This window comes from Pseudoxanthomonas sp. J31, assembly GCF_000510725.1.
In the GTDB taxonomy this organism is placed as follows: domain Bacteria; phylum Pseudomonadota; class Gammaproteobacteria; order Xanthomonadales; family Xanthomonadaceae; genus Pseudoxanthomonas.
This window is the reverse complement of sequence record NZ_AZNZ01000012.1, coordinates 1-53,969: the sequence shown is the minus strand read 5'-3', so window position 1 is coordinate 53,969 and position 53,969 is coordinate 1. Positions and strand designations below refer to the sequence as shown.

Here is a 53,969-nt window from a genome sequence, read left to right as displayed (position 1 = left end):
CCCTGCCTTTTCGGAAGCCCCTGCCAAGATGACCGACCGCCTGCGCCGCACCAAGATCCTTGCCACCCTCGGACCGGCCACCGACCCGCCGGGGGTCCTCGAGGCGCTGTTCCGCGCGGGCGTCAACGTCGTGCGGCTGAACTTCTCCCACGGCGATCCCTCCGGCCAGGCCAAGCGCGCCGCCGAGGTCCGCATCGCCGCGCAGAAGGTCGGCGCCGAGGTCGGCATCCTGGCCGACCTGCCGGGTCCGAAGATCCGCATCGAGCGCTTCGCCACCGGCAAGGTCAACCTCAAGGCCGGCGACCGCTTCGATCTGGTGGCCGAGGCCGACTTCCCGGCCGGCGACGCCACCCAGGTCGGCGTCAGCTACCTGGGCCTGCCCGGCGACGTGAAGCCCGGCGACGTGCTGCTGCTGGACGACGGCCTGATGCAGCTGCGCGTGGAGCAGGTGCAGGGCACCCGCATCGTCTGCACGGTGCTCAACGACGGCGTGCTGTCCGACCGCAAGGGCCTGAACAAGCAGGGTGGCGGCCTGTCCCTGGGCGCGCTGACCGACCGCGACCGCGAGCTGATCGGCGTGGCCGCCAAGATCGGCGTGGACTTCATCGCCGTGTCCTTCTGCCGCAACGCCGAGGACATGAACGAGGCCCGCCGCATCGCCCGCGAGCACGGCTCCGACGCGGCGCTGGTGTCCAAGATCGAGCGCACCGAGGCGATCGAGAACCTGGCCGAGATCATCGAGGCCTCCGACGTGGTCATGGTCGCCCGCGGCGACCTGGGCGTGGAGATCGGCGACGCCGAGCTGCCGGGCCTGCAGAAGAAGATCATCCGCGAGTCGCTGGCGCGCAACCGCGTGGTGATCACCGCCACCCAGATGCTGCAGTCGATGGTCGAGAGCCCGATCCCGACCCGCGCCGAGGTGCTGGACGTGGCCAACGCGGTGATCGACGGCACCGACGCGGTGATGCTGTCGGCCGAGACCGCCGCCGGTGCCTACCCGGTCAAGGCGGTGGAGGCGATGGCCCGGATCTGCCTGGGCGCCGAGCGCCAGTTCCAGACCGAGACCGACTTCAGCAAGGCCCAGCGCAACCTGGAGCGCGCCGACCAGGCCATCGCCATGGCCACCATGTTCCTGTCCGAGCACATCGGCGTGCGCGCGATCGTGGCCATGACCGAGTCCGGCGGCACCCCGCGCTACCTGTCGCGCTTCCGCGCCAAGGCCCCGATCTACGCCATCACCCGCCACGACGGCGCGCGCCGGCGCATGGCGCTGATGCGCGACGTGTTCCCGATCAACTTCGACAGCCGCGGCCTGACCCCGCGCGAGGCCGCGCGCGGCAGCATCCGCGTGCTGGTCGACGCCGGCATGCTGGCCGGCGGCGACCGCGTGGTGTTCACCTCCGGCGAGCACATGGAAACCCACGGCGCGACCAATACCCTGCGCCTGCTGGAAGTCGGGCCCGACGGCCGCGCCAGCGGCCTGGGCGACCTGTAAGGGTCGGCCGGAACCTGTCGCGACGGACGGGCGCCTGCGGGCGCCCGTCCTGTTTGCGGGCCTTGCCGGCGCGCCGGGCTGCACGGGGCGTGGCGAGGGCGGCGGCTATACTTCACGGCCCCCGTCCCCCGCGCAGGACCCCCCATGAGCATCGAACAGCTGGCCGAAACCGCGCAGGCGCTCGTCGCCCCGGGCAAGGGCATCATCGCCATCGACGAGTCCACCGCGACCATCGGCAAGCGCTTCGCCGCGGTCGGGATCGACAACAGCGGGGAGAACCGCCGCGCCTACCGCGAGCTGCTGCTCACCACGCCGAAGCTGTCCGAGCACATCTCCGGCGCGATCCTGTACGACGAGACCATCCGCCAGGCCACCGGCGACGGCGTGCCGTTCCCGCAGTACATGGCCGGGCAGGGCATCCTGCCGGGCATCAAGGTCGACAAGGGCACCGTGCCGCTGGCCGGCTACCCCGGCGAGCTGGTGACCGAGGGCCTGGACGGCCTGCGCGAGCGCCTGCAGGAGTACTACCGGCTGGGCGCGCGTTTCGCCAAGTGGCGCGCGGTGATCACCATCGGCGAGGACATCCCCACCGGCACCTGCATCGACGTCAACGCCCACGCCCTGGCGCGCTATGCGGCGCTGTGCCAGGAGCAGGGCCTGGTGCCGGTGGTCGAGCCGGAGGTGCTGATGGACGGCGGCCACGACATCGAGACCTGCTACGAGGTCACCGAGGCCGTGCTGCGCTCCCTGTTCGGCTCGCTGTACGACCAGAACGTGCTGCTGGAAGGCACGATCCTGAAGGCCTCGATGGTCATTTCCGGCAAGGACTGCCCGGAGCAGGCCGACGTGCAGGAAGTGGCCGAGTCCACCCTGATGTGCCTGAAGACCACGGTGCCGGCGATCCTGCCGGGCATCGTGTTCCTGTCCGGCGGCCAGGACGACGAGCGCGCCACCGCGCACCTGGACGCGATGAACCGGCTTGGCCCCAACCCGTGGACCCTCAGCTTCTCCTACGGCCGGGCCATGCAGCAGGCCGCGCTGCAGCTGTGGGCGCGGGACATGGAGAACAACCTGCGCAAGGCCCAGGACCTGGTCTACGCCAGGGCCAGGGCCAATGGCCTGGCCGCGCTGGGGCAGTGGCAGGGCGACTGAGCCGCCCGCCCCGCGGTGCACCCGGGAACGCCGGCCATGGGCCGGCGTTTTCCCGCTTGGCGGGCGGGTGGCGGCTTACTCGGTGTGCAGCTCGCCGCCGGGCTTGAACACCCAGGTGCGGGTGACGTGCAGCACGTCGACCCCGTCATTGGTGTCCGGCAGCGGCGGGAACGGTTCGGCCAGGCGCACGATGCGCTCGGCCGAGGCGTCCAGCAGCGGGGTACCGCTGGAGCGCAGGATGCGGGTGCTTTCCACCGTGCCGTCGCGGCGCACGCCGACGCTGATCACCACCTGGCCGCCGAGGCGGCGGCGCCGGGCCTCGTCCGGGTAGTTGAGGTTGCCGATGCGCTCGGCGCGGTCCACCCAGGCGCGCAGGTAGTTGGCGTAGGCGTACTCGCGGGTGCTGGCGGAGACGAACTTGCGGGTCGGGCGCTTGGCGTACAGCTCCGAGCGCAGGTAGACCTCGGCCGCCAGCCGCGCCATCTCCGCGTCGCGCGCGGCCTTGGCCGGGCTGACCGGGTGCAGGGTATCTGCCTGCTCGCGCGGCTGCGGCTCGGGCACCGCGTCCTCGCCGCGGCGGCTGGCCACCACCCGGGCCTGGGTCTCCGGGGCCGGCGCCGGGTCCTGGCGCTGCTGCGGCAGTGGCGCCTCGCCCGGCTCGGCCCGTGGCACCGCGCCGGCCTGGCTGTCGCGCGGGCGCTGCGCACGGTCGTGCTCGCCGCCACCACGGTTGTTGGCCTGGGCCAGGAAGTCGGCCTGTTCCGGGGTCAGCTCGGTGCTGGTGTTGCTGAAGATCACGTCCAGGGTCGGCACCAGCGGGGCCTCGCCGCGGAAGGCGAAGCCCAGGCCCAGGATCAGGATCCCGTGGACCAGCGCCGACAGCACCAGGGTGGCGCTCAGGCGCTGCCGCTCCCCGATCCGCGGCGGTGCCACCTGGGCCGTGCTCATGCCGCCGGCCCGGCCTCGATGGCGTCGAACAGCAGCCCGGCGATGTTCAGGCCGAACTGCGCGTCCAGCTCGCGCACGCAGGTGGGGCTGGTGACGTTGACCTCGGTCAGGTAGTCGCCGATCACGTCCAGGCCGACGAAGCGCATGCCGCGGCGGCGCATCTCCGGGCCGACCTGGGCGGCGATCCAGCGGTCGCGCTCGGACAGCGGGCGGCCCACGCCGCGGCCGCCGGCGGCCAGGTTGCCGCGGAACTCGTCGCCCTGCGGGATCCGCGCCAGGCAATAGTCCACCGGCACCCCGTCGACCAGCAGGATGCGCTTGTCGCCGTCGGTGATCTCCGGGATGTAGCGCTGGGCCAGGGCCAGCTTGCGCCCGCCCTCGGTCAGCGTCTCCAGGATCACGTTCAGGTTGGGATCGCCGGCCTGGCTGAGGAAGATCGAGCGCCCGCCCATGCCGTCCAGCGGCTTGAGCACCACCCGGCCGTGTTCGGCGGCGAAGGCCTTCAGCGCGGCCGGGTCGCGGCTGATCCGGGTCGGCGGGCAGCACTGCGGGAACAGCTGGGCGGCAAGCTTCTCGTTGAAGTCGCGCAGGCCCTGCGGGTTGTTCACCACCTCCGCCCCGGCCGCGCGGGCGATGTCCAGGATGTGGGTGTCATAGAGGTACTCGCCGTCGAACGGCGGGTCCTTGCGCATCAGCACCACCTGGCCGGGGCCGAATGCCAGCTCGGCGTAATCGCCCAGCTCGTACCAGCCGGCCTTGTCGTCGCGCACCCGCAGCGGGGCGGCGGTGGCCACGGCGCGGCCGTCGCGCAGGCCCAGCCCGCCGGGGCGGACGTAGTGCAGGCGGTGGCCGCGCCGCTGCGCCTCCAGGAGCATGGCGAAGGTGGTGTCCTTGGCGATCTTGATCGACCCGATCGGGTCCATCACCACGACGACGTCCAGGGGCATTGGGGCGGGCCGCACACGTAGGGAAGGCAGGCCGGTGATGTTAGCCCATCGTCCGCGGCCGCGACCGGCCCGGGCGGCCCCGGCCCGCGCGGCGTGCCGGCGGTCGCGCCGCGCCGGTGACGCAGGTGCACAAACCCACGCCGGGCTTGACAGGTTTTCCCGGTACTGGGATATAGACACCCAAGCAGCGGTGCCGGGAATGAAGAAGCGCCGCGCGCAAGGGGAACCAGGGTAATGACTGACAACACGGCCCCAGCCGGGGCATTGGGTGGCCTGCGGGTACTGGTCATCGACGACTCAAAGACCATCCGCCGCACCGCCGAGACCCTGCTCAAGCGCGAGGGCTGCGAGGTGGTCACGGCCAGCGACGGCTTCGAGGCGCTGGCCAAGATCGCCGACCAGCAGCCGCAGATCATCTTCGTCGACATCATGATGCCGCGGCTCGACGGCTATCAGACCTGCGCGCTGATCAAGGGCAACCAGAAGTTCAAGTCGACGCCGGTCATCATGCTGTCCTCCAAGGACGGCCTGTTCGACAAGGCGCGCGGCCGCATCGTCGGCTCCGAGCAATACCTCACCAAGCCATTCACGCGGGAAGAACTGCTCGGGGCAATCCGTACGTACGTCAACGCCTGACCGGGGGGCAGGCAAAACATGGCTCGAATCCTGCTGATCGAAGATTCGCCGACCGATCGTGCCGTCTTCACCCAGTGGCTGGAGCGCGGCGGACACCAGGTCCTGTTCGCGACCAACGCCGAGGACGGACTTGAACTGGCACGCAAGCAGCTGCCCGACCTCGTCCTGATGGACGTGGTGCTTCCGGGCATGAGTGGTTTCCAGGCCACCCGCGCGCTCAGCCGCGACGAGGCCACCAGCAAGATCCCGGTGCTGATCGTCAGCACCAAGAGCATGGAGACCGACCGCGCCTGGGCCATGCGCCAGGGCGCGGTGGACTACGTGGTCAAGCCGCCGCGCGAAGAGGACCTGATGGCGCGCATCAACCAGCTGGTGGGCGCGGCCTGATGCGCACTCCGTTCGACATCCTTTCCGACTACGAGCGCCGCAGCCTGGCGCACGCGGTGCAGCTGCCGGCGCGCGAGCTGGGCCCGGAGACCTGGCGCGGCGTCGGCTACCGCATCGGCCGGCAGCGGCTGGTGTCGCAGTTCGGCGAGGTGGTCGAGATCATGCCGATGCCGCCGGTGACGCCCGTCCCCGGCGCGCAGCCGTGGCTGCTGGGCATCGGCAACCTGCGCGGCAACCTGTTCCCGGTCATCGACCTGAAGCTGTTCCTGGAAGGCGAGCGCACCGTCCTGCACGAGGGCCAGCGCGTGCTGGTCATGCGCCAGCAGGGCGGCGACGTGGCGCTGACCATCGACGAGCTGTACGGCCAGCGCGCCTTCAGCGAGGACCAGGCAATCGACCCGGCGCCGCTGGCCCGCGGCCGCTACGCCCACTTCGTCGAGCGCGCGTTCCACAGCGAGGGCGCGGACTGGGCGGTGTTCTCCCTGTCCAGGCTGGCCCGTACCCCTGAATTCAGGCAGGCCGCGGCGTGAGCGGCGGCCCCTCCAAGAATCCGATCGAGGCAATACGCGAATGAGCACTGCACCGGAATCCCCGAAGACCAGCCGCCTGGGTGGCGTGAGCACCGGGTTCTGGCTGGTCCTGCTGGTGCTGTCGGTGGTGGTGTTCGCCACCAACACCGGTGTGGCGACCTACCAGGGCAGCCGGCTGGCCGGCGCCAGCACCGGCGCGGCCGACCTGCAGGTGCTCTCGCAGCAGCTTGCCAACCAGGGCCGCGACGCGGTCGGCGGCAACGCCGAGGCGTTCACCGCCTTCCGCCAGACCCGCACCCGCATCGTCAGCACGGTGAGCGGGCTGCAGCAGCGCTTCGGCGGCGAGCCGGGCGTGGCCGCGCCGCTGCAGCAGCTGGGCCGCACCTGGAACCCGCTGGCCCAGCAATCGGCGCAGATCCTTGAGTCCGAGGAGGCGGTGCTGGCCCTGGCCGGCAACGCCGACCGCTTCGTCGGCCGCGTGCCGCAGCTGCAGGCGCAGCTGAACGAGGTGGTGCGCGCGATGACCGCCGGCGGCGCGCCCGCCGCGCAGGTGTTCAATGCCCTGCAGCAGGTCGTGGTCGCCGGCACCATGGCCCGCCGCGTCACCGAGATCCGCGCCGGCGGTCCCGGCGCCAGCGCCGCCGGCGACGCCCTGGCCCGCGACGCGGTGGTGTTCACCCAGGTGCTGACCGGCCTGATGGAGGGCAACGAGGAACTGGGCATCGCCCAGGTCCGCAACCCCGCCGCCCAGGCCGCCCTGCAGCAGTCGCAGGAACAGTGGAACGAGATGCGCAAGGACGTCGAGGCGATCCTGGCCAGCTCGCGCAACCTGTTCGCCGCGCAGACCGCGGCCGCCAGCCTGGTGGCCGGCTCGTCGCAGATGCTGGAGGACAGCAAGCGCGTGTTCGAGGCGTTCGCCGCCTTCGGTTCGGCCCGCGACACCCGCGTGTTCCCGAACTTCTGGATCGGCGTGGTTTCCGGCGTGCTGGCGCTGCTGTCGCTGATCGGCTTCGTGTGGAGCTCGGTGCGCAACCGCCAGCGCGAGCAGGAGCTGCGCTACCAGGCCCAGGTGGAGTTCAACAGCCGCAACCAGCAGGCGATCATGCGGCTGCTGGACGAAATCAGCTCGCTGGGTGAAGGCGACCTGACGGTGAAGGCCTCGGTGACCGAGGACATGACCGGCGCGATCGCGGACGCGATCAACTACGCGGTGGACGAGCTGCGCAACCTGGTGACCACGATCAACGACACCTCGGTGCAGGTCGCGGCCTCGTCCCAGGAGACCCAGGCCACCGCGCTGCAGCTGGCCGAGGCGTCCAACCACCAGGCCGAGCAGATCAACGCCGCCTCCCAGCGCATCGCTGAAATCGCGGCCAGCATCGAGCAGGTGTCGCGCAACTCCACCGAATCGGCGGAAGTGGCGCAGCGCTCGGTGGTCATCGCGGCCGAGGGCGCCGGCGTGGTGCGCGAGACCATCAACGGCATGGACCAGATCCGCGACCAGATCCAGGAGACCTCCAAGCGCATCAAGCGCCTGGGCGAGTCGTCCCAGGAGATCGGCTCGATCGTGGAACTGATCAACGACATTTCCGAGCAGACCAACATCCTGGCGCTCAACGCGGCCGTGCAGGCGGCAGCGGCGGGCGAGACGGGCCGCGGCTTCGCGGTGGTGGCGGACGAAGTGCAGCGCCTGGCGGAACGCACCTCCAACGCGACCCGGCGAATCGAAGGCCTGGTCCAGGCGATCCAGGCCGACACCAACGAGGCGGTCAGCTCGATGGAGCAGACCACCGCCGAGGTGGTGTCCGGTGCCCGCCTGGCCGAGGACGCCGGTACCGCGCTGACCGAGATCGAGCGCGTGTCCAACGCCCTGAACGAGCTGATCAAGAACATCTCGGTCGCCGCCCAGCAGCAGGCCGGCGCGGCCGCCGACATCACCAAGACCATGGAAGTGGTCCGCCAGATTTCCGCCCAGACTTCGCGGGGCGCGGGCCAGACGGCCGAATCGATCGGACACCTGGCGCAGCTGGCTGCCGACCTGCGCCGCTCGGTCGCCGACTTCAAGCTGCCTGGCTGATCAGATGGGCCTGACGGGGGATGATGGAATGAAGATGGCCCGGTATCCGCGCCTTGGCTGCCCGGCGGCATGGGGGCAGGCATGAGTGCGCTGCGCGACGCGATGAGCCACGCCGTACTCGGCTGGGTCAAGCCCGAGCTGGACGAGACCCTGCGCCAGGCGCGCGGGGAGATCGAGGCGTTCGTCGAGAACCCCTCCGACAGCAGCCGCATGCGCTTCTGCGCCGGCTACCTGCACCAGGTGCAGGGCACGCTGCGGATGGTCGAGCTGTACGCCCCGGCGATGGTCGCCGAGGAGATGGAGCTGCTGGCCCAGGCCCTGCAGCAGGGCGCGGCCAACGACCGCGACGAGGCCTGCGCCACCCTGATGCGCGGCACCGTGCTGCTGCCCGACTACCTGGAGCGCCTGCAGAACGGCCATCGCGACATCCCGATCGTGCTGCTGCCGCTGCTCAACGACATCCGCGCCGCGCGCGGTGCCGCCGGACTCAACGAGAGCGTGCTGTTCGCCCCGGACCTGAGCGCGCCGCTGCCGGCGCAGCTGCCGGCGCCCTCCGCGCTGCCGTGGGCGCAGCGCCAGGACCTGGTCGCCGCCGCCCTGCGCCGTTTCCAGGAAGCGATGCTGGCGTGGCCGGAGAACGGCGCCCCCGGCGACACCGCGATGCTGGCCGAGGCGACCGCCGAACTGCTGCGCAACGCCAGCCACGAGACCACCCGGCGCATGCTGTGGGTGCTGTCCTCGGTGACCGCCGCGCTGCGCGACGGCGCCCTGGCCGGCAACGAGAACCTGCGCGGCGCCTTCGCCGCCGCGCTGCGCGCGTTGCAGCAGGCCAGCGAGAACGAGGCCCTGCCGGCCGCCTCGCGCGGCGTGTCGACCCAGGAGCCGACCCGCCAGCTGCTGTACGCGGTCGCCTACGCGCGCACGCCGCACCCGGCGCTGGATGAACTGCGCCGCGCGTTCGACCTGGACGCGCAGATGCCCAGCGAGGCCGAGCTGGACCACGCCCGCGGCAGCCTGGCCGGCCGCAACCGCGACCTGCTCAACACCGTCGGCGGGGTGGTCAAGGAGGAATTGCTGCGGGTGAAGGACGCGCTGGACCTGCACCTGCGCACCGGCGGCGACGTCGCCGCGCTGCAGCCGCAGGCCGCCGACCTGACCCGGGTGGCCGACACCCTGGGCATGCTCGGCCTGGGCGTGGCCCGCGACGTGGTGCTGCAGCAGCGCGACGCGCTGCAGGCCATCGCCGCCGGCAACGCGCCGGCGAGCGAGGGCGCGCTGCTGGACATCGCCGGCGCGCTGCTCTACGTGGACGCCACCCTCGACGACCAGGTTGCCAGCCTGGGCGCGGGCGAGGAGGGCGCGGAGGATGCCGCCGCGGCCGAGGCCCGGCGCACGGTGGAGGTGCTGGCGCACGAGGCGCTGGCCAACTTCGCCGCTGCGCGCGAGGACTTCGTCGCCTTCATCGAGACCAACTGGGACCATGCCCGGCTGGAATCGGTGCCGCGCCTGCTGGAGGAAGTGGCCGGCGCGCTGCGCATGCTCGAGCTGGGCGAACCGGCCGATTACCTGGAAGGCGTGCGCCGCTACATCCTGACCGAGCTGATCGGGCGCCGGCGCGTGCCCAGCGGCCGCCAGCTGGACACCCTGGCCGACGCCATGGCCAGCCTGGAGTACTACCTGGAGGCGCTGCGCGACCGCCGGCCCAACCGCGCCGAGATCCTGGAGATCGCGCGCAGCAGCCTGGAAAGCCTGAACTACTGGCCGCTGCCGGACGCCCACGCCGCCGAGGCCCCCGCGGCCGCGGCGCCGGCGAGCACCCCGGCCGCCGCCGTGCCGCCGCCGCTGCCCGCCGCCCCGGAACCGGTTGCCGCCGCGCCGCAGGCGCCGGCCGCGCCGGCCGGCCTGGACTGGGATTCGGTCGAACTGTCGCCGGCCCCGGTCGCCGCACCGGAACCGGCCGATATCGCCGGTCCGGTCCGCGAAGTGCTGGAAGCTCCGGCGCTGGAGGTCGAACTGCCGCCGGTGGTGCCGCAGCCGCCGGCGATCCCGTCGCTGGGCGACGCTCCGCGCTTCGTCTACGACCCGGTGTCCGGCGAATACATCGCCGAAGCCGCCGCCGCTGCCCCGGATGCCGGTACCGCCGCGGTGCCGCCGCCGCTGCCGGCGGATGGGCCGCTGCCCGGCGCGGGCGAGCCGTTTGCCGTCGCCTCCGCGCCGGTGCCGGAAGCGCCGTCCCTGCCGGCCGGCGGCCCGCCGCCGCTGCCGGCCGACGAGGAGCCGGTGTTCGTCGCCAGCGCGTCCGAATCCGCGCCGGCCCCGACCGCCCCGGTTCCACCGCCGCTGCCGGAAGCGCCCGCCGTGGTGCCGCCGGCCGAGCCTGCCGCGGCCAGCCATGGCCAGTGGCTGGACCTGACCGTGCACATCCGTCCGCGCGTGCCGGCCGAGCCGCCGGCCGCCGAAGCCGCGCCGCCGGCGAGCGCGCCGGCCGCCCCGGCTGCTCCGCCTGCTCCGGCCGCTCCGGCTCCCGCCAGTGGCGAGGCCGCTCCGGCCGCCGGGTCCGTCGATCCGCTGCTGGCCGAGATGGCCGCCGCCGCCGCGGCGATCCCGCCGGCCTCGGTCGGTGCCGCCCCGGCCGTGCCACCGGCGCCGCCGGTGGTCGTGCCGGCCGCACCGGCACCTGCCGCCACCCGCAACGGCGGCTTCGACGACAACCAGGACATCGACGCCGACATCCGCGAAGTCTTCCTGGAGGAGTTCGAGGAAGAGCGCGGCAACCTCGCGCGCCTGCTGCCGCTGTGGCTGCGCGCGCCGGACGACCTGGAACGCCTGCGTCCGATCCGCCGCGTGTTCCACACCCTCAAGGGCAGTGGCCGCCTGGTCGGCGCCAGTGCCCTGGGCGAGTTCGCCTGGAAGATCGAGAGCATGCTCAACCGCGTGCTCGACGGCACCCGTCCGGCCAGCCCGGCGGTGGTCGCGATGGTGCAGCAGGCCACCGAGGTGCTGCCGCAGTTCGATGCCGCGCTGCGCGGCACCGGCGCGCTTGCCCTGGACCTGCACGCGATCGAGTCGGTGGCCGAGCGCATCGCCGCCGGCGAGGAAGCGTTCTACTCGATGCCGGCGCCGCCGGCGGCCGTGGCCACCGTGGTGGACGAAGGCACCCCGGCCTCGGTCGACAGCGTGCTGCGCGAGATCCTCGAGACCGAGGTCGCCACCCACCTGGAGACGGTGGACGCGTGGATTGCCGCCGCGCGCCAGGCGCCGCAGGCGGTCAACGATCCGCTGCTGCGCGCCATGCACACCATGAACGGCGCGTTCGCGATGACCGACGTGCCGGAGATCACCGCGGTCACCGACGCGGCCGAGACCTACATCAAGCGCGGCATCGCCGCCGGCCACGTGCCTTCCGCGGAGGAAGTGCAGACCCTGGCCGACACTGCGGCCACGATCCGCGCCTGCATCCAGGCGCTGCAGGCCGAGTCGCCGCGTATCCCCAGCTATGCCGCGCTGGCCGCGCGCCTGCGGGCGATGGCCGACACCCTGCCGGAGGCGCGCTGGTCGCAGCCGGAAATCCTCGAGGACGAAGCCGCGGCCGTGCCGGCGGCGCCGGATCCGTCGATGGAACTCACCGGCGTCGACCTCAGCGGCTTCCTGGTCGACGCGCTGGGTGGCGACGAGGCCCAGCCGGCCGCGGTCGATGCCGGCAGTGCCGCGCCCGCGGCACCCCAGGTGCCGGACTGGAACCTGGACGCCGCCGGGACGGCGGCCCCGGAAACCAGCGCCCCGGCCGTCCGGCAGTGGGAGGTGGAGCAGCCGCTCGCCGGCGCGGACGCCAGCGCCGCGTCCGATTTCGCCGGCGAGGCCATGCCGGCCGCGCCCGCGGGCAGCGAAGAGGCTGCGACCGATGCGGGCGATTTCAGCTTCGACTGGACCCCGCCCGAGGTCGCCGCGGAGCCCGCCGCCCCGGCGGCCGAACCGCCGGCCATCGCGCAGGCCACCATCGACCCGCCGGTCGCCGTGGAGCCGGCCATCGAGCCGGCGGCCGCGGACTGGAACCTGGAGCCGGTGGCCGACAGCGGCGCCGTGGAGCCGGCCGGCATTGCGCCGGTGGCGGAAGAAAGTCCCGCGCCGGCCGTCGACGACGCCTCCATGGCCGCGGCCGGGCCGGTGGCCGCGAGCCCGGACCCGGTGCTGGCGCCGCTGCACGAGGCCATCGAGGCCGCGCTGGAAGCGGCCGCGCCGGAAGTCCCTGCGACCGCAACCACTGCGGCCCCGGACGAGCCGGCCGCGGAAGCGCCGGTGCAGCCGGAGGTGGCCGAGGCGCCCGCGGTTGCTGCCGAGGCACCCGCCGCTGCCCCGGCACTGCCGGCGGAAACCGAGGGGGCGCCGGCCGACGCGCCGATGCTGGACTTCAGCGAGCTGGACCGCGACCTGGTCGACATCTTCGTCGAGGAAGGCGGCGACCTGCTCGACCACATCGACGCGCTGCTGGTGGAACTGCGCGCCGACAGCACCGCGCGCGAGGCGATCATCGGCCTGCAGCGCGACCTGCACACGCTCAAGGGCGGCGCGCGCATGGCCGGCATCGCCACCATCGGCGACCTCGGCCACGTGATCGAGTCGCTGCTGGAAGCGGCCGCCGAGCATCGCACCGAGCTGGGCCGCGGTGACGTGCAGCTGCTGGAACGCGGCTTCGACACCCTGCACCAGCTGCTGGTGCAGACCCGTGCCCACCGCGCCACCGCCATGCCGCACGCGCTGATCGCCGCATTCGAGGCGCGCATCCGCGGCGAGGCCGTGCCCGCGGTCGCGGACGACGTCCCGGCCGCTGCGCCGGCCGCCGCGGCGCCCGCCGAGGCCGCGCAGCCGCACGCCGAGGCCGCTCCGGCTGCCGCGCCGCAGACACAACCGCAGCCGCAGCCGCAGCCGCAGCCGGTGCATGTCGCCGCCGAGGTCCAGCTGGCCGCCACCGCCGCGGCGCTGCCGCCGCTGTCGGCCCCGGTGGACGAGGAAGCCGAAGCGCCGGCCGAGGAAGCCATCGCCCCGCGCGCCCCGCAGGAACAGGTGCGCGTGCGCGCCGACCTGCTGGACAACCTGGTCAACCACGCCGGCGAAGTGGCGATCTACCGCGCCCGCCTGGAGCAGCAGCTGGGTGCCTTCCGCGCGGCCATGGCCGAGCTGGACCGCACCAACGCCCGCCTGCGCGACCAGCTGCGCCGCCTGGACCTGGAGACCGAGGCCCAGATCGTCGCCCGCTACCAGCGCGAGCAGGACAGCGCCGACCCGACCTTCGACCCGCTGGAGCTGGACCGCTTCTCCACCCTGCAGCAGCTCAGCCGCGCGCTGAACGAGTCCGCGGCCGACCTGACCGGCCTGCAGGGCGTGCTCGACGACCTGGCCCGCCAGTACGACGTCCTGCTGCAGCAGCAGTCGCGCGTCAGCTCGGACCTGCAGGACGGCCTGATGAGCGCGCGCATGGTGCCGTTCGACAGCGTCGTGCCACGCCTGCGCCGCGTGGTCCGCCAGGCCGGCCACGACACCGGCAAGCAGGTGCAGCTGCGCCTGGACGGCACCCACGGCGAACTGGACCGCAACGTGCTCGACCGCATGGTCGCGCCGATCGAGCACATGCTGCGCAACTCGGTGGCGCACGGCCTGGAGACCCCGGCCGAGCGCGTGGCCGCGGGCAAGAGCGAGGAAGGCACGATCACCATCGCCCTGCGCCACGAGGGCTCGGAAATCGTGCTGCAGGTGTCCGACGACGGCCGCGGCCTGGACCGCGACGCGATCCGCCGCCGCGCCGAGCAGCGCGGCCTGCTCAAGCCGGGCGCGGTGCTCACCGACACCGAGCTGGATTCGCTGATCTTCGAGGCCGGCTTCTCCACCTCCGAGCAGGTCAGCCAGCTGGCCGGCCGCGGCGTGGGCATGGACGTGGTCCGCAACGAAGTGCGCCAGCTCGGCGGCACCGTGGAAATCCACTCGGTGGTCGGCCGCGGCGTGACCTTCACCCTGCGCCTGCCGCAGACCCTGGCGGTCACCCAGGCGGTGTTCGTGCAGATCGGCGAGACCACCTACGCGGTGCCAGTGGCCTCGGTCAGCGGCATCGGCCGGATCTCGCGCGAGCGCTTCGAGAGCGGCACCGGTGGCTACCGCTACGCAGGCGAGGAATACGCGCTGCACGACCTCGGCCTGCTGGTCGGGCAGGGCCCGGCCAAGGCCGAGGGCCAGGCCCAGGTACCGCTGCTGCTGGTGCGCGCCGGCGACCTGCGCGCCGCGGTGGCGATCGACCAGGTGGTCGGCAACCGCGAAATCGTGGTCAAGCCGGTCGGCATGCAGATCGCGTCGGTGCCGGGCATCTACGGCGCCACCATCACCGGCGACGGCCGCGTGGTGGTGATCCTCGACGTCGCCCCGCTGGTGCGCCGCCACCTGGCGCAGCCGCAGCGCCCGGCCGCCGAGGCCGAGGCGCAGCAGCAGCGCCACGTGCCGCTGGTGATGGTGGTCGACGACTCGCTGACCATGCGCAAGGTCACCGGCCGCGTGCTGGAACGCCACAACTTCGAGGTGGTGACCGCGCGCGACGGCATCGAGGCGCTGGAGAAGCTGGAAGAGCGCGTGCCCGACCTCATGCTGCTGGACATCGAGATGCCGCGCATGGACGGCTACGAGCTGGCGACCGCGATGCGCGCCGACGCGCGCTTCCGCGGCGTGCCGATCGTGATGATCACCTCGCGTACCGGCGAGAAGCACCGCCAGCGTGCGTTCGAGATCGGCGTCCAGCGGTACCTGGGCAAGCCGTACCAGGAACTGGACCTGATGCGAAACGTGTACGACCTGCTGGGGATCGCCCGTGCCCGCGACTGATTCCTCGAAGACGGTCGCATTGCTGGCCCGCCAGGGCGCGGCCCGGGAGCGGCTGCGCCAGGCGGTGGACGCCGCCGGCGGCAACGTGGTGCTGGAAGCCGACCCGGTCGAGCTGGACCTGGCCACCCTGGCCGGGATCGGCGCGCAGGCGGTGCTGGTGGCGCTGGAGCCGGCGGTGGAGGACGCGCTGGTGGCGCTGGAGCCGGTGCTGGAGTCGCCGGACCTGCTGGTGATCTTCGACGAGGCCGACCTGGCCGCGCGCCGCGACGGCTGGGAGGCGCAGCGCTGGATCCGCCACCTGGCGGCCAAGCTGCACGGCCACGACGACGTGCTGCCGCCCGGCCGCGAGCACGACATCGACTTCTCGGCGCAGCTGCAGCCCGGCCGCCCGGCTGCGTTGCAGCAGGCGCATGCCGGCATCGACGCGGACCTGGCGCTGGGTGGCGAAACCGTGGACCTGGCCCCGCAGCTGCCGCCGGACCTGCCGCCGCCGCTGCCCGCGGTGGAGGCGCCGCCGGCGCCCGCGCCGTGGGAGGACGGCAGCGCCGCCCTGGCCTGGGACGAGCCCGCGCCCTGGGAGCGCGCGGCCCCCGCGCTGGAGCCGGAGGCCCCGGCCGCCGCGCCCGCGGTGCCGCCGCCGCTGCCAGAGCCCTCGGCGTGGACCCTGGCCGACGACGCCCCGGCCACCCCGGGCCCGGCCCCGGCTGCCGCGCCGCCGCCGTTGCCGGACTTCAGCAACCTCTCGCTGGTCGAGCTGGAGCCGGTCGATACCGGCGCGCCGGTGGCCAAGGGTGCGGTGCTGGTACTGGCCGGCATCGGCGGCCCGGACGCGGTGCGCAAGCTGCTCGGCGCGCTGCCGGCCGGTTTCCCGCAGCCGGTGCTGGTGCAGCTGCGCCTGGACGGCGGCCGCTACGACAACCTGGTCAAGCAGATGGCGCGGGTCTCGCCCGTGCCGGTGGCGCTGGCCATGCCCGGCGACGCCGTGGCTCCGGGCTCGGCCTACGTGCTGCCCGACGGCGTGGGCGTGGAACCGGCCGGCAATGGCCTACGCTTCATCGACGCCGGCCCCGGCCACGAGCCGGTGGAGGCACTGCCGCCGACCGAGAGCGCGGTGCTGGTGCTCAGCGGCGCCGAGCCGGCGCGCATGGACGCGGTGCTGGCGCTGGCCGCGCGCGGCGCCTATGTCGCCGGCCAGGCGCTGGACGGCTGCTACGACCCCACCGCGGCCCGCATGCTGGAGGCCGGCGGCGCCCCGCTGGCCGCGCCGGCGATGCTGGCCAACCAGCTTGTGGCGCGCCTGGGCTGAGCCCGGCGCGCGGAGGAAGACCTGCAGATGGCATTCAAGAGCGACGAAATCCGCGGCGTCATGATCCAGTCGGGCCAGGAGCGCCTGCTGCTGCCCAATGCCACCGTGGCCGAGGTGCTGGCGCGGGTGGAGGTGCAGCCTCTGGAAGGCACGCCGGGCTGGCTGCCGGGCCATGTCGCCTGGCACGGCTGGGACGTTCCGCTGGTCGACTTCGCCCGCCTCGCCGGGCTGGGCGGCGATCCGCCGGGGCGCATCCGCGTGGTGGTGCTCAAGGCGCTGGGCGGCGACGAGGGACTGCCGTACTTCGCGCTGCAGACCACCTCGTTCCCGCAGCTGGTCTCGGTGCCGCGCGACAGCCTGCTGGCCGACGCATCCGAGGACGAACTGCCGCGCGGCGTGCAGATGCGCGTGCTGCTGGGCGAGCAGGGCGCGCTGCTGCCGGACCTGGAAGGCATCGAGCAGCTGGTGGTCGACGCCCTGGGCGCGATCGCCTGACCCTGGCGCCGGCCGTGGCCGGCGCATGCAGGGCACGCATGGAACCGGCCTCGCGCCGGTGTTTTTCCGTGTCCGGGTCAGAGGTCGCCGAAACGCGCCTGCAGCGCGGCGATCGCCGCCAGGCCTGCGGTCTCGGTGCGCAGCACCCGCGGGCCCAGGCGCAGGCCGCGGAAGCCGGCGGCGTGCAGCACCTCGCGGTCGCGCGGCGACCAGCCGCCTTCCGGGCCGATCGCCACCACCACCGTGTCCGTGTCCTGCAGCTGCAGCGAGGCCAGGCGGTGTTCGCCCTGCGGATCCAGCAGCAGGCGCAGGGCATTGCCCGGCAGCGCCGCGGCAGCCGCGTCCAGCGCCGCCGGCGCATGCACCTCCGGCACGCGCGCGCGGCCGGATTGCCCGCAGGCCGACCCGACCACGCTGCGCCAATGCGCCAGCCGCTTCTGCGCGCGCTCGGCGTCCAGCCGCACCTCGGTGCGCTCGCCGTTGACCGGCACGATCGCGGCCACGCCCAGCTCGGTGGCCTTTTGCAGGATCAGGTCCATCTTCTCGCCGCGGGCGATGCCCTGCAGCAGCACGATGCGCAGCGGCGACTCGTTGTCCACCGTGCTGGCCGACACCACCTCGGCGCTGACTTCGCGCTTGCCGACCGCGGCCAGGCGCGCCGCGTAGTCGTGGCCGTCGCCGTTGAACAGCACGCAGGGGTCGCCCTCGCGCAGGCGCAGCACCCGCGCCAGGTGGTTGCCGGCGTGTTCGGGCAGGACGACGGTGGTGCCGGGCTGCAGCGGCAGCTCGACGTGGCAGCGGGTCAAGCGCATGCGGTGGCCTCGGCGATGGCGGCGGCGGTGGTTTCGGCCAGCAGCTGCAGCTGGGCCTCGTCGATGCAGTAGGGCGGCATCCAGTACAGGATGTCGCCCAGCGGGCGCAGCAGCACGCCGCGCTCCAGCGCCGCGCGGTAGGCGTGCAGGCCGATCCGCAACGATGCGTCGAACGGCGTTTCGCGCACGCCGTCGCGTGCCAGTTCGAAGGCCACGACCATGCCGGCCTGGCGCACGTCGGCGACATGCCGGCTGCCGGCGCCCACCTGCGCGGCCAGGGTGGCCATGTGTGCGGCGGTGGCGCGGTTGTGCTCCAGCACGCCATCGCCTTCGAAGATGTCCAGCGAGGCCAACGCCGCGGCGCAGGCCAGCGGATTGCCGGTGTAGCTGTGCGAATGCAGGAAGGCGCGCTCGCGCGAGTCGTCGAGGAAGCCTTCGTAGATGGTCTGGCTGGCGAGCACGGCGGCCAGCGGCAGGAAGCCGCCGGTCAGGCCCTTGGACAGGCACAGCAGGTCCGGGGCGATGCCGGCCTGCTCGCAGGCGAACATGGTGCCGGTGCGGCCGAAGCCGGTGGCGATCTCGTCGGCGACCAGGAACACGCCGTTGGCGTCGCACAGCTCGCGCGCCCGGCGCAGGTAGGCCGGATGGTGCATGCGCATGCCGCCGGCGCACTGCAGGCGCGGCTCCAGGATCAGGGCGCAGATCTCGCCCGGGTGCTGGTCGAACAGGTCGGCCAGGGCGTCGGCCGCGCGCAGCGCGCACTGCTCGTCGCTCTCGCCGGGGCGGGCCATGTAGGCGTCGGGCGAGGGCGCGAACAGGGCCTCGGCCAGCAGCGGCGCGTACACCCGCCGGTACAGCGGGATGTCGCCCACCGCCAGCGCGCCCAGGGTCTCGCCGTGGTAGCCGTTCTCCAGGGCGATGAAGCGGGTGCGCGGCTCCTCGCCGCGGTTGCGGAACCAGTGGAAGGCCATCTTCAGCGCCACCTCCACTCCGGCCGAGCCGTTGTCGGCATAGAACACGCGCGACAGCGGGGCGCGGCCGGGCTGGCGCGGGGCGATGGCCAGCAGGCGCTCGGCCAGCTCGATGGCAGGGGCGTGCGAGAAACCGGCCAGGATCACCTGTTCCAGGCTGCGGGCCTGGCGGGCGATGGCCTCGGCAATGCGCGGTTCGGCATGCCCGTGCAGGTTGGTCCACCAGCTGCTGACCGCGTCCAGGTAGCGGCGTCCGTCGTAGCCGTGCAGCCACGCCCCCTCGCCGCGCTCGATCGGGACCAGCGGCAGCACGTCCGGATGCTCGCGCATCTGCGTGCACGGGTGCCAGAGCACGGCCAGGTCGCGTGCGCGCCAGGGCGCGTCCGCTGGCACCGGTGTCTCTGCTAGCATGGCCTGCTGATGAATACGTTCCTGCATCCGTCCATGATAACGGTCGCTCCCGGGCCGGATCGCGGAGCGTTGCCGTGAGCCGGCGGCTGCCTGTCATCCACGGCATCACCACGGAGGATGCCGGCCCGTACCGCCTGGAGCGGCTGGACCTGGAATTCTCCAACGGCGAGCGCCGGCGCTTCGAGCGCATGGTGCCGCGTGGCCCCGGCGCGGTGGTGGTGGTGCCGCTGCTGGACGAGGACACCGTGCTGCTGGTGCGCGAGTACGCCGCCGGCGTCAACCGCTACGAGCTGGGCCTGGTGAAGGGGCGCATGGATCCGGGCGAGACCCCGGAACAGGCCGCCAACCGCGAGCTGAAGGAAGAGGCCGGCTACGGCGCACGGCGCCTGGACGTGCTGCGCCAGCTGACCCTGGTGCCGACCTACATGGGCCACGTCTCCTGGCTGGTGCTGGCGCGCGACCTGTATCCCGAGCGGCTGCCCGGCGACGAGCCGGAGGAGCTGGAAGTCATTCCCTGGAAGCTGCAGGAACTGGACCGACTGATGTTGCGAGAGGATTTCTCCGAGGGGCGCTCGCTGGCGGCGCTGTTCGTGGCACGCGAGTGGCTGGCGCGGCGATGACCCGGATCACCGTCGACCTGCGCGAGACCGTCATCGCCATCGCCCGCCAGGCAGGCGAGGCGATCATGGAGATCTACCGGGAGGGCTTCGAGGTCACCCACAAGCAGGACGCCAGCCCGCTGACCGCGGCGGACATGGCCGCGCACCGGATCATCGTCGAGGGGTTGCAGCGCCTGACCCCGGAACTGCCGGTGCTGTCGGAGGAATCGGCGGAAGTGCCGTGGGAGGTCCGCCGCCTGTGGCAAAGCTACTGGCTGGTCGACCCGCTGGATGGCACCCGCGAGTTCGTCAAGCGCAACGACGAGTTCAGCGTGAACATCGCCCTGGTGGTGCAGGGCGCGCCGGTGCTGGGCGTGGTCCAGGCGCCGGTCGGCGGCCAGGTGTGGCACGCGGTGCGCGGCGAGGCGGCCTACCGCCGCGACGGCCAGCGCGACGAACCGCTGCGCGTGCGCTCCCCGGCCAGCGCGCCGCTGCGGGTGGCGGCCAGCCGCTCGCACCGCGACGCCCGCACCCAGGCGGTGCTGGACCGCATGGGCGAGATCGAGGAAGTGGCGCTGGGTTCGTCGCTGAAGTTCTGCCGCATCGCCGAGGGCCGGCTGGACGTGTACCCGCGCTTCGGCCCCACCTCGGAGTGGGACACCGCGGCCGGCCAGTGCGTGCTGCACGCCGCCGGCGGTGCGCTGCTGGCGGCCGACACCGGCAAGCCGTTCCGCTACAACCGGCGCGAGACCCTGCTCAACGGCGACTTCATCGCCCTGGGCGACACCGACCTGCCGTGGCAGCAGTGGCTTTGATCCGTCCGATGGGGCGCCGGTAACGGTCCGGCGCCGGTTGCGCCGGGTCGCGCCGCCTGCCGGGTTGCCCGGCCCGCGCGACCCGCGCCAGTCAGCTCAGCGATGCAGGTCGCCGGCGGCTTCGGGCTGGTAACGCACCGCGGTGACCCGCAGCCGCAACGGGCGCCCGCCCGGTGCCTGCCAGTCGATGCTCTGGCCCACGGACAGGCCAAGCAGGGCGGTGCCGACCGGGGCCAGCACGGAGACGCGGCCCTTCTCCACGTCCGCCTCGTTGGGATAGACCAGGGTGAGCACGTGCTTCTCGCCGCTGGCCTCGTCCTCGCACTCGACCTGCGAGTGCATGGTCACCACGTCCGCCGGCACCTGTTCCGGCGGTACCACATCGGCCCGGTTGAGCTCGTCCATCAGCGCGATCGCGGCGGGATGGCGGCTCAGGACCGGGGAGTCGAGCATGGCCTCCAGGCGGGCCATGTCGCGGGCGGAAACGATCAGCGAAGGGGGCAGGCCGCTGACGGGCTGGGTGGTCGACATCGGTATACCTCACGGTTGGGGCGCGCCGGGCGCGCATGAAGAAAAGGCGGGCGCGTTTCCGCATCCGCCTCGGGTCATCGGGTTTGTGCCTGCACCGTAGCCGGTAACAGGAATGGTTTCAAGCGCCCGCAGGCGCGGCGCCGGGGGTGTTCAGGCGCGGGCCGTGGTCCCGGCCGTGGCGGCAGGGGGCGCCGGCAGGCCGCACTGGGGCGCCAGCAGGTCCGGCGGCAGGTCGCCGACCACCGCCGCCAGCCGCACCAGGAAGCTGCCCATCGCCGAGCTGCGGCGCCAGACCATGGCCAGGCTGCGGCTGGGGTGGGAGTCGGAGAAGCCCAGCAGGTGGATGTTGTCCGACTGCGCCACCGGCGGCTTGACCGCCAGCACCGGCAACAGGGTCGCGCCGACGTTGGCGGCCACCATCTGCCGCAGGGTTTCCAGGCTGGTGGCGCGGAACCCGGTCTTCTCGTGCGCGCCGGATACCCGGCACACGTCCAGCGCCTGTTCGCGCAGGCAATGGCCGTCCTCCAGCAGCAGCAGGCGCTGCTCGGCCAGCTCGTCCAGGGTCACGTTCGCGCGCCGCGCAAGCGGGTGCTGCCCGGGCACTGCCAGCACGAACGGCTCCTCGAACAGGAACTCTGCGTGCAGCTGGTCGTCGTGCACCGGCAGGGCCAGGATCGCCGCGTCCAGCTTGCCCTCGCGCAGGCGCGCCAGCAGCTCGTCGCTCTTCTCCTCCACCAGCAGCAGTTCCAGGTGCGGGAAGCGCTCGAGCACGCGCGGCACCACGTGCGGCAGCAGGTACGGCGCCAGGGTGGGGAAGATGCCCAGCCGCACCGTGCCCGCTTCCGGGTCTTGGCTGCGGCGTGCCGCTTCCTTCATCTGCTCGACCTCGGCGACGATGCGGCGGGCGCGTTCGGCGGCCTCGCGCCCGGCGGGGGTGAGCATCACCTTGCGCGGCGCGCGTTCCACCAGCGGCACGCCCAGCTCGTCCTCCAGCTTGCGGATCTGGGTGGACAGGGTCGGCTGGCTGACGTAGCAGGCCGCGGCCGCGCGGCCGAAGTGCTTGTGATCGGCCAGGGCCACCAGGTATTTGAGGTCGCGCAGGTTCATCGCTTCGTTCCCGCCGGGGGACGGGCGGGCGGGGCCCGCCCGCCGCGTCAGGCGCCGACTTCCTCCGCCGGGATGGAGGCGGCCGGGGCCGAGGTGCGGATCAGGTGGTCGAACGCCGCCAGCGAGGCCTTGGCGCCCTCGCCGACCGCGATCACGATCTGCTTGTACGGCACCGTGGTGCAGTCGCCGGCGGCGAACACGCCCGGCAGGCTGGTCTGGCCGCGCCCGTCGACCACGATCTCGCCGCGTGGGCTCAGCTCCAGCGTGCCCTTGAGCCACTCGGTGTTGGGCAGCAGGCCGATCTGCACGAAGATGCCCTCCAGTTCGACGCGGTGGCTGTCGCCGCCGACACGGTCCTTGTACACCAGGCCGGTCACCTTCTGCCCGTCGCCGAGCACCTCGGTGGTCTGGGCGCTGGTGATGATGGTCACGTTCGGCAGGCTGCGCAGCTTGCGCTGCAGCACCTCGTCGGCGCGCAGCTTGCCGTCGAACTCCAGCAGGGTGACGTGGCCGACGATGCCGGCCAGGTCGATCGCCGCCTCCACGCCGGAGTTGCCGCCGCCGATCACCGCCACGCGCTTGCCCTTGAACAGCGGGCCGTCGCAGTGCGGGCAGTAGGCCACGCCGCGGGTGCGGTACTGGTCCTCGCCGGGGACGTTCATCTGCCGCCAGCGTGCGCCGGTGGCCAGGATCACCGTCTTCGACTTCAGCGAGGCGCCGTTGGCCAGCTTCACCTCGACCAGGCCGTCGGCGCCGGCCGGGACCAGGGCCTGCGCGCGTTGCAGGTTCATCACGTCCACGTCGTACTCGCGCACGTGCTGCTCCAGCGCGGCGGCCAGCTTCGGGCCCTCGGTGTACTGCACCGAGACGAAGTTCTCGATCGCCATGGTGTCCAGCACCTGGCCGCCGAAGCGCTCGGCCGCCACGCCGGTGCGGATGCCCTTGCGCGCGGCGTAGATCGCCGCCGCGGCACCGGCCGGGCCGCCGCCGACCACCAGCACGTCGAACGGGGCCTTCTGCGCGATCTTCGCCGCCTCGCGCGCCTCGGCGCCGGTGTCGAGCTTGGCCACGATCTCCTCCAGGCCCATGCGGCCGTAGGCGAACAGTTCGCCGTTGAGGAACACCGCCGGCACCGACATCACCTGGCGCGCTTCGACCTCGTCCTGGAACAGGGCGCCGTCGATGGCCACGTGCCTGATGTTCGGGTTCAGCACCGCCATCAGGTTCAGCGCCTGGACCACGTCCGGGCAGTTCTGGCAGGACAGCGAGAAATAGGTCTCGAAGCTGAACTCGCCTTGCAGCGACTTCACCTGCTCGATCACCTCGGCCGCGGCCTTGGACGGGTGGCCGCCCACCTGCAGCAGGGCCAGCACCAGCGAGGTGAACTCGTGGCCCATCGGCAGGCCGGCGAAGCGCAGGCTGATGTCCTGGCCGGGGCTGGTGATGGCGAAGGAGGGCTTGCGCTCGGCGTCGTCGCGGCGCACCTCCAGGCTCACCTGCGGCGACAGGCCCTCGATGTCCTGCAGCAGCTCGAGCATCTCCTTCGAGCTGTCGCCGTCGTCGAGCGAGGCGACCAGGTGCACCGGGCGGGTCAGGCGTTCCAGGTAGGCCTGCAGCTGGGTCTTGAGGTTGGCGTCCAACATCGGGGCGACTCCGGGAAGTGGAAAGTGGGTCCGGCGGCGGGCAAGCCGCCACCGTGGCGCCCGCCGCGGCGGGCACCCGTGGATGGGGAAGTGGACCGGAGCCGACGCGGCCTGCGTGGCGTGCCGCGGCGCGGCGGCTGCGTGGGATGCGATGGCTCCGGTCCACTCCCCCGCCTTGGGCAGGGGAGGGATGCCCCGGCGCGGGCGCCGGGGCGGGTACGGCCTTAGATCTTGCCGACCAGGTCCAGCGACGGAGCGATGGTCTTGGCGCCCTCCTTCCACTTGGCCGGGCAGACCTGGCCCGGGTTGGCGGCGACGAACTGGGCAGCCTTCAGCTTGCGCAGGGTCTCGGAAACGTCGCGGGCGATGGCGTTGTCATGGACCTCCATGGTCTTGATCACGCCTTCCGGGTTGATGATGAAGGTGCCGCGCAGGGCCAGGCCCTCTTCCTCGATGTGCACGCCGAAGGCGCGGGTCAGCTGGTGGGTCGGGTCGCCGACCAGCGGGAACTGGGCCTTGCCCACAGCCGGGGAGGTCTCGTGCCACACCTTGTGCGAGAAGTGGGTGTCGGTGGTCACGACGTAGACCTCGGCACCGGCCTTCTGGAACTCGGCGTAGTTGTTGGCGGCGTCCTCGACCTCGGTCGGGCAGTTGAAGGTGAAGGCAGCCGGCATGAAGATCACGACCGACCACTTGCCCTTCAGGTCGGCATCGGTGACTTCGATGAACTCGCCGTTGCGGAAGGCATTGGCCTTGAAGGGCTGGACAGTGGTGTTGATCAGGGACATGGGTCCTCTCTCGGTTGGGGTGAAAACTGAGACGCCATGCTAGGCGCTCTTGATAGACAGGGCAAATCAATTGAAAGGATTGGATAGATAGGTTCCATCTATCGAAACCGGAGAATTCCTCTCCTGAATCATCAAGCTTGGCAATTCCCCTTGCCCTGCTTCATGGTGGCGCGATGGAACAAACCCAAGCTCCCACCCCCAGGACCCTGTTGCAGGAGGCCGCCGGCCGGCTGCCGCGCGAGGATGCCGAGCCCCTGTTGCTGCATGCATTGCAGCAGGACCGCGCCTGGCTGTTCGCCCATGGCGACGATCCGGTCCGGGCGGACCAGGCCGGGGCCTATCGCGCGCTGCTGGCGCGCCGCCAGGCCGGCGAGCCGGTGGCCTACCTGACCGGGCGCCGCGGCTTCTGGACCCTGGACCTGGAAACCACCCCAGACACCCTGATCCCGCGCCCGGAAACCGAGCTGCTGGTGGAGCTGGCGCTGGAACGCCTGCCGGCCGACGAGCCGGTGCGGGTGGCCGACCTGGGCACCGGTACCGGTGCCATCGCCCTGGCCATCGCCAGCGAGCGGCCGCTGGCGGCGGTGGTCGCCACCGACGTGGCCAAGGCCACCCTTGCCGTCGCGGTGCGCAACGCCCAGGCCAATGGCATCGGCAACGTCTGGTTCCGCCGCGGCGACTGGTGCCAGGCCCTGGGCCGCGACCGCTTCGACCTGGTGGCCAGCAATCCGCCGTACATCGCCGAAGGCGATCCGCACCTGGCCCGGGGCGACCTGCGCCACGAGCCGCCCCGCGCACTGGCTTCCGGGCCCGACGGCCTGGATGCGATCCGCATGATCGTGGCCACCGCCCCGGCGCACCTGGTCCCCGGCGGCTGGCTGCTGCTGGAGCACGGCTGGGACCAGGGCGCGGCGGTGCGTGCGCTGCTGGGGCAGGCCGGCTTCGTGGAAGTGGCCACGGTGCAGGACCTGGAACAGCGCGACCGGGTCAGCTACGGGCGCCGTCCCGGCTGAGGCGGGGCGCGCGCGGGACGCCCGATACAATGGGCGCTTTCCGCCGCAAGGAATCCGCATGCGCAGCCTGTATCCCGAGATCGAACCGTACGCGACCGGCACCCTCAAGGTCGACGGCCGCCACGAGCTGTACTACGAAGAGTGCGGCAACCCGGAAGGCAAGCCGGTGGTGCTGCTGCACGGCGGCCCCGGCGGCGGCTGCAGCCCGAAGATGCGGCGCTTCCACGACCCGGCGAAGTACCGCATCGTGCTGTTCGACCAGCGCGGCGCCGGCCGTTCCACCCCGCACGCCGACCTGGTCGACAACACCACCTGGCACCTGGTGGCCGACATCGAGAAGCTGCGCGAAAAGCTCGGCATCGAGCGCTGGCAGGTGTTCGGCGGCAGCTGGGGCTCGACCCTGGCGCTGGCCTATGCGCAAACCCACCCGCAGCGGGTCACCGAGCTGGTGCTGCGCGGCATCTTCATGCTGCGCCGCTGGGAGCTGGAGTGGTTCTACCAGGAAGGCGCCAACCGCCTGTTCCCGGACGCCTGGGAGCACTACGTCAAGGCGATCCCGGAGGTGGAGCGGCACGACCTGATCTCCGCCTTCCACCGCCGCCTGACCAGCGAGGACGAGGCCACCCGCCTGGCCGCGGCCAAGGCCTGGAGCGTGTGGGAAGGCGCGACCAGCTTCCTGCACATGGACCCGGACTTCGTCACCAGCCACGAGGATCCGCGGTTCGCCCTGGCTTTCGCCCGGATCGAGAACCACTACTTCGTCAACGGCGGCTTCTTCGAGGTCGAGGACCAGCTGCTGCGCGATGCGCACCGCATCGCCGACATCCCCGGCGTGATCGTGCATGGCCGCTACGACGTGGTCTGCCCGCTGCAGAATGCCTGGGACCTGCACGGGGCCTGGCCGAAGGCGAAGCTGGAGATCACCCCGGCCTCGGGCCACTCGGCGTTCGAGCCGGAGAACGTGGACGCGCTGGTGCGCGCCACCGACGCCTTCGCCTGAGGCGAGGCATCCGCGCGTCCGGCCGCTTCGGGCCGCCGGACGCGCGGCGGGTTCAGCCGCCCGCCGGCGGTGTCGCCGGCACCGGCTGCATCGGCGCGGGCAGCGCCGGCTCCGGCGCACCGGCGGGCTGGGCCGGAGCCGGGGAAACGGCCGGCGGCGGCGCAGGCAGGTCCTCGATCCGCACGCCCGGCATCAGCTCGCCCGGGGTCGGTTGCGGGTACTGCTGCACCGGGAACAGCATCGGCTGGGTCTGCGCCGCCGGCCGCGCGGGGCGCTCGATCTCCTCCGGCAGGAAGCGCTCGAGCACGGCGAAGAAGCGTTTGTAGAAGTTGGAATCCTGCAGGGTCTCGCTGGCCACCTTGACCAGCGAATCCTCGATCGAGCCGATCGGCAGCGAGACCGAGCCTAGCGCGCTCACGCCCAGGCTGGCGGAGGTATTGCTGCGGCGGAGCACGTAGCGGTCCTGGACCGCGTTCACGAACACCACCGTCTGCTGCTCGCCGCGCAGCTGCGGCATGCACACGGCGCGGAATTCCACCTGCTCGTGGTTGTCGTCGCGCTGGAAGTACTTGCGTGCCTCGACCACGTCGGCCTCGGCGCGGCCGACCACGAAGCCCTGGCTGAGCAGGGCGCGGCGCGCGGCCTCGCAGGTCTGCGCCGGGGAATGGTCGAAGCTGCGCGAGTAGGTGTTGGCGGACTCGAAGGTCTCGAAAGCCGAACGTTCCGGCACGCCACGTCCCATGGCGCAGCCGGTCAGCAGGGCCAGCAGGGCGAGCGGAGGAAGGAAGCGGTGGCTTGGCATGGTGACTCGGTGAAACAGGTTGGCCGACCGAGTATGCCGGAACCGCGGCGGCTTGGACGACCCGGATGGAAACGCTTTCCCGCCGGGCGTGGCTGGCGTTGCGGCCGGTTCAGCCGGCAAAGCGCGGCGCCAGTGCGACGAAGATCCGCGCCAGCCGTTGCGCCCACAGCAGCTGTCCGTCCTCGTCGGCGATCAGGTCCTGGCGGATCTCCAGTTCCACGTGCGGCAGTCCGCGCGCCTCGCCGTGCACCGGGATCGCGTAGTCGCTGGTCGCGGTGACCGCATAAGGCTGGTTGTCGCCGACCACCAGGTCGCCCTCGGCGCGCAGCGCCGCGAGCATGGCGTGGGGCAGGGCGGTGTGGCGGTGGTAGAGCACGCCGCAGTGCCAGGGGCGGTCGAAGCCGGCCATCGACGGGGTGAAGCTGTGCAGGGTGGCCAGCAGGGTCGGGCGGCCCTGGGCCGCGCGCTGGTCCAGGGCAGCGGCGATGCGTGCGTGGTAGGGCTGGAAGATCGCGCGCTGGCGCGCGGCGCGGGCGGCCTCGTCCAGGCCCAGGTTGGCCGGCACCGGGGTACCGTCGCTGGCCTCGACGATCGAGGTCGGCGACTGCAGCGGCCGGTTGCAGTCGATCACCAGGCGCGAGTACGGCTGCAGGATGGTCCAGGCGTCCAGCAGTTCCGCCAGCCGCCGCGCGACCCCGGCGATGCCGATGTCCCAGCCGATGTGGCGGTCGATCTCGCCCGGCGGCAGGCCCAGGTCGCCCAGCGCGCGCGGGATCGCCTGGCCGGCATGGTCGACCACGAACAGCCAGGGCGAGGTCCCGTCGGGGCGCAGCAGCTCCAGCGGCGCAGGGTCGCCGGCCTGCAGCAGCGTGGCGTGCCGGCCGTCAGGGGGCACGCGGGGTGCCGTCGAGTTCATGCTCGATCATCCACAGCCCGGCCCAGAGCTTGGAGTCCAGCTCGTAGCCTTCGCCCATCTTGCGCACCAGCCAGGCCGCGGCGGTGGCGCGCGGGACCTCGTGGACGGTGATGTCCTCGGTGCCGTCGCCGCCGCCCTCGCCGACCTTGCGCAGGCCGGTGGCACGCACGAACGCGACCTTCTCGCTGCTGGCCCCGGAGGAGGTGGGGCCGATCATCAGCACCTCGGCGCGCTCGGCGGTCCAGCCGGTCTCCTCCTCCAGCTCGCGGATCGCCGAGGCCTCGATCGATTCGCCGGCATCGATGTCGCCGACCAGGCCGGCCGGCATCTCGATCGTGCGCGCCTGCAGCGGCACCCGGAACTGTTCCACGAACAGGATCCGGTCCTCCGGCGTCACCGCGAGGATGATCGCGGCCAGCCCGCCGGCGTGGGTGCGTTCGGAGTACTCCCACGTCCCGCGCACGACCATGCGCTGGTAGCGGCCCTCGTAGACGACGCGCGGGGCGTCCTTGTCGGTGGTGTCCATGCGCCCGATCCTAAGCCGTCGGCGCCCGCGCGTCAGCCGCGCTCAGGCCGGGGCGCCGTCGCTCCAGGCCGGCGCCGGCTCCTCCAGCCCGGCGGCGATCCGCAGCCGGCGCCGGGTCATCGGCCCGAAGCGCAGCGCCGTGGCCAGCCCGTCCAGCATCTCCGGATCGGCCGCCCCGCGCGGCGTGGCCGGGACGGCGTAGTCCAGCGGCGCATCGCAGGCGATGGTGGTCAGCTGGCGGAACAGCAGTGCCAGCTCGCGCTGCTCGCGCAGCCGCGCCGCGACCTGGGCGGCGCCACGCAGGCGCAGGAAGGCAACCTCGTCGACCCGCTCCAGCAGCGCGTCCAGGCTGCCGAAGTGGGATAGCAGCACCGCCGCGGTCTTGGCGCCGATGCCGCCCACGCCGGGGATGTTGTCCACCGCGTCGCCGGTCAGGGCCAGGTAGTCGGCGATCTGGTGCGCATGTACGCCGTGGCGCGCCTTCACCCCGGCCGCGCCCCAGCGCTGGCCGCGGGCGAAGTCCCACTGCTCGTCGTGCTCGCCCAGCAGCTGCGACAGGTCCTTGTCGGCCGAGACGATCACCCCGCGGAAGCCCGCCGGCCGCGCCCGGTGCAGGGCGCTGCCGATCAGGTCGTCGGCCTCGTATTCGGTATGCGCCAGCACCGCCAGGCCCAGCGCCGCGCAAAGCGCCTTGCAGTGCGCGAACTGGCGGCGCAGTTCCTCCGGCGCCGGCTCGCGGTTGCCCTTGTAGGCCGGGTAGATGCGGTGGCGGAAACAGCTGTCCAGCGCCTCGTCGAAGGCGATGGCGATGTGCCCCGGGCGCTCGCGTTCCAGCAGCTCCAGCAGGAAGCGGGCGAAGCCGTGCACCGCGTTGGTCGGCCAGCCCTGGGCGTCGCGGAAGGCATCGGGCATCGAATGCCAGGCGCGGAACACGTACAGGCTGGCGTCGACCAGGTAAAGCGGCGGCCGCGGCGCGGGCACCGCGGAGGCGGGCAGGCCTGGCCCGGCGGCGCTCACGGCGCCCAGTCCGACAGCAGGGCGCGGGGATCCGGACGCGGGCGTTCCGGCGCCTCGGCCTGTGGCGTGCCGATGTGGACGAAGCCGACGATGCGCTCGTTCGCCGCCAGCCCCAGCACCCGCGCCACCTCCGGGTCGTAGGCCATCCACGCGGTCAGCCACTGCGCACCGAAGCCCATGGCCTGGGCGGCCTGCAGCAGGGCGAAACAGGCGCAGCCGGCACTCAGCAGCTGTTCCTGCTCGGGCACCTTGTGCCCGGCCTGGAGGCGGGCGACCACCGCCACCACCAGCGGGGCGCGGGAAAACCTCATCCGGTCCTTCTCCACCGCCGCCGGCGGTGCCTGCGGGTCGCGCTGCAACGCACGCGCGGCAACGAACTCGCCCAGCGCGTGGCGCGCGTCGCCGGCAATGCGCAGGAAGCGGAACGGGACCAGCTTGCCGTGGTCGGGTACCCGTGCCGCCGATGCCAGCATGCGCAGCAGGGTGGCCTCGTCGGGACCGGGCTCGCCCAGTTGCATGGACGGGACGGAACGGCGCTGGTCCAGCGCCTCCAGGCTGGGGAAAGTGGGCATGGACTCCTGGCCGCGGGGGGCGGCGTATGTTGCCGAAGTCATTGAATTATAGGTGAGCCGGCGCGGGAGGCCGGGGCGCGCGGGCGGCGTGGGCGCGGCACCGCAGGCAGGAGCCGCCACTGCTGTTAAAGTTCCTGACCGCCAGCCGCGAATTGCCGACCCGATCACGGTTGCTTCGCGGAAGCAGGACGTACGATGCAGGAGCGGTAGGGAGCCGCCCCCCATTCGTAATGTCCTCCGCCTTCGTGCCGGAGCCCCACGCGCATGAGTCCAGCCCAAGCCGAGTTCCACCGCCTGAAGGCCCCCGATGCCGCGCTGCTCGCGCAGGCGAAGGAAGCCTTCCTGCCGGCGCTGGGCGAGGCCTTCGCGGTGGCGGTGGCGCGCTACGACGACGTGCTGTTCGACCGCGCCGAGCGCGCCGGCTCCTCGCAGCTGCTGTTCCTGGACGGCATGCGCGAGCTGCGCCGCCGGCGCGAGGAGATCGCCGTGCGCTTCCGCGAGCACCTGGCCCGCGCCTGGCGCGCGCTGGAGCAAGGCGAGCCGCTGTCGGCCGAGGGCGCCCTGTCCGGGCAGCAGGGCGGGCTGAGCCTGGTCTCCGAGCAGGAGCTGGAATCGCGCCTGGCGGTGCGCAACCTGGCCGCCGCCCTGCAGCGCGAATGCAAGGACGTGCTGGCCCGGCTGGAGCGCCGCCTGGCCTGGGTGGCCGGGGGCGAGGTGCTGGACGCTGACAGCAACCCGATCGGCCCCGAGCACATCGGCGTGGCCGTGCACCAGGCCTTCGCCGCCTGCGAGCTGGCGCCGGAAGTGCGCCTGGTGCTGATCAAGCTGTGCGAGCGCGACCTGGCGCCGCTGGTGGCCCGGCTCTACGAGGGCCTGGACCAGCGCCTTGCCCGCGCCGGGGTGCAGGGCCCGGCCCCGGCGCGCCCGGCCGCGCGCCCGGCACCGCCGCCGCGCCCGGCCACCGCGCCCGGCGAGGACCTGTTCGAACGCGTGCCCGAGGAACCGCAGGCCGGCCAGGCCTGGGCCGAGGCGCCGGTGGAGGAGTATTCCCCGGCCTGGGCGGCGCGCTTCATGGAGCGCTGGGCCGGCGGCCAGCGCATGGCCGGCGAGCATTCCGCGCCCGGCGCTGCGGCCGCGGGTGCCGGTGCCGGTGCCGGCGGGCAGGGTTTCCTGCCCGGCGACCCGGCGGCCCAGGGCATGCTGCTGGAAGCCCTGCACCACCTGCTGGAGCACAGCCGCCAGCTGCGCGGCGGCGCCGAGCAGGCGGCCGGCACCATCCAGCAGGCGCAGGGCCAGCAGCGCCCGCTGACCCAGCGCGAGATGCTGTCGGTGCTGTCGCTGCTGCAGGCCACGCCCACCGCGACCCTGCGCGCGGCCATCGGCGACCAGCACGAGTCGCTGTCGCAGCGGCTCAAGAGCGAGGTCCTGGCCAATGCCAGCCAGCTGGGCGTGGACCCGGCCAGCACCCGCCTGGATCCCAAGGACGAGGACGCGATCGACCTGGTCGGCATGCTGTTCGACGTGCTGCTGGACGAGCGCGACCTGGCCGACCGCCCGCGCGAGCTGATCGGCCGCCTGGTGGTGCCGTTCGTGAAGGTGGCCCTGCTGGACCGCCGCATGTTCGTGCAGAAGACCCACCCGGCGCGGCGCCTGCTCAACGCCCTGGCCGAGGCCTGCGAGGGCAACCAGGGCGAGAGCGCGGCCGAGCGCACGCTGCTGGCCAAGGTCGAGGAGATCATCGAGCGCCTGGTGGCCGAGTTCAACGAGAACCTGTCCATCTTCATGACCCTGGAGGAGGAATTCCGCGAATTCCTCGAGCAGCACCGCCGCCGGGTCGAGATCACCGAGCGCCGCGCGGCCGAGATCCAGCGGGGCCAGGAGCGCCTGGAGCAGGCGCGCCAGCGCGCCCAGCAGGAGCTGGCGGCGCGCGTGGAGGGGCTGGAGCTGCCGCGGGCGATTTCCGAGTTCCTGCACAACGCCTGGCAGCACCACGTGACCCTGGCGCTGCTGCGCGAGGGCGACGCCGGCGCCGCCTTCGTCGAGGCCATGGCGCTGGCCGACGGCGTGCTGGACGAGGTGGCCGAGGCGCGCCGGCACGTGGTCGGCAAGCCGTGGCTGCAGGCCTGGCAGCCGGCGCTGCTGAAGGTGCTGGCCAGCGTCGGCCTGCACGGCGACGCTGCCAGCGCCGCGATCGCGGCGATGGGCGACACCCTGCAGGCGGTCGCCGCCGCCCGCCCGGAACTGGAGAAGGCCCTGCCGGAGCTGCCGGCGGTGGCCCTGCCGCAGCCGGCGCCGGTGGAGAACAGCCCGGTCGACCTGGCCGGGCTGGACGAGGCCCAGGGCTTCGACAAGGCCGACGTCGACTACATCCGCGGCCTGCCGGTGGGCACCTGGCTGGACTTCATCGACAAGGACGGCCGCGTGCAGCCGGGCAAGCTGTCCTGGATCAGCCCGATCTCGCAGCGCCTGCTGTTCGTCAACCGCCGCGGCGTGCGCTTCTGCGTGGCCTCGGCCGAGGAGCTGGCGGCGATGGTGCGGCTGGGCCGGCTGCGCATGCACGTGGCCGACGAGGGCGCGTTCGATGCCGCCATGCAGGGCGTGATCGAGCGCCTGGACAGCGTGGTCGCCGCGCGCGGCAGCGCCACCTTGCACTGAGTCCGGGCCGCCGCCCGGGTGCGCCCGCGGCGGGCGGATGCCGCTGAAACCATCGAACCGCCGCCGGCCGCGTTTGCTAGCATCCGGCCGATCTGACATTGCGAGGGGACGCGGCATGACGGTGGAAGTGCTGGTGCTGAAGGAAGCCGCCGCTGGCGAGCGCCGCGTGGCCGCCACGCCGGAGACGGTGCGCAAGCTGGTCGCCGCGGGGGCCACGGTGCGGGTGGAGCCGGGCGCCGGGCTGGGCGCCGGCATCAGCGACCAGGCCTATGCCGAGGCCGGCGCGCTGCCCGCCGCCGCCGATGCCCGCGCCAGCGCCGAGCTGGTGCTGTGCGTGCAGCCGCCGGCGCCGGAACTGATCGGCGCGCTGCGCGAGGGCGCGGTGCTGGTGGGCATGCTGCACCCGCAGGCCGATCCGGCCCGCGCCGCGGCGCTGCAGGCGCGCCGGATCCGGGCGTTCCCGCTGGAGCGCCTGCCGCGCACCACCCGCGCCCAGGCCATGGACGTGCTCAGCTCGCAGGCCGGAATGGCCGGCTACAAGGCCACCCTGATCGCCGCGCAGCTGGCGCCGCGCTTCTTCCCCATGCTCACCACCGCCGCCGGCACCATCCGTCCCTCGAAGGTGCTGGTGGTCGGCGCCGGCGTGGCCGGCCTGCAGGCGATCGCCACCGCGCGCCGGCTGGGCGCGCAGGTGGAGGGCTTCGACGTGCGCCCGGAGACCCGCGAGCAGATCGAGTCGCTGGGCGGCAAGTTCCTCGACCTGGGCGTGAGCGCGGCCGGCGAGGGCGGCTACGCGCGCGCGCTGACCGACGAGGAGCGCGCCGAGCAGCAGCGGCGCCTGGCCGAGCATGTACGCAACATCGACGTGATCGTGTGCACCGCCGCGGTCCCGGGGCGGCCGGCCCCGAAGATCATCAGCGCGGCGATGGTGGCGGGCATGAAGCCCGGCAGCGTGATCGTGGACCTGGCCGCCGAGACCGGCGGCAACTGCGAACTGACCGAGCGCGGGCAGACCGTCGAGCGCCACGGCGTGACCATCGCCGGTCCGCTCGACCTGGCCAGCATGGGCGCGGTGCACGCCAGCGAGATGTACGCGCGCAATGTCTTCAACTTCGTGGTCCTGTTCCTGAAGGACGGCGCGCTGTCCTTCGACTGGAACGACGAACTGCTGGCGAAGACCGCCTGGCCGGAACCGCCGGCGGCGACCGCCGCGGCCTGAGCCGCCGGCCGCTGGCCGGCCCGCGCGACTCAGTGCGCGTCCCTGGCCGGATGCGCGCGCAGCCATTCCTGGCGCTGCGCCGGGCTCATCTGCTCCCACTCCTTGCGGAAGCGCTCGCGCTGCTCCGGCGTCATCTGCCGGGTGGCCTCGAAGATCGCACGCGCGCGCTGGCGCTGCTCCGGGTCCATCTGCTCGAAGCGGCGCATGCCGCGGCGGGCGCGTTCGCGCGCCTGCGGCGGCAGTTCCTTCCAGCGCTGGGCACGCTCGAGCATGCGTGCGCGCTCCTGCGGGTTGTCGTTCCAGCGGTCGCGCAGCGGCGCGACCAGCAGTTCGCGCTGTTCGGCGCTCAGCTGTTCCCAGCGCGGCAGTTCCGCCTGGCGCGCGGCGGGTGCCGGCGCGGGCGCGGGTTGGGCGGGCCGGGCGGCGGCCACGGTCGGCAGCAGCAGCGCGGCAAGGCAGAGGGACAGGCGCAGGTTCATGGCGGTTACTCCAGGGCCAGGGCGGTGACGTCGGCCGAGGCCAGCCACAGGTAGAAGCCGGGATCCTCCTCCAGGTGGACGGCCGGATCCTCGAGCGTGGCGGCGGCCACGCCGGCGGCGGGGAGGGCGTCGGGTTGCGGCGGCGCCGGGTCCGGGCGCAGGACCACCGCCAGCACCAGGGCCGCGGCCATGGCGCCGCCGGCCAGCCACGAGGGCAGCCGCCAGGACGGGCGCTCCGTACCGGCGGAGATGGCCTCGTGACGGGCCCGGCGCAGGTGCGCGCGCACCTCGGGGGAGACATGCGCCAGCGCTTCGGCGTGCAGCTGCCGGGCGCGGCGGTCGAGGGAATCGGGTGCGGTCGTCACAGGACGTCCTCCAGTTGCGAATTCAGGGCCTGCCGCGCACGCGACAGGTGGGTCTTCACCGAGCCTTCCGAGCAGCCCATCACCTGCGCGGTGGTGGCCACGTCCAGCTCTTCCAGCACGCGCAGGGTGAACGCCTCGCGCTGGCGCGGCGGGAGCTGGCGCAGCGCCTCCACCAGGCGCGCGTAGGTCTCGCCACGCTCCTGGGCCTCGGCCGGGCCGGGGCTGGTGTCGGCCCAGTCGATGCCGGTGTCCTCGCCGCGCGGATCGTCGCTGGCCACCGCCGGCAGCATCCAGCGCAGGCGGAAGCGCGAGCGCCGCTGCAGGTCGATGATCCGCCGCCGCAGGATGCTCCAGAACAGCGGCGTCCATTCGGCGGCCGGGCGGTCCTGGTAGGCGAGCATGCGCATCATCGCGTCCTGCACCGCGTCCAGCGCATCGTCGCGGTTGCGCAGGCCGGCCTCGGCGAAGCGGAACGCGCGCGTGCCGATGTCGGCCAGGAACGCGTCCAGCGAGGCCCAGGCCGGGGTGGCGGGCGCGTCCGTGTCGGGCGATGCGGGCGGAGTCACCAGCACAGCTTAACGGCCCCCGGTGCGGGTACCGTGGATCCGGGCGGACGCCACGGCCATGGCGGGCAACGGCGGCGGGATCGTCGGTTTCATCTGCACCCGTTCGTGGCGGTTCGATGCACCAGTAAACGCCCGCCGCGGGCCGCGGTTGACACGCGCCAGCCGGGTTCAGCCTGCGGTTATCATCCGGGCGGGCACGTGCCCGGGGAGGCAGGACGCAATGAACGACGGTTTCGTAGCGCTGTACATCTTCATGCTCGCGGCCATCGCGGGCCACGTGATCATCTCGCGGGTGCCGGTGATCCTGCACACGCCGCTGATGTCCGGATCCAACTTCATCCACGGCGCGGTGCTGATCGGCGCGATGGTGGTGCTCGGCCACGCCGATACCACCCTGGAAAAGGCACTGGGCTTCATCGCCGTGGCCCTGGGCGCGGGCAACGCCGCCGGCGGCTACGTGGTGACCGAGCGCATGCTGGAGATGTTCAAGTCCTCGAAGAAGCCCGGGGGCAAGGCATGAGCGGCGGCTTCGACCTGCGCCTGTGGCTGGTCGGCGCCAGCTATCTGGTGGCCGCCACCCTGTTCCTGCTCGGCCTGCAGCGCATGGCCTCGCCGGCCACCGCGCGCAGCGGCATCCACTGGGCCGGCGTCGGCATGCTGCTGGCCACCGCCGCGACCTTCCTGCTGCCGGACCTGCACAACCTGGCGCTGATCGTCGCGGCGCTGGTGCTGGGCACGGTGCTGGCCTGGGTCTCCGGCAAGAAGGTGGCGATCACCGACATGCCGCAGATGGTCGCGCTGTACAACGGCATGGGCGGCGGTTCGGCCGCGGCGATCGGCGCGGTGGAGCTGCTGCGCTACTCCGGGCTGGCGCAGGCCGCGCCGGCCGGGGCTCCGGCGGCCGGCCCGGGCGCAGTGGTACTGGCGCTGGCGGTGCTGGGCTCGGCGATCGGCGCGGTGTCGCTGTCCGGCTCGGTGGTCGCCTGGGCCAAGCTCGACGGGCGCCTGGACAAGCGCGTGGCCTTCCCGGGCCAGCAGGCGTTCAACCTGCTGGTGGCGCTGGCCATGGTGGTGCTCGGGGCATGGGCGGCCACCAGCCTGCAGCCGGTGGCGATCATCGCCTTCTTCCTGGTGGCACTGTTGCTGGGCGTGCTGATGACCCTGCCGATCGGCGGCGCCGACATGCCGGTGGTCATCTCCCTCTACAACGCCTTCACCGGGCTGGCGGTGTCGTTCGAGGGCTACGTGCTGGGCAACGAGGCGCTGATCATCGCCGGCATGATGGTCGGCGCGGCCGGCATCCTGCTGACCCGGCTGATGGCCAAGGCCATGAACCGGCCGATCCGCAACGTGCTGTTCGGCAGTTTCGGCGCCGCCGGCCAGGCGCAGGAGATCAGCGGCTCGCAGAAGCCGATCGAGGCCGGCGACGTGGCGGCGATGATGGCCTACGCCGAGCGCGTGGTGATCGTGCCCGGCTACGGCCTGGCCGTGGCCCAGGCCCAGCACAAGATCTGGGAGCTGGCGCAGCGGCTGATCGAGCGCGGGGTGAAGGTGAAGTTCGCGATCCACCCGGTGGCCGGGCGCATGCCGGGGCACATGAACGTGCTGCTGGCCGAGGCCGGCGTGCCGTACGACCTGATCGCGGACATGGACGACATCAACCCGGAGTTCCCGAACACCGATGTGTCGCTGGTGATCGGCGCCAACGACGTGGTCAACCCGGTGGCCAAGACCGATCCGTCCAGCCCGATCTACGGCATGCCGATCCTCGACGTGGTCGAGTCGAAGAACGTCATCGTGATCAAGCGCGGCAAGGGCACCGGTTTTGCCGGCATCGAGAATGCACTGTTCTACGCCGACAACACCCGCATGCTCTACGGCGACGGCGCGGACATGGCCAACGCCCTGGTCAGCGAACTGAAGGCGCTGGACGGCGGCCATTGAGGCGGACGCGGCTCCGGCGCGCGCCGCCGGGGCCTGCGTGGCGGCTCAGCGTCCGGCGCGCAGCGCCAGCAGCGGCGCCAGCGCCAGGCACCACAGGTCCAGGCGGGTATTGGCCAGCTGGCTGAGGGTCAGCACGAAGCGCGGCCCCATCTTCGGCAGCGCCTGCCACGGTGCCATGCCCATCTGCGCGCCGATATGGCCGGCGGCAATCGCCCACTGCACCGCGACCACCACCAGCACGGTGGCCACGGCGGCGGCAACGGCGCGTCCCCAGCCGGGGCGCATCCCGCCCAGGCGCAGCATCAGTCCCGACTCCAGCGCCACCAGCAGCGCCACCCAGCCGTGCTGGCGGCCGCTGGCCAGGCCCAGGGCGCCCCAGGCGACCACCGCGGTGGCCATGGCCAGCAACAGCAGGGGAAGCCACAGCCAGGCGCGGCGTGGGCGGCCATGGGAATGCAGGGTTCGGGGCATCGGGTGGATCCGGAAGGGGTCGCCAAGGATACGCCCGGCGGGCATGCGCTAGAATGAGCGTCCTCCCCACACCGGCCGCTGGCCGCCTTGCATATGCGGGCGGGCTGCCCCATATCCGCCGCATGTACTCCCGCAGCAGCGAACCCGTCCGCTTCGAACGCGACTGCGCCGCCGTCATGGTGCCGCAGGGCGAGGCGGTGACCCTCCCGGCCGGCAGCGTCGGCTACATCACCCAGGGATTGGGCGGCAGCTATACCGTGTTCGTGGAAGGCAACCTGTTCCGCATCGCGGGCAAGGATGCCGACGCGATCGGCAAGGAAGTGCCGCCGCAGCTGGAACTGCCGGCCGACGCCAGCGACGAGGAGGTCGAGGCCATGGTCTGGAGCCAGCTGCGCACCTGCTTCGACCCGGAGATCCCGTTCAACATCGTCGACCTGGGCCTGGTCTACGAGGCCAGCCTGAAGCACCTGGACGACGGCACCCGCGGCATCGACGTGAAGATGACCCTGACCGCGCCCGGCTGCGGCATGGGCGAGATCCTGGTGGACGACGTGCGCGCCAAGCTGGAGCAGATCCCGACCATCAGCCAGGCCGACGTGGAACTGGTGTTCGACCCGCCGTGGGGCCGGCACATGATGTCCGAGGCCGCGCGCCTCGAGACCGGGATGTACTGAGTCCGCATCGCGCACCCTGGGCGCCGGGATTCGGGATCGGGATTCGGGATTCGTGGGTGGCGTAGCCGGACACGGCTGCGTGCGGCTATGCGCGGCTGATCGCCGCCACCTGCGCCTGCAGCACCTGCACCGCATCCGCCGGCGCCAGCTCCAGCAGCAGGCCGCGCTGGCCGGCATTGATGAACACACTCGGCTGGGCCAGCGCGTCGCGCTCGAAGCACACGGGCGCCGGCCGCTGCTGGCCGAACGGGCTGATACCGCCGACCCTGTAGCCGCTGCGGCGCTCGGCCTCGGCCACTTCCATCATCCGCGCGGCCTTGCCGCCGGCGGCCGTCGCCAGCGCCTTGAGCTGGACCTGGCGGTCGCTGGGCAGGACCACGCACACCGCCTGGGCGTCGACCCAGGCCATCAGCGTCTTCAGTACCCGCTCCGGTGGCACGCCCAGCGCGGCGGCCGCCTGCAGGCCCTTGCCGCCCGCCAGGACGCTGGCCTCGGCGTCGTAGTCGTACGGATGCAGGCGGTAGACGACGCCGGCGGCGTCGAGGACGCGGGTGGCGCGGGTCGCCTTCGACACGGGCCTGGCCTCAGGCCGGCTCGAAGCGGTTGGCGGCCACGTTCTTGCGCACCTTGTCCGGGGTCCAGACCCGGCCGTTCATGGCGATGTACACGCCCGGCGGCAGGGTCTGCACCGCGCCGATCGCGCAGCCGATGTTGAACTCCGCGTCCGAACCGCGGAACCGCGCCGGGCTCAGTGCGCCGGTCATGACGATGGTCTTGTCCGCGATCGAGCGCAGCACCATGCCGGTCTGGACCATGGTGTCGGTGCCATGGGTCACCAGCACGTGGCGCGCCGGCTGCGCGGCGATGGTGGCGCGCACCAGCTCGCGGTCGGCGTCGGTGATGTGCAGCGAGTCCTTGCGCAGGATCGGGATCACGGTGAAGCGGAAGTTCACCCCCAGCTCGCGCAGGATCATGCCGATCTGCGGCTCGCCGATCTGGTAGTCGGATTTGTCGTCGAAGTAGATCTTGTCGATCGTGCCACCGGTGGTGACGATCAGCAGTTCTTCCATGGAGCGGCTCCTGCGGTGCGGCCGCGGCCGCACCCGTGGACGGGGGAGGGCGGTGCCCGGCACCGCCGCGGCGCGATTATCGCGCCGGTGGGCGAAAAGGTGCGAATGAAACCTTCGCTCAGCCGCGGCGGCCGAAGCGCGCCTTCAGCCCCGGCCAGCTGGAGGCCATGACCACCACCAGCGACAGCGCGATCGCGGCCCAGGCGAACAGCCCGGCTTCCGGATGCGCCCAGGCGTGCATCACCCCGTGGCTGAACCAGAACAGCGCCAGCACGCCCGACCAGAACGCGGCCTTGCGCCCGCCGCGCCAGGCCGGCCCCGCCAGCAGCAGCGGCGGCAGGGCGAACACCAGCAGCGCCGCGGCGGCGTGGCGGTCGTCGTGGAACCAGGCCAGGTAGAGCCCGGCCAGGGCCAGCAGGGCGATGCCCAGCACCCGGTGCGAAGGCGCGCGCATCAGCGGGCCAGCCTCGCGGCGATATCGGCCAGGCGCCGGCCCAGTGCGCGCGCCAGCACGGCCTCTTCCTCGCTCGGCTGCGGGTCGTCGTCGGCGCCGGCGACGTGGCTGGCGCCGTAGGGCGTGCCACCGCTGCGGGTGCTGCTCAGCAGCGGCTCCGTATAGGGGATGCCGACGATCACGCAACCGTGGTGCAGCAGCGGCACGTGCATGCTCAGCAGGGTCGATTCCTGGCCGCCGTGCAGGGTGGCGGTGGAGGTGAACACCGCCGCCGGCTTGCCAGCGAGGGTGCCGCTGGCCCATTCGCCACCAAGCCCGTCGAGGAAGTGCTTGACCGGCGCGGCCATGTTGCCGAAACGGGTGGGGCTGCCCAGGGCCAGGCCGGCGCACCCGGCCAGGTCGGCGCTGGTGACGTAGGGCGCGCCGTCCTCCGGCACCGGCGGGGCGGCCTGCTGGGTCACCGCCGCCACCGGCGGCACCGTGCGCAGCCGCGCCTGCATGCCCGGCACTTCCTCCACCCCGCGCGCGATCTGCCGCGCCAGGCGCGCGACCGAACCGCCGCGGCTGTAGTACAGGACCAGGATCTCGGCCATGCGTGCTGCTTCCTCGGGTATGCCAGGGGCGCAAGTATCGGCGATGCGGCGCGTGCGGCGCATCGGGTAGGCTTGCCCGATGCGCATGGACGGTCTGACCGGAAACTGGCGGGAACGCATGCGCGACCGCGCCCGCGCGGTCGCGTTCGCGCGCTTCCTGTGGCACCGCTTCGTCGACGACCGCCTGTTCCAGGCCGCCGCGGCGCTGGCCTACACCACCGTCTTCGCCCTGGTGCCGCTGGCGGTGGTGGTGCTGGGCGTGCTGGCCGCGTTCCCGGTGTTCGACCAGTGGAGCAACGCCCTGGTCGACTACGTGTTCTCCAACTTCATGCCGACCGCGGCGCGCGCGATCGAGTCCTCGCTCGACCGCCTGGCCGAGAACTCGCGCCAGCTCACCGCCGCCGGCGTCGTTGCGCTGGTGGTCTCGCTGCTGGTCACCCTCAACAGCGTGGAGTCCACCTTCAACCGCATCTGGCGGGTGGCCAGCGCGCGGCCGCGGCTGTCGCGCTACCTGGTGTACTGGACGGTGCTGACCCTGGGCGCGTTGCTGGCCGCCGCTTCGCTGTCGATCTCGGCGCGGATCTTCGCCCTGCCGCTGTTCGCCACCCCGGAAGGGCGCGCCATCGCCGACCTCAGCCTGGGCCTGGCGCCGGTGCTGATCGAACTGGTGGTGGTGGTGCTGGTCTACCGCGTGGTGCCGCACCACACGGTCAAGTGGCGCCACGCCCTGGCCGGCGCGGCGCTGGCGGTGCTGCTGCTGGAAGCGGTGAAGGCCGGGCTGGGCGTGTACCTGGGCAGCTTCCAGGGCTACCAGAAGCTGTACGGCGCGCTGGCCTTCATCCCGATCCTGATGCTGTGGATCTACCTGGGCTGGATCGCGATCCTGCTGGGTGCCTCGCTGGCTTCGTCGCTGGCCGCGTTCCGCTACCAGCCGGCGTCCATGCGCCTGCCGGCCGGCTACGAGGTCTATGCGCTGCTGCGGCTGATCGGCCGCTTCCGCGACGCCCGGCGCGAGGGCCATGGCCTGCACACGGCGGCGATCCTGGAGCTGGAGCCGATGCTCACCGACTCGCTGCTGCAGGAGTTCCTCGCCCAGCTGGCGGAGATCCGCGTGCTGCGCCGGGACGAGCAGGGCGAGTGGCTGCTGGGCCGCGACCTGGACGACGTCTGCCTGGGCGAGCTGTACGAGGCCTGCGGCGTGCGCGTGCCCGCGGACGAGGCCTGGCTGCCGTGCCGCGAGGACCCGCTCGGCCAGGACGCCACCGCGGTACTCGACGACCTGCGCCTGCCGCTGCGCGACGTGCTGCGGCGCCGGGTCGGCTCCCTCTACCCCCATTCCCTCGGAGATTGACCATGCGTTTCCCGATTCCCGCCCTGGCCCTGCTGGCCCTGCTGTGCGCCTGCGGGCGCCAGGCCACGGAGCCGCAGTCCGCGGCCGACGCCAGCCCGCCGCCGTCGGCCGAGGAATTGCCGCCGCCGCTGGAAAGCCCCGGCGTGGTCGACCAGACCGCCGAGTACCCGTCCTTCACCGGCACCGCGGTGGACGGCAAGCCCTACGACCTGGCCGCGCAGCGCGGGCGCTGGGTGGTGGTCAACTTCTGGGCGACCTGGTGCAAGCCCTGCCTGCAGGAGATGCCGGAACTGTCGGCGCTGCACGAGATGCGCGAGGACATCGAGGTGGTGGGCCTGGCCTACGAGGACATCGCCACCGAGGAAATGCAGGCGTTCCTGCGCGAGCGCCCGGTCTCGTACCCGATCGTGGTGCTGGATCCGTACGCGCCGCCGGGCGACTTCGCCACTCCGCGCGGATTGCCGATGACCTACCTGCTCGCGCCGGACGGCAAGGTCGCGCGCCAGTTCCTGGGGCCGGTGAGCGCCAGCGACATCGAGCTGGCGGTGGCCGGCAAGGCGGAGGGCTGAGCCATGGACGCGGCACGTTTCCTGGTCAGCGGCAAGGTGCAGGGCGTGTACTACCGCGCATCCACCCGCGAGCAGGCGCTGCACCTGGGGCTGGATGGCAGCGCGGTGAACCTGCCGGACGGGCGCGTGGAGGTGGTCGCCGCCGGCAGCCCGGAGGCGATCGACGCGCTGGAGCAGTGGCTGCGCCAGGGGCCGCCGACGGCCAAGGTCGAGGCGGTGGAGCGCTTCCCGCACCAGGAGCGGGTGCCGCCGGGCTTCAGCGTCGGCTGACGGGGCTCAGGCCTCGCGCAGGCGCGGGCGCAGTCCGGCCAGGTTGCAGGGCCGGGTGCGCGCGTCCAGCTGGTGGACGATGATCCTTTCCCAGGCCGTGCGGCAGGCCGAGGTCGAGCCGGGCAGGGCGAACAGGAAGGTGGCGTTGGCCACCCCGGCGAAGGCGCGCGACTGCAGCGAGGAGGTACCGATCTCGTCCACGCTGATGGCGCGGAACAGTTCGCCGAAGCCGGGCATTTCCTTGTCCAGCAGCGGCAGCAGCGCCTCGGGCGTGGAATCGCGGCCGGTGAAGCCGGTGCCGCCGGTGACCAGGATGCCGTCCACCGCCGGTTCGGCGATCCAGGCCGACACCAGTGCGCGCAGCCTGTAGCGGTCGTCCGGCAGCAGCGCGCGGGCGTGCAGCTGGTGGCCGGCGGCCTGCAGCGCGCCGGCGAGGTAGTCGCCGGAGCTGTCGTTTTCCAGGGTGCGCGTGTCGGACACGGTCAGCACGCACAGCTGCAGCGGGGCGAAGTCGGTCTGGGCGGTCATGCCCCTAGCCTAGCGCGGGCCGCGCCGGCCGCGCTCATTCGGAGGTCAGGCGCGCCAGCTCGTCGGCCTGGTATTCCTGCTGCAGGCGGCTGACCAGCGGGTCCAGGTCGCCCTCGAGGATGTTGGGCAGGTCGTAAAGGGTCAGGCCTTCGACGCGGTGGTCGGTGATCCGGCCCTGGGGGAAGTTGTAGGTGCGGATGCGCTGGCTGCGGTCGCCGCTGCCCACCTGCAGGCGCCGGCTCTCGGCCTGCGCGGCCTGCTGCTTGCTGCGCTCGGCCTCCAGCAGCTGCGCCTTGAGCCGCTTCATCGCCTTGTCGCGGTTGGCGTGCTGGCTGCGCTCGGTCTGGCTTTCCACCACCAGGCCGCTGGGCAGGTGGGTGATGCGGATGGCCGAGTCGGTCTTGTTGACGTGCTGGCCGCCGGCGCCGGAGGAGCGGAAGGTGTCGACCTTCAGGTCGGCCGGGTTGATGGTGATCTCCTCGATCTCGTCGGCCTCGGGGATGATCGCCACGGTGGCCGCCGAGGTATGGATGCGGCCCTGCGACTCGGTGGCCGGCACCCGCTGCACGCGGTGGGTGCCGGACTCGAACTTCAGCTTGGAATACGCGCCGCGCCCGACGATGCGGGCCACGATTTCCTTGTGCCCGCCGTGCTCGCCCGGATTTTCGGACTCGACCTCGACCCTCCAGCCCTGGCGCTCGGCGTAGCGCGCGTACATCCGGAACAGGTCGCCGGCGAACAGCGCAGCCTCGTCGCCGCCGGTACCGGCGCGCACCTCCAGGAACAGGTTGCCCTCGTCGCGCGGGTCCCTGGGCACCAGCAGCAGGGCCAGCTCCCGGTCCAGCTGCTGCAGGCGCTCGCGCGCGGTGGCGATTTCCTCCTCGGCCAGCCCGGCCAGCTCCGGGTCCTCGCGCATGGCCTCGGCCGCGGCGAGGTCCTCGCGGGCGCGGGCCTCGGCGGCCAGCGCGGTGGCCACCGGCTCCAGCTGGGCGAACTCGCGCGACAGGTCGCGGAAGCGGGCAGGGTCGCCCATCACGCCGGGATCGGCGAGCAGGCGTTCCAGTTCTTCGCGGCGCTCGGCCAGCGCTTCAAGCTTGCGGCGCAGGCTCGGGGTCATCGGGCAGTCGGGGCGGGGGCAGGTTGGCGGCGGCCGGGTGCGAGTACGGCGCGCGGGCGGGGAACAGGCGGTCGGCGGCGCGCACCAGCTCGGTATCGCCGGCCAGCGCGGCCTCGCGCAGGGCCGCGGTCGGCGGATGCAGCAGCCGGTTGGTGAGGGTGTGGGCGAGGAACTGCAGCACCTCGTCCGGATCGCGCCCGGAGGCCAGCTGCTGGCGGGCGCGGGCGAGGATCTCCTCGCGGGCGGCATCGCCCATGGCGCGCAGGCGGCGCAGGGTGTCCTGGCGCTCGCCGGCGCGCACGGTCTCCATGAAGCGGGACACCTGCAGGTCGATGATCGCCTCGGCCGCCTCGGCGGCCTCGTGGCGGCCGCGGCGGTTGTCCTCCACCGCGCGCTCCAGGTCGTCCACGGTATACAGGTAGGCGTCGTCCAGCGCGGCCACGCCGGCCTCGATGTCGCGCGGCACCGCCAGGTCGAACAGCAGCACCGGCTTGCGCCGGCGCACGGCCAGCGCGGCCTCGACCTGGGTGCGCAGCAGCACCGGCTCGCGCGCGGCGGTGGCGGAGAACACGATGTCGGCCTCGGCCAGGTGCCGGTCCAGTTCGGTCAGCGGCAGGGCATAGCCGCCGTGGCGCTCGGCCAGGGCCTGGGCGTGGGCCAGGGTGCGGTTGGCCACCAGCAGGCGGCGCACGCCGCCCTTCACCAGGTGGCGCGCGGCCAGCTCGATGGTCTCGCCGGCGCCAATCAGCAGCACGGTGGAATCGGCCAGTGGCGCGAACGAATCCTGCGCCAGGCGCACCGCGGTGGAGGCCACCGAAACCGGGTTCACGCCGATGCGGGTGTCGGTGCGGGCGCGCTTGGCCACCGCGAAGGTCTGCTGGAACAGGCGGTCCAGGCGGCTGCCGAGGGCGCCGTGCTCGCGCGCCCGGGCCCAGGCGTCCTTCACCTGGCCCAGGATCTGTGGCTCGCCCAGCACCATCGAGTCCAGCCCCGTGGCGACCCGGAACAGGTGGCGCACCGCGTCGGCGTCGCGGTGGCGGTACAGGTAGGCGGAGATGCCGGCGCCGTGGCCTTCGAGCCAGTCGGCCAGCACCTGGCCGTCCTCGGCCATGGCGTAGACCTCGGTGCGGTTGCAGGTCGAGAGCAGGGCCGCCTCCGACACCCCGGGCAGGGCGCGCAGCGCGCCCAGCGCCCGGCCCAGCGCTTCGCCGGCAAACGCCACCCGTTCGCGCAGGTCGACCGGCGCGGTCTGGTGGTTCAGGCCGAGGAGCCAAAGCGTCATGTTCAGGTGCTTGCGTTAATCTGCTGGCTTGTTTGGGCCGCCATTTTACGGCCCGGTGGGTGCCAATGCCCGAATTGAAGCTTTCCACCCGCGCCCCGCTGCCTTTCCCGGGCCGCGCGCGCGGCCCCCGGGCCGGCCGCATGCGCCGCCTGGCCCTGTTGCTGGCCCTGGTCCTGGCGCCGCTGGCGCATGCCGGCGAGGGCATGCCTGCCGACGCGCTGGGTCCGCTGCTGGCCGGCGAGTTCGCGCTGCAGTCCGGGCAGCTGGAAGAGGCCGCGCGCTGGTACCTGGAGGCCGCCCGCGGCGCCAGCGACGACGTGCCGCTGGCCGAACGCGCCACCCGCATCGCCATCCTCGCCAACGACGACGCGGTCGCCGGCCGCGCGCTGGCGCTGTGGCGGGAACGGGCGCCGGAGTCGCCGGCGATGCGCGCGGCCAGCGCCACCCTGGCCCTGCGCGGCGGCCATCTGCGCCGCGCAGGCTCGGAACTGGAGGCGTTGCTGGCCAGCGGCGACCTGCGTGCCTGGCGCTACGCGGCCATGGCCCTCAACGGCGGGCGCGAGCCGCGCGATACCGCGCGCGTGCTGGAGCGCCTGGTCCGGCGCGGCGCGATTCCCGCCGACATCGCCGCCTGGCAGGAGTTCGGGCGCATGGCCCTGCGCCTGGACGACCCGAAGCTGGCGCGGCGGATCATGGACGAAGTGGTCAGGCGCTTCCCGGGCGAGCCGCGGGTGGCGCTGCTGCGCGCGACCCAGCTGCAGCAGGCCGGGCAGGGCGAGCAGGCGCGCCGGATCCTGGCCCAGGTCGAACCGCAGGCCGAGGGCGACCCGGAGATCCGGGCGATGCTGGCGATGGCCTACGAGGCCGCGCGCGACCTGCCGGCCGCGGCCCGGGTGATGGCCCAGGGCCCGCAGGACACCTCGACTTACGGCGTGCGCGCCTCGCTCCTGGCGCGCGCCGGCGACACCGCCGAGCTGGCCGCGCTCTACCAGGAGCTGGCGGCCGACGCGGCCCGTCCGGACCCTTCGCGCCGCCTGCTGCTGGGCCGCATCGCCGAGTTCCTCGAGCGCCCGGCCGAGGCCCTGGACTGGTACCGCGGCGTGCCCGGCGGGCCCCAGCGCACCGAGGCGCGCATGCGCATCGCCGTGGTCCTGCACACCCTGGACCGCCAGGACGAGGCCTATGCCGAGGCACGCGCGCTGCAGGACGACGCGGCCCTGGCCGACGAGGTGCGCCGCGACGCCTACCTGCTGGAGGCGGAAATGCGCCAGCGCCAGGGGGATCCCCAGGGCGAGCTGGAGGTGCTGGGCCGCGGCCTGGCCGCCTGGCCGGACGACCCGGCGCTGCTGTACGCGCGCGGCCTGGCCTGGGAGCGCCAGGACCGGATCGACCGCGCCGAAGCCGACCTGCGCCGGGTGCTGGTGGTGGATCCGGAGAACGTGGCCGCGCTCAACGCCCTGGGCTACACCCTGGCCGACCGCACCGACCGCTTCCGCGAGGCGCTGGAGCTGATCGACCGCGCCCGCACCGCCGAGCCGGACAACGGTGCCATCGTCGACAGCTACGGCTGGGTGCTGTACCGCCTGGGCCGTACCCAGGAGGCGCTGGTGGAACTGCGCCGCGCCTGGGGGCTGATGAAGGACCCGGAGGTCGCCGCCCACCTGGGCGAGGTGCTGTGGACCCTGGGGCGCCGCGCCGAGGCTCGCCGCTACTTCGAGGAGGCCCGTGCGCTGGATCCGGACAACCGCGCCCTGCGCCGGGCGCTGCGGCAGTTCGGGATCAGCCTGGAGCCGGCCGCCGCGCCGGCGGACCCGGCCGGCCACGCGGAGGTGCCCTGATGCATGCCCGGATGCGCCTGGCGGCGCTGCTGCCGCTGCTGTTGCTTGCCGCCTGTACCAGCACCCCCACCCGGACCCCGGCCGCGGCGGTGCCGGCGGCCGAGGCCGAGCGCCAGCAGGCCCAGCGCCGGGAAGTACTGGAAGGGATCGCGGCCTGGTCGCTGCAGGCCCGGGTGGCGATCAGCAACGGCCAGAAGGGCGGCAGCGGCCGCCTGGAGTGGAACTGGCAGGACGGGCAGTACCGGATCTCGCTGGGCGCGCCGGTGACCCGGCAGAGCTGGTCGCTGTCCTCGCTGCCCGGCGGCGGCGCGGTGCTGGAGGGCATCGATGGCGGCCCGCGCCAGGGCGGGGACGCCTCCCTGCTGCTGCGCGAGGCCACCGGCTGGGAGGTCCCGGTGCAGGAGCTGGCCTGGTGGGTGCGCGGCCTGGAGACCCCCGGCGCGGATGCGATCGAATACGGCGCCGATGGCCGGCTGCAGCGGATGCGGGCCGCCGGCTGGAACATCGAGTACCAGGAATGGATGCCGGCGGCCGGCGGCCTGCCGGCCATGCCGCGGCGCATGCAGGCCGAGCGCGGCGAGGCGCGGGTGCGGCTGGTGGTGGATGGATGGAGTACCCCGTGAGTGGATGGAGCCAGTGGCCGGCCCCGGCCAAGCTGAACCTGTTCCTGCGCATCACCGGTCGCCGCGCCGACGGCTACCACGAGCTGCAGACCGTGTTCCGCCTGCTGGACTGGGGTGACAGCGTGCGCCTGCGGGTGCGCGGGGACGGGCGGATCGTGCGCCACGGCGACTCGGTGCCCGGCGTGGCGGAGGTCGACGACCTCATGGTGCGCGCCGCCAAACTCCTGCAATCGCACGCCAACTGCGCGCTTGGTGCCGACATCGCCGTGGAAAAGCGCATTCCCGCCGGAGGCGGGTTCGGCGGCGGCTCGTCGGATGCGGCAACCGTGCTGTGCGCCCTGGACCGGCTGTGGGGGCTGGACCTGGGCGAGGACGCGCTGGCGGGCCTGGGCCTGCGCCTGGGCGCGGACGTGCCGGTGTTCGTGCGCGGCCGCAGCGCCTGGGCCGAAGGAGTGGGGGAGCGGCTGCGGCCGCTGCAGCTGCCCCCGGCCTGGTACGTGCTGGCCGACCCCGGCGTCCAGGTGCCGACCGCCGCCCTGTTCGCAGCCCCGGATTTGACGCGTAATTCCCCGCCCGCGACAATAGCGGACTTCGCTGCAGGCACGGTGCTCGACAATGCGTTCGAGCCGGTCCTGCGCCGCCGCGAGCCGGCCGTGCAGGCCGCGTTCGACGCGCTGGCGCGGATCGGCAGGCCCAGGCTCACCGGGACCGGCAGCGGATGCTTCGTCGAGTTTCCCGACCGTGGCAGCGCCGAGGCGGCGCTGGCGCGGTTGCCTCGCGGGTTGCGGGCCTGGCTCGCCGCCGGCGTGGACCAGTCGCCGCTCGGGGCCGCGCTTGCGCGCCCGGCGGCGGTGGAACCGTGACACAGGGGCGTCGCCAAGAGGTCCAAGGCACCGGGTTTTGATCCCGGCATCCGCAGGTTCGAATCCTGCCGCCCCTGCCACGGTCCCGCAGCCCCGTCCGCGGGGCGTGGATGCAAGACGCCGCACGGACTGCGGCAACCGCCAACAACCTTGTCCGAAACGCCAACGATCCGAGCCGCCGCCGGGATGAAGACGATGCAAGAAGACCGCAACCTGCTCATCTTCAGCGGCAACGCGAACCGTCCGCTGGCCGACAGCATCTGCCGCCAGCTGGGCGTGCGCCCGGGCAAGGCCCTGGTCTCCACCTTCTCCGACGGCGAGGTCCAGGTCGAGATCGAGGAGAACGTCCGCCGCCAGGAAGTCTTCGTGATCCAGCCGACCTGCGCGCCGGCGGCGGAGAACCTGATGGAGCTGCTGGTGATCATCGACGCGCTCAAGCGCGCCAGCGCCTCCTCGGTCACCGCGGTGGTGCCGTACTTCGGCTACTCGCGCCAGGACCGCCGCCTGCGCTCCTCGCGCGTGCCGATCACGGCCAAGGTGGCGGCCAAGATGTTCACCGCGGTGGGCACCGACCGGGTGCTGACCGTGGACCTGCACGCCGACCAGATCCAGGGCTTCTTCGACATCCCGGTCGACAACGTCTACGCCTCGCCGCTGCTGCTGGCCGACATCTGGCGCGCCTACGGCACCGAGAACCTGATCGTGGTCTCGCCGGACGTGGGCGGCGTGGTCCGCGCCCGCGCGGTGGCCAAGCGCCTGGACGACGCCGACCTGGCGATCATCGACAAGCGCCGCCCGCGCGCCAACGTGTCGACGGTGATGAACATCATCGGCGACGTGGAGGGCAAGACCTGCGTCATGGTCGACGACATCGTCGACACCGCCGGCACCCTGTGCGCCGCCGCCGCCGCCCTCAAGGCGCGTGGCGCGACCAAGGTCGCCGCCTACTGCACCCATGCCGTGCTCTCGGGCCCGGCGGTGGACAACCTCAACAACTCCCAGCTCGACGAGCTGGTGGTGACCGACACCATCCCGCTGTCGCCGGCGGCCCGCAACTGCCCGCGCATCCGCCAGGTCAGCGTGGCCGAGCTGCTGGCCGAAACCATCCGCCGCATCGCCTTCGGCGAATCGGTCAGTTCCTTGTACGTGGATTAAGAGCCGGGATTCGGCATTGGGGATTGGGGATTCGTAAAAGCCCTTCCCAATCACGGATCACGAATCGCCGCTTTTTCCGGCTTCCCTGGTCGCGGGGAAGCCACCCAAGCCGCCGCGAGGCGGTTCATCAACCCAGGTAGTAAAAACAAATGGCAAATCATGTGATCAACGTCGAACGCCGCGAGGACGAGGGTAAGGGTGCGAGCCGCCGCCTGCGTCGCGCGGGCAAGGTGCCGGCCATCGTCTACGGTGGCGAGCTGCCGCCGGTCTCCATCCAGCTGGACCACGAGAAGCTGTGGCTGGCCCAGCAGAACGAGTGGTTCTACTCCTCGATCCTGGACCTGAGCCTCAACGGCGACATCCAGAAGGTCCTGCTGCGTGACCTGCAGCGCCACCCGTACAAGCAGCAGATCCTGCACCTGGACTTCCAGCGCGTGAGCGACGACCAGGTGCTGCGCGCCGCCGTGCCGCTGCGCTTCGTCAACGAGGAGAAGTCCCCGGCCGGCAAGACCGCCGGCGTGGTGATCATGCATGAGCTGACCGAGGTCACCGTGGCCTGCCTGCCGAAGGACCTGCCGGAGGCGGTCGAGGTCGACCTGTCCGACCTGGCCGTGGGCGGCGTCGTCCACCTGTCCGACCTGAAGCTGCCGACCGGCGTGGAGATCCCGGCGCTGGCCCTGGGCCCGGACCACGACGTGGCCGTGGTCGTGGCCAAGGCCGCCCAGGGCGAGGCCGACGAGGCCGCTCCGGCGGGCGAGGGCGAGGCCCAGTAAGTCCGTGCCGTCCCGCCCGGTCCGCCGGGCGGGACGACGGCCGTGTCGCACGCGATGGCAATCCGACTCATCGTCGGGCTGGGCAACCCCGGCCCGGAGCACGCCCTCGACCGCCACAACGCCGGGTTCCGCCTGGTCGACACCCTGGCCGCTCGGCAGGGCGCGCGCTTCGGCCTGGAGCCGAAGCTGTTCGGCGAGACGGCGCGGGTGGAGATCGGCGGGCAGCCGGTGTGGCTGCTGAAGCCGGCAACCTTCATGAACCTGTCCGGCAAGTCGGTGGCCGCCGCGCTGCGGTTCTGGAAGATCGAGCCGGAGCAGGCGCTGCTTGTCCACGACGAGCTGGACCTGCCCCCTGGCACGGCCCGGCTGAAGTTCGACGGCGGCCACGGCGGCCAGAACGGCCTGCGCGACACCATCCGCCTGCTCGGCCACGGCCGCTTCCACCGCCTGCGCATCGGCATCGGCCATCCCGGGCACAAGGACCGGGTCGTGGGCTGGGTGCTGGGCAAGCCGGGCAAGGACGACGATATCCTCATCGGGCGCGCCATCGACGACGCCATCGACGTGCTGCCGCTGGTGGTCAACGGCGACGTCAACGAGGCGATGAAGCGCCTCCACACCAGCAAACCGTAATTGGTGATTGGTGATTGGTGATTCGTGGAAGCCGCGAATCGCCAATCACGAATCACGAATCCCGGATCCTCACATGGGCATCAAATGCGGCATCGTCGGCCTGCCTAACGTCGGCAAGTCGACCCTGTTCAACGCGCTGACCAAGGCGGGCATCGCCGCGGCCAACTTCCCGTTCTGCACGATCGAGCCGAACGTGGGCGTGGTCCCGGTGCCGGACCCGCGCCTCAACCAGCTGGCCGAGATCGTCAAGCCCGAGCGGGTGGTGCCGACGGCGGTGGAGTTCGTGGACATCGCCGGCCTGGTGGCCGGTGCCGCCAGCGGCGAGGGCCTGGGCAACAAGTTCCTGGCCCACATCCGCGAGGTCGATGCGATCGCCCACGTGGTGCGCTGCTTCGAGCACCCGGACATCGTCCACGTCGCCGGCAAGGTTGACCCGCTGTCGGACATCGAGACGATCGACACCGAGCTGGCCCTGGCCGACCTGGACAGCGTGGAGAAGGCGCTCAACCGCGCCGAACGCGCGGCCAAGGGCGGCGACAAGGATGCTGCGGCGCGCAAGCCGGTGCTGCTGAAGCTGCAGGCCGCCCTGGCCGAGGGCAAGTCCGGGCGCAGCGTCGGCCTGGACGAGGAGGAGCGGGCGCTGGTGCGCGACCTGTTCCTGCTGACCCTCAAGCCGGTGATGTACATCGCCAACGTGCTGGAGGACGGCTTCGACAACAATCCGCACCTGGAGGCCGTGCGCGCCCACGCCGCGGCCGAGGGCGCGGAGGTGGTGCCGGTGTCGGCGGCCATCGAGGAGGAGCTGGCGCAGCTGGACGACGCCGACCGCGACACCTTCCTCGCCGACCTGGGCCTGGACGAGCCGGGCCTGAACCGGGTGATCCGCGCCGCGTACAAGCTGCTGGGCCTGCAGACCTACTTCACCGCAGGCGTGAAGGAGGTCCGCGCCTGGACGGTGAAGGCCGGGGCCACCGCCCCGCAGGCGGCGGCGGTGATCCACACCGACTTCGAGAAGGGCTTCATCCGCGCCGAAACCATCGCCTTCGATGACTTCATCAAGTACCGTGGCGAGGCCGGTGCGCGCGAGGCCGGGCGCATGCGCCTGGAGGGCAAGGAGTACCGCGTCCAGGAGGGCGACGTGCTGCACTTCCGCTTCAACGTCTGATGTGAAAAAAAGTTGCCGGAAGCGTTGACAGATCGTTTCGACATGACCAGAATAGCGGGCTGTTTCACCCCGGTCGCATTTGAGCCGCGGTGAGGTCCCGGAGGGATACCCAAGCGGCCAACGGGGGCAGACTGTAAATCTGCTGGCTTACGCCTTCGGTGGTTCGAATCCACCTCCCTCCACCAGTTTTTGAAGAGGTAACACGGAACAACGAGGCAAGGCCCGGAGCGGTAGGCCGGGAAAAGCGGTTCCCCTCGCGGGAGTAGTTCAATGGTAGAACCTCAGCCTTCCAAGCTGATGGTGCGGGTTCGATTCCCGTCTCCCGCTCCATTGCGCCGCCCCCGTGGTTCCGACAACAGGTTTCCTGTGCTCACGTAGCTCAGTCGGTAGAGCACCTCCTTGGTAAGGAGGAGGTCGATGGTTCGATTCCATTCGTGAGCACCACCATTCGCGGGGATTCCCCGCAGGAGGCCAGGCGCCACGGCGCCTGGCCGCCACCACAGCAGTCACCCAAACACGAAAACGTCAGCGAGATAGGCAGCCATGTCCAAGGGTAAGTTCGAGCGCACCAAGCCGCACGTGAACGTCGGCACCATCGGCCACGTTGACCATGGCAAGACCACGCTGACGGCCGCGCTGACGAAGGTCGGTGCCGAGCGTTTCGGCGGCGAGTTCCACGCGTACGACGCGATCGACAAGGCGCCGGAAGAGAAGGCCCGCGGNATCACGATCTCGACCTCGCACGTCGAGTACGAATCGCCGACCCGCCACTACGCGCACGTGGACTGCCCGGGCCACGCCGACTACGTGAAGAACATGATCACCGGTGCGGCGCAGATGGACGGCGCGATCCTGGTGGTGTCGGCGGCTGACGGCCCGATGCCGCAGACCCGCGAGCACATCCTGCTGGCCCGCCAGGTGGGCGTGCCGTACATCGTGGTCTTCCTGAACAAGG

At 72.5% G+C, this 53,969-nt stretch carries 53 protein-coding genes and 4 tRNA genes; 33 read left to right on the top strand and 24 right to left on the bottom strand.

Annotated features, from left to right (window positions below; all coding sequences use genetic code 11):
• The first annotated feature begins 28 nt into the window (after positions 1 to 28).
• Together pyk and PSEJ31_RS0112795 are read left to right on the top strand one after the other, a co-directional pair.
• The gene (pyk, locus tag PSEJ31_RS0112800; protein ID WP_019398638.1) at positions 29 to 1,495 is read left to right on the top strand and encodes a pyruvate kinase; all 1,467 of its coding nucleotides are present in this window, start codon (positions 29 to 31) and stop codon (positions 1,493 to 1,495) included.
• A gap of 144 nt (positions 1,496 to 1,639) precedes the next feature.
• A complete protein-coding gene (locus tag PSEJ31_RS0112795; protein ID WP_028915672.1) occupies positions 1,640 to 2,647 on the top strand; it encodes a class I fructose-bisphosphate aldolase in 1,008 nt (335 codons plus the stop codon).
• A 75-nt stretch (positions 2,648 to 2,722) separates the two neighbouring features.
• On the opposite strand, the gene PSEJ31_RS0112790 is transcribed toward PSEJ31_RS0112795, so the two are convergent.
• Positions 2,723 to 3,595, bottom strand: a complete 873-nt coding sequence (locus PSEJ31_RS0112790) for an energy transducer TonB (protein WP_028915671.1) — start codon at positions 3,593 to 3,595, stop codon at positions 2,723 to 2,725.
• A complete protein-coding gene (gene gshB, locus PSEJ31_RS0112785) occupies positions 3,592 to 4,542 on the bottom strand; it encodes a glutathione synthase (protein ID WP_019398635.1) in 951 nt (316 codons plus the stop codon). The genes PSEJ31_RS0112790 and gshB overlap by 4 nt, the downstream gene beginning before the upstream one ends.
• Before the next feature lie 234 nt (positions 4,543 to 4,776).
• Here gshB and pilG point away from each other — a divergent pair, with 234 nt between their 5' ends.
• The 7 genes from pilG (at position 4,777) to PSEJ31_RS0112750 (ending at position 16,834) form a co-directional block, all read left to right on the top strand.
• On the top strand, positions 4,777 to 5,178 hold the full coding sequence (pilG, locus tag PSEJ31_RS0112780) for a twitching motility response regulator PilG (protein ID WP_013536059.1): 402 nt from the start codon (positions 4,777 to 4,779) through the stop codon (positions 5,176 to 5,178).
• A gap of 18 nt (positions 5,179 to 5,196) precedes the next feature.
• Entirely contained in the window at positions 5,197 to 5,565 is a 369-nt protein-coding gene (locus PSEJ31_RS0112775; RefSeq protein ID WP_028915670.1) for a response regulator, read from the top strand.
• Complete coding sequence (locus PSEJ31_RS0112770) at positions 5,565 to 6,095, top strand: chemotaxis protein CheW (protein WP_019398632.1); 531 nt, start codon at positions 5,565 to 5,567, stop codon at positions 6,093 to 6,095. Before PSEJ31_RS0112775 ends, PSEJ31_RS0112770 begins: the two co-directional genes overlap by 1 nt.
• Before the next feature lie 40 nt (positions 6,096 to 6,135).
• Positions 6,136 to 8,172, top strand: coding sequence for a methyl-accepting chemotaxis protein (locus tag PSEJ31_RS0112765; RefSeq protein WP_028915669.1), 2,037 nt, complete (start codon positions 6,136 to 6,138; stop codon positions 8,170 to 8,172).
• A gap of 81 nt (positions 8,173 to 8,253) precedes the next feature.
• Complete coding sequence (locus tag PSEJ31_RS17280; RefSeq protein WP_051403741.1) at positions 8,254 to 15,033, top strand: Hpt domain-containing protein; 6,780 nt, start codon at positions 8,254 to 8,256, stop codon at positions 15,031 to 15,033.
• Complete coding sequence (locus PSEJ31_RS0112755; RefSeq protein WP_028915668.1) at positions 15,020 to 16,339, top strand: chemotaxis protein CheB; 1,320 nt, start codon at positions 15,020 to 15,022, stop codon at positions 16,337 to 16,339. The genes PSEJ31_RS17280 and PSEJ31_RS0112755 overlap by 14 nt, the downstream gene beginning before the upstream one ends.
• 27 nt (positions 16,340 to 16,366) lie before the next feature.
• The gene (locus PSEJ31_RS0112750) at positions 16,367 to 16,834 is read left to right on the top strand and encodes a chemotaxis protein CheW (protein ID WP_019399634.1); all 468 of its coding nucleotides are present in this window, start codon (positions 16,367 to 16,369) and stop codon (positions 16,832 to 16,834) included.
• A 77-nt stretch (positions 16,835 to 16,911) separates the two neighbouring features.
• Here PSEJ31_RS0112750 and PSEJ31_RS0112745 read toward each other — a convergent pair whose 3' ends face one another.
• A complete protein-coding gene (locus PSEJ31_RS0112745; RefSeq protein ID WP_028915667.1) occupies positions 16,912 to 17,646 on the bottom strand; it encodes a 16S rRNA (uracil(1498)-N(3))-methyltransferase in 735 nt (244 codons plus the stop codon).
• A complete protein-coding gene (bioA, locus tag PSEJ31_RS0112740; protein ID WP_028915666.1) occupies positions 17,637 to 19,055 on the bottom strand; it encodes an adenosylmethionine--8-amino-7-oxononanoate transaminase in 1,419 nt (472 codons plus the stop codon). The genes PSEJ31_RS0112745 and bioA overlap by 10 nt, the downstream gene beginning before the upstream one ends.
• A gap of 47 nt (positions 19,056 to 19,102) precedes the next feature.
• Here bioA and nudE point away from each other — a divergent pair, with 47 nt between their 5' ends.
• A complete protein-coding gene (nudE, locus tag PSEJ31_RS0112735) occupies positions 19,103 to 19,648 on the top strand; it encodes an ADP compounds hydrolase NudE (protein WP_019399637.1) in 546 nt (181 codons plus the stop codon).
• Positions 19,645 to 20,442: a 3'(2'),5'-bisphosphate nucleotidase CysQ gene (cysQ, locus tag PSEJ31_RS0112730; RefSeq protein ID WP_019399638.1), complete on the top strand. Its 798-nt coding sequence runs from the start codon at positions 19,645 to 19,647 to the stop codon at positions 20,440 to 20,442. The genes nudE and cysQ overlap by 4 nt, the downstream gene beginning before the upstream one ends.
• A gap of 96 nt (positions 20,443 to 20,538) precedes the next feature.
• Here the strand turns inward: cysQ and rnk are convergent, their stop codons facing one another.
• From rnk to ahpC, 4 genes are all read right to left on the bottom strand, one after another.
• Positions 20,539 to 20,973: a nucleoside diphosphate kinase regulator gene (rnk, locus tag PSEJ31_RS0112725; protein WP_028915665.1), complete on the bottom strand. Its 435-nt coding sequence runs from the start codon at positions 20,971 to 20,973 to the stop codon at positions 20,539 to 20,541.
• Between the two features lie 150 nt (positions 20,974 to 21,123).
• Positions 21,124 to 22,080 (bottom strand): LysR substrate-binding domain-containing protein, encoded by a 957-nt coding sequence (locus PSEJ31_RS0112720; RefSeq protein ID WP_028915664.1) that lies wholly within the window; start codon positions 22,078 to 22,080, stop codon positions 21,124 to 21,126.
• A 47-nt stretch (positions 22,081 to 22,127) separates the two neighbouring features.
• Positions 22,128 to 23,723 (bottom strand): alkyl hydroperoxide reductase subunit F, encoded by a 1,596-nt coding sequence (ahpF, locus tag PSEJ31_RS0112715; protein ID WP_028915663.1) that lies wholly within the window; start codon positions 23,721 to 23,723, stop codon positions 22,128 to 22,130.
• A 224-nt stretch (positions 23,724 to 23,947) separates the two neighbouring features.
• The gene (ahpC, locus tag PSEJ31_RS0112710) at positions 23,948 to 24,511 is read right to left on the bottom strand and encodes an alkyl hydroperoxide reductase subunit C (protein WP_019399642.1); all 564 of its coding nucleotides are present in this window, start codon (positions 24,509 to 24,511) and stop codon (positions 23,948 to 23,950) included.
• A 173-nt stretch (positions 24,512 to 24,684) separates the two neighbouring features.
• On the opposite strand from ahpC, the gene prmC reads away from it, so the two are divergent.
• Positions 24,685 to 25,524, top strand: coding sequence for a peptide chain release factor N(5)-glutamine methyltransferase (gene prmC / locus PSEJ31_RS0112705; RefSeq protein WP_028915662.1), 840 nt, complete (start codon positions 24,685 to 24,687; stop codon positions 25,522 to 25,524).
• 58 nt (positions 25,525 to 25,582) lie between these two features.
• Positions 25,583 to 26,524, top strand: coding sequence for a prolyl aminopeptidase (gene pip / locus PSEJ31_RS0112700; RefSeq protein ID WP_028915661.1), 942 nt, complete (start codon positions 25,583 to 25,585; stop codon positions 26,522 to 26,524).
• A 52-nt stretch (positions 26,525 to 26,576) separates the two neighbouring features.
• On the opposite strand, the gene PSEJ31_RS0112695 is transcribed toward pip, so the two are convergent.
• The 5 genes from PSEJ31_RS0112695 to PSEJ31_RS0112675 all read right to left on the bottom strand — a co-directional run bounded on the left by PSEJ31_RS0112695 (position 26,577) and on the right by PSEJ31_RS0112675 (position 30,357).
• On the bottom strand, positions 26,577 to 27,326 hold the full coding sequence (locus PSEJ31_RS0112695; RefSeq protein WP_028915660.1) for a DUF2242 domain-containing protein: 750 nt from the start codon (positions 27,324 to 27,326) through the stop codon (positions 26,577 to 26,579).
• Positions 27,327 to 27,435: 109 nt separating this feature from the next.
• The gene (locus PSEJ31_RS0112690) at positions 27,436 to 28,242 is read right to left on the bottom strand and encodes an N-formylglutamate amidohydrolase (RefSeq protein WP_051403740.1); all 807 of its coding nucleotides are present in this window, start codon (positions 28,240 to 28,242) and stop codon (positions 27,436 to 27,438) included.
• Complete coding sequence (locus PSEJ31_RS0112685; protein WP_019397054.1) at positions 28,211 to 28,768, bottom strand: NUDIX hydrolase; 558 nt, start codon at positions 28,766 to 28,768, stop codon at positions 28,211 to 28,213. The genes PSEJ31_RS0112690 and PSEJ31_RS0112685 overlap by 32 nt, the downstream gene beginning before the upstream one ends.
• Before the next feature lie 42 nt (positions 28,769 to 28,810).
• Positions 28,811 to 29,785 carry a 5'-3' exonuclease H3TH domain-containing protein gene (locus PSEJ31_RS0112680; protein WP_084220864.1) on the bottom strand — a complete coding sequence of 325 codons (975 nt, stop codon included), beginning with the start codon at positions 29,783 to 29,785 and terminating at the stop codon, positions 28,811 to 28,813.
• Positions 29,782 to 30,357: a nitroreductase gene (locus PSEJ31_RS0112675; protein WP_028915657.1), complete on the bottom strand. Its 576-nt coding sequence runs from the start codon at positions 30,355 to 30,357 to the stop codon at positions 29,782 to 29,784. The genes PSEJ31_RS0112680 and PSEJ31_RS0112675 overlap by 4 nt, the downstream gene beginning before the upstream one ends.
• A 264-nt stretch (positions 30,358 to 30,621) precedes the next feature.
• Here PSEJ31_RS0112675 and PSEJ31_RS0112670 point away from each other — a divergent pair, with 264 nt between their 5' ends.
• Both PSEJ31_RS0112670 and PSEJ31_RS0112665 read left to right on the top strand, forming a co-directional pair.
• Positions 30,622 to 33,012: a DUF1631 domain-containing protein gene (locus tag PSEJ31_RS0112670; RefSeq protein WP_051403739.1), complete on the top strand. Its 2,391-nt coding sequence runs from the start codon at positions 30,622 to 30,624 to the stop codon at positions 33,010 to 33,012.
• A 115-nt stretch (positions 33,013 to 33,127) separates the two neighbouring features.
• Positions 33,128 to 34,231 (top strand): NAD(P) transhydrogenase subunit alpha, encoded by a 1,104-nt coding sequence (locus PSEJ31_RS0112665; RefSeq protein ID WP_028915655.1) that lies wholly within the window; start codon positions 33,128 to 33,130, stop codon positions 34,229 to 34,231.
• Between the two features lie 29 nt (positions 34,232 to 34,260).
• Here PSEJ31_RS0112665 and PSEJ31_RS0112660 read toward each other — a convergent pair whose 3' ends face one another.
• From PSEJ31_RS0112660 to PSEJ31_RS0112650, 3 genes are read right to left on the bottom strand one after another with little or no spacing between them, the layout of a single operon-like run.
• Positions 34,261 to 34,710, bottom strand: a complete 450-nt coding sequence (locus tag PSEJ31_RS0112660; protein ID WP_028915654.1) for a DUF3106 domain-containing protein — start codon at positions 34,708 to 34,710, stop codon at positions 34,261 to 34,263.
• Positions 34,711 to 34,715: 5 nt separating this feature from the next.
• Positions 34,716 to 35,075 (bottom strand): hypothetical protein, encoded by a 360-nt coding sequence (locus PSEJ31_RS0112655; RefSeq protein ID WP_028915653.1) that lies wholly within the window; start codon positions 35,073 to 35,075, stop codon positions 34,716 to 34,718.
• Positions 35,072 to 35,647, bottom strand: coding sequence for an RNA polymerase sigma factor (locus tag PSEJ31_RS0112650; RefSeq protein WP_028915652.1), 576 nt, complete (start codon positions 35,645 to 35,647; stop codon positions 35,072 to 35,074). Before PSEJ31_RS0112650 ends, PSEJ31_RS0112655 begins: the two co-directional genes overlap by 4 nt.
• Before the next feature lie 214 nt (positions 35,648 to 35,861).
• Here PSEJ31_RS0112650 and PSEJ31_RS0112645 point away from each other — a divergent pair, with 214 nt between their 5' ends.
• Positions 35,862 to 36,161, top strand: coding sequence for an NAD(P) transhydrogenase subunit alpha (locus PSEJ31_RS0112645; RefSeq protein WP_019397139.1), 300 nt, complete (start codon positions 35,862 to 35,864; stop codon positions 36,159 to 36,161).
• The gene (locus PSEJ31_RS0112640; RefSeq protein ID WP_019397140.1) at positions 36,158 to 37,585 is read left to right on the top strand and encodes an NAD(P)(+) transhydrogenase (Re/Si-specific) subunit beta; all 1,428 of its coding nucleotides are present in this window, start codon (positions 36,158 to 36,160) and stop codon (positions 37,583 to 37,585) included. The genes PSEJ31_RS0112645 and PSEJ31_RS0112640 overlap by 4 nt, the downstream gene beginning before the upstream one ends.
• 45 nt (positions 37,586 to 37,630) lie before the next feature.
• Here the strand turns inward: PSEJ31_RS0112640 and PSEJ31_RS0112635 are convergent, their stop codons facing one another.
• On the bottom strand, positions 37,631 to 38,056 hold the full coding sequence (locus PSEJ31_RS0112635) for a hypothetical protein (protein ID WP_019397141.1): 426 nt from the start codon (positions 38,054 to 38,056) through the stop codon (positions 37,631 to 37,633).
• A gap of 122 nt (positions 38,057 to 38,178) precedes the next feature.
• Here PSEJ31_RS0112635 and sufT point away from each other — a divergent pair, with 122 nt between their 5' ends.
• On the top strand, positions 38,179 to 38,730 hold the full coding sequence (gene sufT / locus PSEJ31_RS0112630) for a putative Fe-S cluster assembly protein SufT (protein WP_019397142.1): 552 nt from the start codon (positions 38,179 to 38,181) through the stop codon (positions 38,728 to 38,730).
• Positions 38,731 to 38,815: 85 nt separating this feature from the next.
• Here the strand turns inward: sufT and ybaK are convergent, their stop codons facing one another.
• The 4 genes from ybaK to wrbA all read right to left on the bottom strand — a co-directional run bounded on the left by ybaK (position 38,816) and on the right by wrbA (position 40,910).
• Positions 38,816 to 39,304 (bottom strand): Cys-tRNA(Pro) deacylase, encoded by a 489-nt coding sequence (gene ybaK / locus PSEJ31_RS0112625; protein ID WP_028915651.1) that lies wholly within the window; start codon positions 39,302 to 39,304, stop codon positions 38,816 to 38,818.
• A 10-nt stretch (positions 39,305 to 39,314) separates the two neighbouring features.
• Entirely contained in the window at positions 39,315 to 39,800 is a 486-nt protein-coding gene (locus PSEJ31_RS0112620) for an asparaginase domain-containing protein (RefSeq protein ID WP_019397144.1), read from the bottom strand.
• A gap of 118 nt (positions 39,801 to 39,918) precedes the next feature.
• On the bottom strand, positions 39,919 to 40,254 hold the full coding sequence (locus PSEJ31_RS0112615; RefSeq protein WP_019397145.1) for a DUF2069 domain-containing protein: 336 nt from the start codon (positions 40,252 to 40,254) through the stop codon (positions 39,919 to 39,921).
• Entirely contained in the window at positions 40,254 to 40,910 is a 657-nt protein-coding gene (wrbA, locus tag PSEJ31_RS0112610; RefSeq protein ID WP_186828174.1) for an NAD(P)H:quinone oxidoreductase, read from the bottom strand. The genes PSEJ31_RS0112615 and wrbA overlap by 1 nt, the downstream gene beginning before the upstream one ends.
• 22 nt (positions 40,911 to 40,932) lie before the next feature.
• Here wrbA and PSEJ31_RS0112605 point away from each other — a divergent pair, with 22 nt between their 5' ends.
• From PSEJ31_RS0112605 to PSEJ31_RS0112595, 3 genes are read left to right on the top strand one after another with little or no spacing between them, the layout of a single operon-like run.
• A complete protein-coding gene (locus tag PSEJ31_RS0112605; protein WP_028915650.1) occupies positions 40,933 to 42,198 on the top strand; it encodes a YihY family inner membrane protein in 1,266 nt (421 codons plus the stop codon).
• 2 nt (positions 42,199 to 42,200) lie between these two features.
• A complete protein-coding gene (locus PSEJ31_RS0112600) occupies positions 42,201 to 42,767 on the top strand; it encodes a TlpA disulfide reductase family protein (protein WP_019397148.1) in 567 nt (188 codons plus the stop codon).
• A 3-nt stretch (positions 42,768 to 42,770) separates the two neighbouring features.
• On the top strand, positions 42,771 to 43,037 hold the full coding sequence (locus PSEJ31_RS0112595; protein WP_028915649.1) for an acylphosphatase: 267 nt from the start codon (positions 42,771 to 42,773) through the stop codon (positions 43,035 to 43,037).
• Positions 43,038 to 43,043: 6 nt separating this feature from the next.
• Here the strand turns inward: PSEJ31_RS0112595 and moaB are convergent, their stop codons facing one another.
• The 3 genes from moaB to hemA are packed head-to-tail and all read right to left on the bottom strand — an operon-like array spanning position 43,044 to position 45,964.
• Positions 43,044 to 43,565 (bottom strand): molybdenum cofactor biosynthesis protein B, encoded by a 522-nt coding sequence (gene moaB / locus PSEJ31_RS0112590; RefSeq protein ID WP_019397150.1) that lies wholly within the window; start codon positions 43,563 to 43,565, stop codon positions 43,044 to 43,046.
• A gap of 34 nt (positions 43,566 to 43,599) precedes the next feature.
• Positions 43,600 to 44,682 carry a peptide chain release factor 1 gene (gene prfA / locus PSEJ31_RS0112585; protein ID WP_019397151.1) on the bottom strand — a complete coding sequence of 361 codons (1,083 nt, stop codon included), beginning with the start codon at positions 44,680 to 44,682 and terminating at the stop codon, positions 43,600 to 43,602.
• Entirely contained in the window at positions 44,654 to 45,964 is a 1,311-nt protein-coding gene (gene hemA, locus PSEJ31_RS0112580; protein ID WP_028915648.1) for a glutamyl-tRNA reductase, read from the bottom strand. Before hemA ends, prfA begins: the two co-directional genes overlap by 29 nt.
• A gap of 203 nt (positions 45,965 to 46,167) precedes the next feature.
• Here hemA and PSEJ31_RS16055 point away from each other — a divergent pair, with 203 nt between their 5' ends.
• From PSEJ31_RS16055 to PSEJ31_RS0112520, 12 genes are all read left to right on the top strand, one after another.
• Positions 46,168 to 47,802 (top strand): tetratricopeptide repeat protein, encoded by a 1,635-nt coding sequence (locus PSEJ31_RS16055; RefSeq protein WP_232211021.1) that lies wholly within the window; start codon positions 46,168 to 46,170, stop codon positions 47,800 to 47,802.
• A complete protein-coding gene (gene lolB, locus PSEJ31_RS0112570; RefSeq protein ID WP_051403738.1) occupies positions 47,802 to 48,425 on the top strand; it encodes a lipoprotein insertase outer membrane protein LolB in 624 nt (207 codons plus the stop codon). Before PSEJ31_RS16055 ends, lolB begins: the two co-directional genes overlap by 1 nt.
• Entirely contained in the window at positions 48,410 to 49,288 is an 879-nt protein-coding gene (gene ispE, locus PSEJ31_RS0112565; RefSeq protein ID WP_028915646.1) for a 4-(cytidine 5'-diphospho)-2-C-methyl-D-erythritol kinase, read from the top strand. The genes lolB and ispE overlap by 16 nt, the downstream gene beginning before the upstream one ends.
• A 3-nt stretch (positions 49,289 to 49,291) precedes the next feature.
• A tRNA-Gln gene (locus PSEJ31_RS0112560) sits at positions 49,292 to 49,368 on the top strand.
• A 115-nt stretch (positions 49,369 to 49,483) separates the two neighbouring features.
• Positions 49,484 to 50,443: a ribose-phosphate diphosphokinase gene (locus PSEJ31_RS0112555; RefSeq protein ID WP_026010196.1), complete on the top strand. Its 960-nt coding sequence runs from the start codon at positions 49,484 to 49,486 to the stop codon at positions 50,441 to 50,443.
• A gap of 149 nt (positions 50,444 to 50,592) precedes the next feature.
• A complete protein-coding gene (locus tag PSEJ31_RS0112550; protein WP_037035146.1) occupies positions 50,593 to 51,216 on the top strand; it encodes a 50S ribosomal protein L25/general stress protein Ctc in 624 nt (207 codons plus the stop codon).
• 54 nt (positions 51,217 to 51,270) lie between these two features.
• On the top strand, positions 51,271 to 51,849 hold the full coding sequence (pth, locus tag PSEJ31_RS0112545; RefSeq protein WP_028915644.1) for an aminoacyl-tRNA hydrolase: 579 nt from the start codon (positions 51,271 to 51,273) through the stop codon (positions 51,847 to 51,849).
• 73 nt (positions 51,850 to 51,922) lie between these two features.
• Positions 51,923 to 53,014, top strand: a complete 1,092-nt coding sequence (gene ychF, locus PSEJ31_RS0112540) for a redox-regulated ATPase YchF (protein WP_028915643.1) — start codon at positions 51,923 to 51,925, stop codon at positions 53,012 to 53,014.
• 99 nt (positions 53,015 to 53,113) lie between these two features.
• Positions 53,114 to 53,199: transfer RNA gene (locus tag PSEJ31_RS0112535), tRNA-Tyr, on the top strand.
• A gap of 71 nt (positions 53,200 to 53,270) precedes the next feature.
• Positions 53,271 to 53,344, top strand: a tRNA-Gly gene (locus PSEJ31_RS0112530).
• 38 nt (positions 53,345 to 53,382) lie between these two features.
• Positions 53,383 to 53,458: transfer RNA gene (locus PSEJ31_RS0112525), tRNA-Thr, on the top strand.
• Between the two features lie 99 nt (positions 53,459 to 53,557).
• On the top strand, positions 53,558 to 53,969 hold a 412-nt coding region (locus PSEJ31_RS0112520), incomplete at its 3' end, for a GTP-binding protein (RefSeq protein ID WP_028915642.1).

Excerpts from the sequence above, each read along its gene's own strand:
- pyk (WP_019398638.1), top strand. The coding sequence starts at position 29 with ATGACCGACCGCCTGCGCCGCACCAAGATCCTTGCCACCCTCGGACCG.
- PSEJ31_RS0112795 (WP_028915672.1), top strand. The coding sequence starts at position 1,640 with ATGAGCATCGAACAGCTGGCCGAAACCGCGCAGGCGCTCGTCGCCCCG.
- PSEJ31_RS0112790 (WP_028915671.1), bottom strand. The coding sequence starts at position 3,595 with ATGAGCACGGCCCAGGTGGCACCGCCGCGGATCGGGGAGCGGCAGCGC.
- gshB (WP_019398635.1), bottom strand. The coding sequence starts at position 4,542 with ATGCCCCTGGACGTCGTCGTGGTGATGGACCCGATCGGGTCGATCAAG.
- pilG (WP_013536059.1), top strand. The coding sequence starts at position 4,777 with ATGACTGACAACACGGCCCCAGCCGGGGCATTGGGTGGCCTGCGGGTA.
- PSEJ31_RS0112775 (WP_028915670.1), top strand. The coding sequence starts at position 5,197 with ATGGCTCGAATCCTGCTGATCGAAGATTCGCCGACCGATCGTGCCGTC.
- PSEJ31_RS0112770 (WP_019398632.1), top strand. The coding sequence starts at position 5,565 with ATGCGCACTCCGTTCGACATCCTTTCCGACTACGAGCGCCGCAGCCTG.
- PSEJ31_RS0112765 (WP_028915669.1), top strand. The coding sequence starts at position 6,136 with ATGAGCACTGCACCGGAATCCCCGAAGACCAGCCGCCTGGGTGGCGTG.
- PSEJ31_RS17280 (WP_051403741.1), top strand. The coding sequence starts at position 8,254 with ATGAGTGCGCTGCGCGACGCGATGAGCCACGCCGTACTCGGCTGGGTC.
- PSEJ31_RS0112750 (WP_019399634.1), top strand. The coding sequence starts at position 16,367 with ATGGCATTCAAGAGCGACGAAATCCGCGGCGTCATGATCCAGTCGGGC.
- PSEJ31_RS0112745 (WP_028915667.1), bottom strand. The coding sequence starts at position 17,646 with ATGCGCTTGACCCGCTGCCACGTCGAGCTGCCGCTGCAGCCCGGCACC.
- bioA (WP_028915666.1), bottom strand. The coding sequence starts at position 19,055 with ATGCAGGAACGTATTCATCAGCAGGCCATGCTAGCAGAGACACCGGTG.
- cysQ (WP_019399638.1), top strand. The coding sequence starts at position 19,645 with ATGACCCGGATCACCGTCGACCTGCGCGAGACCGTCATCGCCATCGCC.
- rnk (WP_028915665.1), bottom strand. The coding sequence starts at position 20,973 with ATGTCGACCACCCAGCCCGTCAGCGGCCTGCCCCCTTCGCTGATCGTT.
- PSEJ31_RS0112720 (WP_028915664.1), bottom strand. The coding sequence starts at position 22,080 with ATGAACCTGCGCGACCTCAAATACCTGGTGGCCCTGGCCGATCACAAG.
- ahpF (WP_028915663.1), bottom strand. The coding sequence starts at position 23,723 with ATGTTGGACGCCAACCTCAAGACCCAGCTGCAGGCCTACCTGGAACGC.
- ahpC (WP_019399642.1), bottom strand. The coding sequence starts at position 24,511 with ATGTCCCTGATCAACACCACTGTCCAGCCCTTCAAGGCCAATGCCTTC.
- prmC (WP_028915662.1), top strand. The coding sequence starts at position 24,685 with ATGGAACAAACCCAAGCTCCCACCCCCAGGACCCTGTTGCAGGAGGCC.
- pip (WP_028915661.1), top strand. The coding sequence starts at position 25,583 with ATGCGCAGCCTGTATCCCGAGATCGAACCGTACGCGACCGGCACCCTC.
- PSEJ31_RS0112695 (WP_028915660.1), bottom strand. The coding sequence starts at position 27,326 with ATGCCAAGCCACCGCTTCCTTCCTCCGCTCGCCCTGCTGGCCCTGCTG.
- PSEJ31_RS0112690 (WP_051403740.1), bottom strand. The coding sequence starts at position 28,242 with ATGAACTCGACGGCACCCCGCGTGCCCCCTGACGGCCGGCACGCCACG.
- PSEJ31_RS0112685 (WP_019397054.1), bottom strand. The coding sequence starts at position 28,768 with ATGGACACCACCGACAAGGACGCCCCGCGCGTCGTCTACGAGGGCCGC.
- PSEJ31_RS0112675 (WP_028915657.1), bottom strand. The coding sequence starts at position 30,357 with ATGCCCACTTTCCCCAGCCTGGAGGCGCTGGACCAGCGCCGTTCCGTC.
- PSEJ31_RS0112670 (WP_051403739.1), top strand. The coding sequence starts at position 30,622 with ATGAGTCCAGCCCAAGCCGAGTTCCACCGCCTGAAGGCCCCCGATGCC.
- PSEJ31_RS0112665 (WP_028915655.1), top strand. The coding sequence starts at position 33,128 with ATGACGGTGGAAGTGCTGGTGCTGAAGGAAGCCGCCGCTGGCGAGCGC.
- PSEJ31_RS0112660 (WP_028915654.1), bottom strand. The coding sequence starts at position 34,710 with ATGAACCTGCGCCTGTCCCTCTGCCTTGCCGCGCTGCTGCTGCCGACC.
- PSEJ31_RS0112645 (WP_019397139.1), top strand. The coding sequence starts at position 35,862 with ATGAACGACGGTTTCGTAGCGCTGTACATCTTCATGCTCGCGGCCATC.
- PSEJ31_RS0112640 (WP_019397140.1), top strand. The coding sequence starts at position 36,158 with ATGAGCGGCGGCTTCGACCTGCGCCTGTGGCTGGTCGGCGCCAGCTAT.
- PSEJ31_RS0112635 (WP_019397141.1), bottom strand. The coding sequence starts at position 38,056 with ATGCCCCGAACCCTGCATTCCCATGGCCGCCCACGCCGCGCCTGGCTG.
- sufT (WP_019397142.1), top strand. The coding sequence starts at position 38,179 with ATGTACTCCCGCAGCAGCGAACCCGTCCGCTTCGAACGCGACTGCGCC.
- PSEJ31_RS0112620 (WP_019397144.1), bottom strand. The coding sequence starts at position 39,800 with ATGGAAGAACTGCTGATCGTCACCACCGGTGGCACGATCGACAAGATC.
- PSEJ31_RS0112615 (WP_019397145.1), bottom strand. The coding sequence starts at position 40,254 with ATGCGCGCGCCTTCGCACCGGGTGCTGGGCATCGCCCTGCTGGCCCTG.
- wrbA (WP_186828174.1), bottom strand. The coding sequence starts at position 40,910 with ATGCGCCGCACGCGCCGCATCGCCGATACTTGCGCCCCTGGCATACCC.
- PSEJ31_RS0112605 (WP_028915650.1), top strand. The coding sequence starts at position 40,933 with ATGGACGGTCTGACCGGAAACTGGCGGGAACGCATGCGCGACCGCGCC.
- PSEJ31_RS0112600 (WP_019397148.1), top strand. The coding sequence starts at position 42,201 with ATGCGTTTCCCGATTCCCGCCCTGGCCCTGCTGGCCCTGCTGTGCGCC.
- PSEJ31_RS0112595 (WP_028915649.1), top strand. The coding sequence starts at position 42,771 with ATGGACGCGGCACGTTTCCTGGTCAGCGGCAAGGTGCAGGGCGTGTAC.
- moaB (WP_019397150.1), bottom strand. The coding sequence starts at position 43,565 with ATGACCGCCCAGACCGACTTCGCCCCGCTGCAGCTGTGCGTGCTGACC.
- prfA (WP_019397151.1), bottom strand. The coding sequence starts at position 44,682 with ATGACCCCGAGCCTGCGCCGCAAGCTTGAAGCGCTGGCCGAGCGCCGC.
- hemA (WP_028915648.1), bottom strand. The coding sequence starts at position 45,964 with ATGACGCTTTGGCTCCTCGGCCTGAACCACCAGACCGCGCCGGTCGAC.
- PSEJ31_RS16055 (WP_232211021.1), top strand. The coding sequence starts at position 46,168 with ATGCCTGCCGACGCGCTGGGTCCGCTGCTGGCCGGCGAGTTCGCGCTG.
- lolB (WP_051403738.1), top strand. The coding sequence starts at position 47,802 with ATGCATGCCCGGATGCGCCTGGCGGCGCTGCTGCCGCTGCTGTTGCTT.
- ispE (WP_028915646.1), top strand. The coding sequence starts at position 48,410 with ATGGAGTACCCCGTGAGTGGATGGAGCCAGTGGCCGGCCCCGGCCAAG.
- PSEJ31_RS0112555 (WP_026010196.1), top strand. The coding sequence starts at position 49,484 with ATGCAAGAAGACCGCAACCTGCTCATCTTCAGCGGCAACGCGAACCGT.
- PSEJ31_RS0112550 (WP_037035146.1), top strand. The coding sequence starts at position 50,593 with ATGGCAAATCATGTGATCAACGTCGAACGCCGCGAGGACGAGGGTAAG.
- pth (WP_028915644.1), top strand. The coding sequence starts at position 51,271 with ATGGCAATCCGACTCATCGTCGGGCTGGGCAACCCCGGCCCGGAGCAC.
- ychF (WP_028915643.1), top strand. The coding sequence starts at position 51,923 with ATGGGCATCAAATGCGGCATCGTCGGCCTGCCTAACGTCGGCAAGTCG.